We start from the raw sequence: 57,671 nt of genomic DNA, 5'->3' as shown, positions 1-57,671 counted from the left end.
GCCGCGCGTCGGGCACATCCAGTTCCTGAACTGCCTGCCCCTGTACTGGGGGCTCGCGAGAACCGGCACCCTCCTCGACTTCGAGCTCACCAAGGACACCCCGGAGAAGCTCAGCGAGCAGCTGGTGCGAGGAGACCTCGACATCGGCCCCGTCACCCTGGTGGAGTTCCTCAAGAACGCCGACGACCTGGTCGCCTTCCCCGACATCGCCGTCGGCTGCGACGGCCCGGTGATGTCCTGCGTGATCGTCTCCCAGGTCCCGCTGGACCGGCTGGACGGCGCCCGGGTCGCCCTCGGCTCGACCTCACGCACCTCCGTGCGCCTCGCCCAGCTGCTGCTGGCCGAGCGGTACGGCGTGACCCCGGACTACTACACCTGCCCGCCCGACCTGAGCCTGATGATGCAGGAGGCGGAGGCCGCGGTGCTCATCGGGGACGCCGCCCTGCGCGCCAACCTGCTCGACGGGCCCCGCTACGGCCTTCAGGTGCACGACCTGGGCGCCCTGTGGAAGGAGTGGACCGGGCTGCCGTTCGTGTTCGCGGTGTGGGCGGCGCGCCGGGACTACCTCGACCGCGAGCCGGTCATCACCCGCAAGGTCCACGAGGCCTTCCTCGCCTCCCGCAACCTCTCCCTGGAGGAGGTCGGCAAGGTCGCCGAGCAGGCGGCCCGCTGGGAGGCCTTCGACGAGCAGGTCCTGGAGCGGTACTTCACCACCCTCGACTTCAGCTTCGGCGGCCCGCAGCTCGCGGCGGTCCGCGAGTTCGCCCGGCGTGTCGGGGCGACCACCGGGTTCCCGGCGGACGTGAAGGTGGACCTGCTCCGCCCACTTCACCCATAAGGACGCGGCCGGCCGGCTGACGGGGGACAGCGGTCGTACTGGCGTACGAACCTCCCGCCCCCTCGGACGTCGGCCTCGGCGTCACCCTGCTGGAGCAGGCGTGAGGCGGGTAGGCGGGTCACGGGGACGCAGCCGCGGGGGCGGAGGACCCGGCGGCCGGCTCGCCGGAATCGGCGTTCGGCTTGAGAAGTCTGACGAGCAGGGCGACGAGGAGCGCGCCCACGGCCAGCGTCGTGACCAGCCCGACCGCCCAGACGAACGGGTAGTGCGCGTGGACCCAGCACCCGCCGCCCCGCGCGTAGCAGCCGGCGTCCCAGTCGCGCCGGTGCTTCGGGCGCGTGGTGCTGCCGATCACGATCCCGAACACCCAGCACGCGGCCAGTCCCGGCAGCGCGGCGGCTACCCATCCCAGCGAACGCGCCTTGCTCTCCCGCCAGTTCGTGCGAACCAACGCGGCGATCACCGAACCCAGGGCGACCGGCACCAGGGCTCCGACGGTCGCGGCGAACGCGTAGCCGCCACCCGGCCAGGCGGGAGCGAGGCCGCCCCAGATGTCCCTGCCGTAGGCCCTCGTCATCATGACCATCGGCAGGAGCAACGCGGTGAAGCCCAGAACGACCAGGCACGCGAAGAGGCAGGAGGCACCCCGCTCCTTCTTGCGCGGCGCGGCGGGCCGGCCCTTTCCGTGCTCGTAGCGCAGCGCCGCCGCGGCCGCCTTCCTCCGCTTCGGCTTCGCCGATCCCCCGCCCATGGCCGCCTGCCTCCACCCTTCCGCCTGCCGTCCGGGTCCGCGCCGGCCGTCGTCCTGCCACCGGTCCGCGCCGGTCATCGTCCTGCCACTCGGTCCACGCCGGTCCACGCCGGCCGGCGCCCTGCCACTCCGTCCACGCCGGCCGTCGCCCTGCCGTCGGCTCTACGCCGGTGTCGTGACCGTCATGTGCTCCCCGGTACCCAGGTGCAGCATCCCCCTGCCCGGTGTGACCGCGCCGCCGACCATGCTCCGCGTCGTACGGATGCCGATCAGCTCGCCCGCGGAGGAGTCCTGCGGCGACAGCAGGATGCCCCGGCGGGCCTTCTTCGCGTCGACCTGCCAGCCGGAGAAGCCGTCGCAGATCTCCTCCTCGTCACCGGCGATGACGAGCGCCAGGCCCTCCTCGGCCCCGCGCTGGACGATCCGCTTGAACACGTCCTCGGCGTCGCAGTCGTCCAGCACCTCGGCGTCGTCGACCAGGACGGCCACCGGCCGGTCGGGGGAGGCGGACCGGACGGCCTCCTCCAGCTCGTCCTCGTCGACGTCCCGGCCCGTGAAGACCTTCAACACACCTTCCTGGCCCTCCAGTTCGCGCAGCGGGGACTGGCGCGGCGCGGCCACGACCAGGCGGACGCCCTGGGCGAGGTAGGAGCGGGCGAAGTTCAACAGCACCGTGCTGCGGCCGGACTTCGCCGGGCCGCCGATCACGAACGCGGGTACTCCCTCGGCCAGGTCGGGTCCGAAAGCGGTCAGTTCGTCGCCGCCGACGCCCACCAGGGCCCACAGCGGGGACGCTGCGGCGGCCGTGTCGCGCATCGCCCAGGCGTCCGCGAAGGAGATCCGGCTCGGCAGGACGTCCACCCGGAACGGCCGCCGCGCACGCGGCACGTCCGCGTCCCGGGCCGCCGCCGCGTCGCCGATCGCCATGAGCGCGGCGGCCTGGCCCTGACCGGTGGTGTCCTCGCAGAGCAGCGCGAACTGCGTCTCCGCGGCGGTCTCGTTGCGGAACGCCCGCCCCGGCGGGATCTCCTCGGGCACCTTGCGGGCGTTGATGTCCAGCATCGAGAAGTCGCTGCGGTCCGCGAGGCGCAGGCCGTACTTGTCCTCGGTCAGGGAGGAGATCCGGCCCGCGAGGACCTGCCGGTCACCGGTGATCACGACGTGCAGGCCCACGCTCGCGCCCTCGCGCATCATCGCGAAGAGCTGGTCGGTCAGGTCGCCGTGGTCGTACTCGCCCAGCGTGGGCAGCCAGCCCTCCCAGCGGTCGAGCAGCAGCACGATGTGCGGCAGCCGCTCGTCCTCGGCGACCGCGGCCCGCTGCTCGCCGATGTCCGCGAAGCCCTTCTCGGCCAACAGGTCCTGGCGGCGGCCGAGTTCGCCCGAGAGCCGGGTGAACAGCCGGACGACCCGCTCCACCTGGTTGCGCCCGACGACCGCACCGCAGTGCGGCAGCCGGGTCAGCGCGTTCAGCGCGCCGTTGCCGCAGTCGACGCCGTACAGGTGCACGTCGGCGCACGAGTGGGTGCGCGCCAGCGAACCGGCGACGGTGCGCAGCAGCTGCGAGCGGCCGGTGCGCGGGGCGCCGGCGACGAGGAGGTGCCCGAAGGTCGCGAAGTCGACGGCGACCGGCCGGCGGGCCTGCTCGGCGGGCAGGTCCTCGAGGCCGTACGGAGCGGCGGGCAGCGCGCCCTGGGCCCGCACGGCCGGGATCTCGTCCAGCAGCAGGGTCTCCTCCAGCGCGGGCAGCCAGGGGGAGTGCTGGGCGGGGATGCCGAGCGCCCGGTCGGCCTCGCGGACGGCGTCCACCAGCACCTTCAGGTCGGTGATCTCGTCGTCCTCGCGCGCCTCCGACTTGGGCTTGTGCAGCGCCCCGCGTCCCAGGTCCTGCCAGGCGAGCTGTCCCGCCCAGGGCGCCAGCGTCTGCGGGTCGGCCGCGCCCGGCCGCCGCCCGCCGACCCGGCCGGACTGGAACGGGATCAGGGAGGCGTGCCCCAGACGGACGTACGCCCGGCCCGGAGTGCTCTTGGAGATGTGCCCGGCCTCGGGGGCGTCGATGACGTCGGTCGACTCGCCCGCGTCGGTCACGCGCAGCGCGATGCGCAGGTTGGTGTTGGCGCGGATCTCCGGCGAGACGACACCGCTCGGGCGCTGGGTGGCCAGCAGCAGGTGGATGCCGAGGGAACGGCCGCGCTGCGCGATGTTGACCAGTCCGGTGACGAAGTCGGGCAGGTCGCGGACCATGGACGCGAACTCGTCGATGACGATGAGCAGTCGGGGCACCGGCGCGTGCGACGGATCCCGGCGCACCAGGTCCTGGTAGTCCTCGATGTCCTTGGCGTCGGCGGCCGCGAGGATGTGCTCGCGCCGCTTCAGCTCGGCGCCCAGCGACTCCAGGGCGCGCTCGACGAGATGCGCGTCGAGGTCGGTGACCATGCCGACGGTGTGCGGCAGCTTCACACAGTCCTTGAACGCGGACCCGCCCTTGTAGTCGACGAGCACGAAGGTCATGTTCTCGGGCGTGTTGGCCACCGCGAGGGCCGCCACGATGGTCTGGAGCAGCTCCGACTTTCCGGAACCGGTCGTACCCGCGATCAGGCCGTGCGGGCCGTCCCTGCGGATGTCGATGCCGAAGGGACCGTCGTAGGACTCGCCGATGACGGCCATGGTGGACTGCCCGCCCATGCGCCAGCGCGCGGCGATCGCGTCCCGCGTCGGCGGCTCGAGCTGGAGCACGTCCAGCAGACGGCTGGCGGCGGGCAGCGCGGAGTCCTCGGTCTCGCCGCTGATGTCGCGCAGCGGGGACAGCGCCCGGGCCAGCCTGGCGCACCACGCGGGGGAGACGAAGTCGGGCCGTACGTCGGTCCTGCGCCGGGCGCCGCTCTGCTCCACCCGCAGCCGCAGTTCGAGTGCGCGCTCCCGGGACTCGTACGCGGTCTGCTCGGCGGTGTGGTGCCAGGCCTGGAAGGACGGGAACCCGCCGGCGGCGGCCGGCTGCGCGGCGGCCGGCGCGGGCGTCGCGCCGCCGTCCGCGCGCCGCGGCTCGGCCACGACGACGGCCTGGCACTCGCCGGGCAGGAACCGCTCCTCCTCGTCCAGGCAGATCGCGTGGATGGCGACCGCGGGGCCCTCGCGCAGCAGCTTCACGACCCCCGGCATCGAGCGCAGCCGGCGCGAGCCGTCCCAGACGACGACGATGTCCGGGTCCGAGAACGCGGGGCCGTCTCCGTTGCGCCCGCTCTCCCGCAACGCCTTCTGGCGTGCCGTCAGGATCTGGGTCAGCTCACCGACGCGGGCGCCGACCGTCTCGGAGTCCGTCCCGATGAGGACGTTGACGTCCTGGCCGCCGGAGGGCCGCGCGTGCGGCAGCCAGCGCACCCAGTCCCACCGCTGGTGGGCGTCGTTCTCGGTGAGGACGTAGAACTGCACGTCCATGGGGCTGTGCAGCACGGCCGTCTGCGCGACCGCCCACCGCCCGAGGGCCTGCGCGGAGTCGTCCGGCCCCGCTATGCCGACGACCCCGAGGTCCTTCAGCGGCAGCGCGACGGGGGAGTCCTCCAGGGACCAGGTGACCTGCCGCTTGTGGTCGTCCTGCTCCGGGTCGCTCAGGACGACCTCGGAGGGGACACGGCCGGTGCCGACGCGGAGCAGGAGGTGGTCGGCGTCGGTGCGCCGGCGCTCCCACAGCCGGGTGCGCGGGCCGGTGCCGAAGGCCAGCACGGCGGCCGGATCGGGCATCGCCTGCCGCCGGTCGGCGCGTTCGGCGCCGAGGGCGTCCTCCGCGTCCTGCTCGATCCGCGCCTTGTGCTCCCTGTACTCCTTGAGCTGCTTGGCGTGCGACTTGCGGCCGTGCTTCTTGTCCATGAAGTAGTTGCCGAACAGCATGATCGGGCTCATCACGGCCATGATCAGGTAGTACCAGCGGCCGAAGACCACCACCGAGACCACCGCGCCGACCAGCGGGAACAGCGCCATCAGCCACGGCAGCGGCCGTGCCTCGTACTCGCCGGGCGGGGAGGGCAGCGCGAACTCGGTCCGGCGCTCGGCCGGTCGCAGCCGCGGCGGCCGGTTGTAGTCGAGGCCGGCGCCGTCCTCCGACCACTTCAGGGCCGCGTTCGGCGCGGTGTAAGCGGCGATCTCCAGCAGGCTGTTGCCGAGGGCGAGCTGCGCGCCGAGCGGCCAGGAGCCCCCGTCGAACTCCTCGCCGTCGAGCCGGGGGAGCCGGGGTTCCGTGTCACCGCCCTTTGCACCTTTGCTGTTTGCGCCGTCCTTGCGCCCCTTGTTGCTCTTGCCGTCCTTGCGGTCCTTGCCGCTCTTGTCGTCCATCACGCCGGATCCGCCGGTCCGGGCACCGCCCGACGGCTCCCCGTGCAGGGTCACCTCGCAGGTGCCGTCGATGGATATCGACAACGTGGCCGCGCGCTCGGCGAGTTCGGGATCGTCGATGCGCAGGTGCGCGGCCGGTCCGCTGCCGATGTCGTACCGGCCCACGCCGAGCCGGTGCACCGACCCGGCCCCCGGACCGCCGGCCACGCGGAACTCCACGACACCGGTCGGCTCGCCGAGGACGCAGCCCGCCGGGTCGTGCAGGCTGACGACGGCACCCTCCCGCAGCGGCGAACCGACCACGGTCGCCGCGGGATCGAGGGGATAGCCGTCGACGTAGGCCTGGGGTGTGCCGCCGGGGCTCCGCTGGCCGCCGATGGGGATGATCCGCGCGCCCTCGGCCGCGGCGACCTGCCGCGCCAGCTCCCGGGTGATGTCACCGACCGTCGACTCCGGATCGGCGTCGAGCACCACGTCGGCGCCGCCCCCGCCGAGCGGGTCGACGACGGTCAGACTCAGGCGCACGTTCGTCCTCCTCGTGGGGCTGAGGCCGTCCCCGGAACGCTGAACACAGTCGAAGTGACCTTAGCCGCCGCGCTCTTGGAGCGGACAACGGGATGCGCGGGGCTGTGCCGGCTTTCACGGTCCTGTTGCCTGACGTCCCTGTCATCCCACCAGCCCCACCCGTAAGATCTTTGCTCATGCGGACGGCCGGTGGGCGACCGGACGACCGGACGACCGGGTCGGCCGTGCGACGCAAGCCACGGGGGCAGGCCCTGCGGCGTACGAAAACGGGAGGGAGCCGTCATGGCCGGCAAGGGCAAAGACACGGACCTTACTTATGCCGAGATGGAGAAGACCGCCAGCGATCTTCTCAAGGACATGCACGACCTGGAGACCCAGATCCACTCGGTCGAGAAGCGGGTCAAGAAGCTGGTCGAGGACGGCTTCACCACGCAGAAGGCGTCCGGCGCCTACGAGGACTCCATGCGCGAGTTCGCCAAGGGCGCGGTCAAGACCATCCACGGCCTCCACGGCCTCTCCGAGTTCCTGAAGAAGGCCAAGCAGGCCTACGAGGACCTGGACGACCAGCTGGCGCGGGGCGTCAAGGGCAGCTGAGGTCGCTCTGCAGGACCTCATCCCGGTGCAACGGAGCACGCATCGTATTGCTCCGTTGCACCGCTGTTTCGCCGACGAAGAGTTGGCTGTCCAGCAGAACTGCAACAGCGCACACGGGGGTGTCGTGGGCGGCGAAGCCGATCACACCCGGCTCGACCTTGACGTGATCAGGGGCATGGGGACGGGGCTCAGCACTATCAAGAAGGCCTTCGACGGTCTGGAGAAACTCGGCGACAAGTACGAGGACGACTTCGGTGACGGCGATCTCGCCGAGAAGTTCGGGGACTTCGCGAGCAACTGGGAAATCAGCCGCGAGAAGCTGACCGGAGAGGTCGACGCGCTCGCGCAGATCGCGAAAGCGGCCGCGAAGGCGTACGAGGACATCGACCACCAGTTGGCCGAGGCGATTCGTGGTGCCCAGGACCCGAAAAAGGGGAGGAAGTAGCCCATGGCGGGACGGCCGCGCGACTGGCATCCGATCGCGGACAGCGACCCCGTACCCGGCGACCCGGATCGCATGGCGGCCCTGGGCAAGCAGCTGCGCAAGACGGCGGACGAGCTTGAACGGCAGATCCGCAACCTCAAAGCGGTTGCCGAGGTCGACGCCTGGGACAGCAAGGCCGGCAAGGAGTTCCGCGAGAAGGCCAAGGGGAACGTCAAGAAGCTCGAGGCGGCTTGCAAGCGGTACGACACGGCTGCCACAGCCATCGGATCCGAGGTCGTCGAGGAGGGGGGCGGCTACCGGGACAAACTGCATGCCCGCCCGCGGAACTATGCCTCGGACCTGAACCGCGCGCAGGAGATCGCCGACGCCGCACTGAAGGACGCGAAGGACGCCGAGGAGCGGAAGGGAGCCGCGCAGAAGAGCCTCGACGGCCTGTCGAGCCGGGACAAGAAGGACCACTCCGGCAAGAACCGCGAGGACTTCGAGGCGGAACGCGACGCGGCCGGGGACGATGTCAGCGCGGCCCGTGAGAAGATCAACGAAGCGAAGAAGATCCGCGACGTCGCTGCCAAGCGGGCTCGGGATTCCATCGAAGCCGTCATCAATCACGACTCCCTGAAGGACGGCTTCTGGGACACGCTGGTCAAAGAGATCGCGGACATCACCTCGTTCATCGCGACGTGGTGTGGGATTCTTTCTCTCGTCGTCGGTTGGATTCCGGTCATCGGGCAGGCTCTGGCCGGCGTCCTGGGCGCTATCGCCATGATCGCCACGCTGATCAACTTCATTGCGACCTTCGTTCAAGTCCTCCAGGGAAACGCGGAGTGGCTGGACCTGGGTCTGGCCGCCCTCGGCTTTGTCATGATGGGCGTCGGCAAGGGGTTCTCGAAGATCGCGGGCAAGTTCGCCAAGGGGGCCCTCGGTCGCCTGGGCAGGGCCGGAGTCGCCCGAACGGCTCGGCAGGTGAGCCGGGCGAACAAGAATCTGCGCAGCCTTTCCGGAAAGCAGTTCAAGCTCGGCAAGGGAGACGTCTGGAAGTCGATGAAGGAGCCGTTCACCGAGCCCTTCTCGAAGAGCTCGTGGAGCGACAATCTCAAGACTCTCAAGCCGGGAAGCGGCAACTACAACCAGGCCTGGAGCGAGCTGCGCGGGCGTGGTGGCGGGAGTCTGCTCAAGGGTCTCCCCAAGTCGTTCTCCATGGCCGACCCCGGAGTTGCCTCCGACCTGAAATCCGTCAAATTGGGAACGGCGGCTCTGGGGGGACAGTTCGATGTGAACGCCCTGAACAAGATCTCCAGCACCGCCAGCCGGATGTCCGTCGTGGGGGCCGGGATTACGCTGGGCGGCCTGGGCCTGGACGGAAACCTCAACCCGCTCCTCGGCTGAGCCGACGGCCACGTCCCGCACGAAAGGAAACAGCATGAGCCCCTCGGACGACGCCGTCCCTCTGACCGAGACCTTCGAGTGCACTTTTGAGTTCCAGCCCGGTTGGGTCGACCTGACGCTGCAGGAGGGCACGCAGGCCGAAGCCAAAGCGCTGGCCACAGCGGTCGTCAACCATCTCAACCCCATGGCCCTGGAGATCGAGAAAAGCGCCGTATTCGACGACATGGTGGAACGGGCGGTCGACCTGAACGAGGACGTGCCCGTCCTCGCAGCCGCCTATTACTCGGAGGCGGGCGAGGCCCTCGCCAACCTGGTGGTCGATTCGTACGGTGATGAGGGTGTGCCGAGGCCCGGCCCCGACGAGGTCACTCCCTTGCTGCTGCAGTGGGCGAATGCGGAGGTCACGGGCGATCCACAGATCACCCGGCACGACCTGGCGGCGGGCCCGGCGGTGCGTGTCCAGGCCATGCTTCAGGTGAAGCGGCTGTTCGGCTTCGGCCGCAAGCTCACCGAGTTCGCCAAGTGGGCCGTATTTCCGACCGGCTTGCAGAGCCTCGTCGTGGTCACCGTGACCTGGGAGAAGATCGCCCTCACGGAGCAGATCACGGAGCTGGCCGACGAAGCCGTGCGAACTTTGCAGATCAACCGACTCCCCACCGGAGGATCGGAATGAAGACGGCGGATCAGTTCACCTCGCCGCCCCAGGACTACAACATCGTGGTTCCGGACGGCTGGTTCCAGCTCTCGCTGGACCCGGACGACCGCGACCGGGGCATTGTCGCCCTCGCCGACGTGACGTTCCGCGGTGTGGACAACGCCCCTCATCTCAAGCAGCAGTTCATGCGTGACCTCCAGCGCAGGGCGAAAGACGCCTATCGAGTGGGTGGCACCGAGCTGTACCTCTCCACGATGACGGTCGGCCCGGTGCCGCTGGCTTCCTCACTGCTCATCAGCGTTCCGGCCCCCGACGAATGGCCGCAGACATCGGATGCGGACGAGCTGGCCGAGCACCTGGCCGGGCAGGATCTCGGTGAGAACGGAGAACTGGGCGTCGTGGAACTGGAGGCGGCGGGCAAGGCGGTACGGCACCGCTGCCGTGAGGCCGCCGACCCCGATACGCAGATGGGCAACACCCTGCCGACCACCAACCTCACGTACTACGTTCCGATCCCCGCAACCACCCGATGGCTGCTGCTGAACTTTTCCACCCCGGTCGATCCCCTGGCGGACCGCATGGTGGAACTGTTCGACACCGTCGCCGGAACCCTGCACTGGGGATGACGGCGCCGGGGCCCGTCGCTGAACCCGGGACGAGCTCTGTCGCTTGGACGCAGCTCCTGGCGGGTCTTCAAGGGACCGTACAGCCAGGGTGTTGCGGAGATGCAGACGTGCGCTATGACGCCGCGCGTCGTCAAGGGTGCGGGAGCAGTCGTGGAGCGCGGGCCCGGACTGGACACGGGGTCTGTCAGTGCCGCCTGGCCGGGGTGTACTTGGCCAGGGTGACGCGCGTCGCGACGGTGACGCAGGCTCGCGTGAGTGAATCGTGCAGGCCTGGTGGTCACCTCGTGATGAACGCCTCAGTCGGCGCTGTTCCGCGCTGGAGGGCGTTCGCTGTCGGTGCGGTGGTGGATTCGCTTCCGCGCAGTGTCCTGGGGTATGTCGAGGGTGCGTACAACTGGGCGTAGAGATAGGCCAGTTGCAGACGTGTAACACCGTGCGCAAAGTGGTCCCTGAGGGCGGGCGCGCCTTGAGGGGGATATGCGCTGCTGATACGGTGCGATCGCTTGACACTCACCCGAGCCCTGGCTAATCGCCCAGGTCGGGCGGTACGCCCAAAGCACCCCGCATGTGCGGGACGGGGCGGAGTGTCCTGAATGCTGAGAGTCTGACACATCTTCTTGGGTGTACGGGGAGCGGTTGCGTGAAGATCCAAGAGCGTACGGGGGCGGGCGCGGGGCGTTCCGCGGCTCCGGCTCAGCCGTCGGTCGGTGACCGGCTTCCCACACCGCCTCGCGAGCGCAAGCCGGCCCTGGCCGCCCTCGCGGTGCTGCTGATCCTGGTGGGCGCGCTCGGCGCGACGATGCTCGTCCTGCGCGCCGGGGACCGGGTCGAGGTCATCAAGCTGACGGGCGACATCCAGGCGGGCGAGTCCATCAGCGACAGCAAGATCACCTCGGTGATGGTGTCCGAGGACTCGGGCGCCGACTTCGTGCCCTGGTCGCAGCGGCAGAGCCTGGAGGAGCTGCAGGCCAAGTCCACCCTCTACGCGGGCACCGTGGTCGTCGGCCAGATGTTCGCGGCGAAGACCTCCATGGGCGCCGGCAAGGCGACCGTCGGGGTCTCGCTCAAGGAGGGCCAGTACCCCATCAACCTCAAGCCCGGGGACAACGTCGCCGTCTACCGCGTGGGCAACGACAGCGCCGCCGGCAGCCGGGGCTCGTCGAACTCCTCCTCGTCCTCCTCGTCGTCCGCCGCCGGCAACTCCCTGCTGGTGGAGCGCGCCGTGGTCAGCGACGTGAAGCGGGCCGGCGGCGACGTCATCAGCAGCACCAGCCTGCCGGTGGTCCTCACCGTCGACGCCTCCGAGGCCGCCGCCCTCACCCAGGCCGCGTCCGCGGGCGAGGTCGCCGTCGTCACCATTCCCGGCAACTGAGGGCGGCAGCGCACCCATGGCCCTCATCGCCCTCGCCGCCGACAAGGGTTCCCCCGGCGTCACCACCGCCGCCGTCGCCCTGGCCGCGGTCTGGCCGCGGCGCGTCCTGCTCGCCGAGACCGACCCGGCCGGCGGCGACCTCGTCTACCGCAGCGCCGCGGCGCACGGCGGGCCGCTCAACCCGAACGTCGGCATGCTGTCCATCGCCGCGACCGCGCGCCGGGGACTCGTGCCCGACCAACTCTGGGACCACGTACAGCCGTTGAGCGGCGGCCTCGAGGTCCTGGTCGGGCTCGGTGTCGCCGAGCAGGCCGCCGGACTGGCCGGGCTGTGGCCCACCCTCGGCCACGCCTTCGCCTCCCTCGCCGACTCCCCGAACGCGCCCGCCGACGTCATCGCCGATTGCGGCCGCATCAGCGGGGACACGCCCGCCGTCGAACTGTTCCCGCACGCCGCCCTCGTCCTGCTTCTCGCGCGTACCGAGCCGGAGTCGCTTGCCCGCGTCCGGGACCGCGCCGCCGCGCTCTCCGCCAAGCTGCACGGCGGCCCGCGCGGTGCCGCGAGCCTCGCCACGCCCGCCATCGGCGTCGTCCTGGTCGCCGACCCGAACAGCGCCGGCAAGGTCTCCGGCCAGGTCAACGACATGCTGGTGCACGCCCAGACCGGCGCCCGCGTGGTCGGCACCATCGCCGACGACCCGGCCGGAGCCGACCAGTTGGCCGGCCGCAGGCGCGGGCGGCTCGACAAGTCGCTGCTGATCCGCTCGGCCCGCAAGGTCACCGCAGACGTCTACCAGCAGTACGGCGCCGCGTGGGCCGCCTCGACCCAGGCGCAGCAGGCGCAGCAGGCGCACCAGGCCCAGCAGGCGGCACAGCAGGCCCACCCGCCGCAGCAGACGCACCCGACCCAGGGACAGCCGACCGGTCACGCGGAGGCCGGCCGATGACCGCTGTCGACCACCAACTGGTCAAGCGGTTCCGGCAGGACGCCGGTGACCGCATCGCCGAACAGCGCCGCCTCGACCAGGTCAACGGCGTCACGCCGATGTCCGGCGAGGACGAACGGCAGTACGCGCGTGCGGTCATAGCCCAGATCCTGGAGGAGTACGCCCGCACCGAGATCAACGCCGGTCGCACCCCTCTCGACGCCGAGACCGAGGAGCAGTACGCGGCCGCCGTGCACGCGGCGCTCTTCGGCGTGGGCCGGCTGCAGCCGTTGCTCGACAACCCCGAGGTCGAGAACATCGACATCAACGGCTGCGACCAGGTGTTCGTCGGCTACGCCGACGGGCGCGAGGTCAGAGGGGATCCCGTCGCGGAGACCGACGAGGAACTCATCGAGCTCATCCAGGTGCTCGGCGCGTACTCGGGACTCTCCTCCCGCCCCTTCGACTCGGCCAACCCGCAGCTCGACCTGCGGCTGCCGGACGGTTCGCGTCTGTCGGCCGTCATGGACGTGGCCCGGCGCCCCGCCCTCTCCATCCGCCGCGCCCGCATGGGCAAGGTCTTCATCTCCGACCTCGTCGGCAACGGCACCCTGACCCCCGAGGTCGCCCACTTCCTCGCCTGCGCGGTCCGCGCCCGCAAGAACATCATGATCGCGGGCGCCACGAACGCCGGTAAGACGACCCTGCTGCGCGCCCTCGCCAACGAGATCCCGCCGCACGAGCGCCTCATCACCGTCGAACGGGCGCTGGAACTCGGACTCGACACCTTCCCCGAACTGCACCCCAACGTCGTCGCGTTCGAGGAGCGCCTGCCCAACTCCGAGGGTCAGGGCACTATTTCCATGGCAGAGCTTGTCCGGCGCTCGCTCCGTATGAACCCCTCCCGGGTCATCGTCGGCGAGGTGCTCGGCGACGAGATCGTGACCATGCTCAACGCGATGTCGCAGGGCAACGACGGCTCGCTGTCCACGATCCACGCCAACAGTTCCAGCGAGGTCTTCAACCGCATCTCCACCTACGCCCTGCAGGCGTCCGAGCGGCTTCCCATCGAGGCCAGCCAGATGCTGATCGCGGGAGCGGTGAACTTCGTCGTCTTCATCCAGCGGCGCAACAACTACCAGACCGGCGGCCGCCTCCAGCGCATGGTCACCTCCGTCCGCGAGGTCAACGGCGTCGACGGACGCGTGCTGTCCAGCGAGGTGTTCGCCGAGGCGTCCGACGGCCGCATCGTGCCGCACGCGCCCCTAGCCTGCCTGGAGGACCTGATGGCGTACGGCTACCAGCCCCACGGATCCTGGGGGTGACCGGCATGACAGCCATGGCGGGCATGACAGGCGTGACGGGCGCGACGAGTGTGACGGGCACGGCGTCCGGGGCCGGCCCCCTCGCCCTCGGTTCGGGCGGATCGCTCGGCTCCATGGGCGGTCTGTTCTCCACCACCGTCCTGTACTCCATCGGCTGCGGCGTCGCCGTCGGCGGCGGACTCGCGCTGCTGATGATCGCCGTACGCGGCCTGCCCGCGAAGCCCGAGCACGAGAAGCGGAAGGCGAGCCGGCGCGCGAACGAGCTGATCCGGTTCGCCGGTCAGCGCGGCTCCCTGGCCGCCATCGTCGGACTCGTCGTCCTGCTGCTCACCCGCTGGGCGGTCGCCGGAATCGCCGCCGGTGTCCTGGTCTTCTTCTGGGACCGGCTCTTCGGCGGCGCGGCCGAGGAGCGGGCCGCCATGCGTCGGGTGGAGGCGCTGGCCTCCTGGACGGAGTCGCTGCGCGACACGATCGCGGGCGCGGTCGGCCTGGAGCAGGCCATCCCGGCGTCCGCGCGAGCCGCCGCCCCCGTGCTGCGGCCGCACCTCGACTCCCTCGTCGACCGGCTGCGGGCCCGTACGCCCCTGCCCGAGGCGCTCCAGCAGCTCGCCGACGAGATCGACGACGCGTCCGCCGACATCATCGTCGCCGCTCTCATCCTCAACGCCCGCCTGCGCGGCCCGGGTCTGCGCCAAGTGCTCGGCGCACTGGCCAAGTCGGCGCGCGAGGAGGTCGACATGCGTCAGCGCGTGATGGCCCAACGGGCCTCCACCCGGCGCTCGGTGCAGATCGTCGTGGCGGTGTCGATCGCCTTCGTGCTCGGCCTGTCCGTCTTCAACCGCGAGTTCGTGGCGCCGTACGGGACCGCGGTCGGCCAGCTCGTCCTCGCGGTCGTGTGCGGGCTGTTCGCGCTCGGCTTCTGGTGGCTGCGCAAGCTGTCCACCATCGAGACGCCCGAGCGCTTCCTGGTGCGCGACGAGGCGGCCGTGCAGTTCGTCCGCCCGCGGACGCCGGCTCAGCCCGGCCAGTCCGGTCAGTCCGGTCAGCCGGTGCAGTCGCTGCCGTCCCAGTCGACTCAGCCGTCCCAGCAGGGAGAGGGGCTACGACGGTGAACCTGACGATGCCGATCGTGGTCGGCGCCATCCTCGGCCTCGGCGTCTACGCCCTCGTACGCGCTCTCATGCCGTCGAAGCGCAGCGCGGTCGCCCAGGTCGCGCGGATCGACGCGATGCGGGCCCGGGGAGCGGCGTACGAGACGTCGCGCGGGGCCCGGGAGACCGGCCGTCTCGGCTCGCTGCGGGCCGAAGTCGGGGCCCGTGTGGCCGAGTTCTACCTTCAGCAGGGCTGGGAGCAGCGCTCGTTGCGCGCGGACCTGGCCGTACTCGAGCGCAGCTGGGAGAAGTTCCTGGCGACGAAGGCGCTGCTGGCGGTCGCGGGGCTGTTCTTCGGGCCGTTCCTGTTCGCCGTCGTCTGGACGCTCGGCTTCGGCAGCAGCCCCGTCATCCCGGTCTGGCTGGCGCTGCTGTGCGCGGGGCTGTTCTTCTTCCTGCCGGACCTGGAGGTACGGCGGGACGCGGCCGAGAAGCGGCGGGACCTCCGGCGCGTCATCGGCGCCTACCTGGACCTGGTGTCGATGAGCCTGGCCGGCGGCCGCGGTCTGCCGGAGGCGCTGATGGCGGCGGCCGAGGTGTCCGACGGCTGGGCGAACCAGCGCATCCGCAACGCGCTCGCCGACGCCCGGATCACCGGCATCAGCCAGTGGCAGGCGCTGGGCCAGCTCGGCGAGGAGCTGGGCGTGGAGGAGCTGAAGGACCTGTCCGCCTCCCTGGCCCTGGTCGCCGACGACGGCGCGAAGGTGCGCGAGTCGCTCGCCTCCCGCGCGGAGACCATGCGCCATCGCGAACTGGCCGAGATCGAGGGCAGCGCGGGCGAGAAGTCGCAGTCGATGCTCGTGGCCCAGCTGCTGCTGTGCGCCGGCTTCCTGGTCTTCCTGATCTTCCCGGCGGCGATGCGGGTGTTCCAGGTGTGAGCCGTACGCGACGTGAGCCGACGGCCGTCGGACGCCAACTACCCCTGATCTCCTGATCTTCAGCTGAGTCGAGAGGAAACTGTCATGAACGGACGAGACTTCCACACCGGGATCCCGGCCGTGGACTTCCTGGTCACCTTCCTGCGGGGCCGTGTGGAGCGGGCCCGCTCGGGCGAACTGGACCGCGGCGCCTCCGCGGTGGAGTGGGTCATCATCTCCGCCGTCGTCGTGGCGATCGTCGGCGTGGTGGCCGCCATCATCAACTCCGCGCTGAGCGAGGGCGCCAACAAGGTCGGCGACTGCATCAAGGGCGCGGACGCGGGCAAGACCTGCTGACCGCCGTACGAGGCGGCCGGTCGACGGCGTCATCGGTCAACGGGCGACGGAACAACGGGGTTACGGGGACACGGGTACACGGGGATGCTGGCGGACGTGAGCAGAGGGATGCGCCGCAGGGTGCGGGCCGCGCGTGAGGCGGCGGACACCGACGGCGACTCGGGCATGACCGCGATCGAGTTCGTGCTGCTCACCCCCGTCCTTTTCTTCATGATCTTCGCCACCGTGCAGTTCGCGCTGTACTTCTTCGCCGACCACGTCGCCCAGGCGGCGGCCCAGGCGGGCGCCCGCAAGGCCCGCGCCACGGCCGACGAGCAGCCCGGCGGCTGGCGCGGCGAGGCCCGGGACGTCGTGGACGCCTACATCCGCCAACTGGGCCCGCAACTGGTCCTCTCACCCGACGTGCAGACGGTCCAGCCCGACCAGGGCACGGTGGGCGTGGAGATCTCGGCCCGGGTGCCGACGGTGTTCCCCGGCCTCGACCTGACGGTGCACGCACAGTCGGCGGGCCCGGTGGAGAGGTTCGTGAAGGAGGGGCAGAACTAGATGAACTGCCCGCGCCGGAGTGCTCTTCGCCTCACGTGCGACGACGACCGGGGCCTGTCCACCGTGGAGGTGGTGATCCTCGCCCCGGTGATGATCTTGTTCATCCTCGTCCTGGTGGCCTTCGGGCAACTGGTCGACGGCCGTGGCGCGCTCGACGGCGCGGCCCGGGACGCGGCTCGCGCGGGCTCGATCCAGAAGGACCACGCGACGGCGATGGCGGAGGCGAGGAGGGCGGCCGAGGCGGACCTGTCGGACGTCTGCTCCGGCCCGGTCTCCGTCGTCCAGACGAGCCGGGGCTTCGAGCCCGACACCATCTTCACGGTCGAGGTGAGCTGCCAGGTGCGCGGCCTGGCCATGCTCGGCCTGGACGTCCCGACGACACTGTCGGCCAGCTTCAGCTCCCCGCTGGACCCGTTCCGGAGGACGGCATGAGGGAGGTCGGACGCATGCGGGACGGCGTACGCGTGGGAGGCGTCGTACGCACCTGGTGGGCCACCCGCCGCACGGCCCTGGACGACCGGGGCTCGGGCGCCGGCGCGGTGATCCTCTTCGCCCTGGTCTTCCTCTCCCTGTCGGCCTTCGTCATCGACGGCGGCCTGTCCATCTCCAAGCGCGAACGCGCCGCCGACATCGCCGAGCAGGCGGCCCGCTACGCCGCCCAGGACATCGACCGCGAGGCCCTCTACGACAACGAGGGCGGCCCCGCGCCGATCAACTACCAGGACTGCGACACCCGCGTGAAGTCCTTCGCCCGCGAGATGGGAATGACGGCCGTCGACATCGCCGCGAGCCACTGCGTGGCGGCCGACGCCCAGCAGGTCCAGGTCGAGATCCAGCTGACGTACTCCCCGGTCTTCACCGGCATGTTCTACGGCGGCGACGTCGTCGTCCACGGCCAGGCGGTGGCGGAGAACGAGGTCGGCTGACGCCGGGGCGGGGGCATCCCGCCACGCCGTGTAGGCACGGTCTCGGGGCCCCGAGGTTCTGCACAGGTTCGAACGGATCAGCGGTTGATCGACTGGATCTCCTGGACGTTCATGTCCTGGGTCGTCTCGAAGGTGCCGTCGGGGAGGCCGCCGCCGCTGCCGTCGCTGCCCCGCCAGGTGATCCGCCAGGTGAGGGAGGCCTTGAGCTGGTACGGCCGGCCGTTCGTGGCACGGAGGTAGGTGACTCCGCAAGGGGGTGTCTGCGCGGCGTCGCCCGGCTTGTACGGCGTGCCGATCGAGCCGTCCCTGTTGATCGCGCAGTCGCCGGAGGCGGGGTAGGTGGTGGCGTCGTCCGTGCCCGGCTCGAGGTGGAGGGCGACGGGCTTGGCCGTCGTCTCGGCCCAGAGGTTCGTGTGCGGCAGTTCGGCGCGGACCTTGATGTCGCGGAAGGTGCCCTTGTCCAGCCAGACCCAGGTCGGGAGATTCACCGTGGACCTGGTCTCCGGCTTCAGCTCGATCTCGGTGTCGGGGACCTTGACCTGGTTGTACGCGTACTCGGCGAGCATCCTGGGTGTGGGGGCGTGGGGGATCCTGGGCACCTCGCCGGCGCCCTGCCAGAACATGATCCTGCCGCAGTCCCACGACTCGGGGTCGCTCTCGTCCGGCGCGACGCTGCGCCAGAAGTAGCCGTCCTTTCCGACGTTGTAGTGCTTGTAGCCCTCGGCGGTGCTGGAAGCGTCGTCGAAGTTCTTCTCCGGCTTGCCGTCCCGGTAGTGGTCCGTCCACAGTCCCTTGCCGAACCAGGACTCGTGGATGCCCACGTCGCCGTTGCCGTCCGTCCGGTTCACGAAATCCTTCAGCTCTTCACCGGTGAAGACGGGTTCGTACCAGCAGGCGGGGGGCTTCCAGTTGACGTCCACGGAGGAGAGGCCGCCGCGCTTGCCCCCGGTGGGGCCGCTGACCTGGCGGACCTTGATCTGGGAATGGGAGGCCGAGGCGTACAGCTCGTTGCCCTGGGATCCCCCCTGTTCTCCACTGCCGGGGGACGGTGCGGTGCTCCCAGGGACAGGCTTGTCGGCATGGGCCGTGCCCGCGGTCCAGAACAGACACCCTGCCGCCAGGACCAGGACCCACTTCTCCCGTCCGGACGCGCTCAGCCGCGGCATTCGGTCGCCTTCCCCGCGACGGTCACCTGCTGGGCCCGCCATACCGGTGATCCGTGTTCTGATGCCATGAGCAGGGTGAATTTCTGGTAGCTGGCGAGACTTTCCTCGGTGCGGTGGACCTTCTGCGACTTGACTTCCTTGCCGTAGACCTTGGACTGGTCCTCGCAGAACGTGACGCGGACCGTCTTGACCTTGCTCGACTCGCCGCCAGGGTTGGTCGTGGCCCGGTAGTACCGATCCTTGCCCGTGAGTGTCCAGCCACCGGCTACGTACTGCTTGATCTGCGTGTGGGCGTACTGTGCCGCTTGCCCCGCCGAATAGAACTGGAAGGCGGGATCTTCCGGGTTCTGCTTCGTGATGCCGTGGTTTAGCGCGCGGATGTAGTTGGCCGCGTCGTCCAGGGCCGCTGCCCGGTCCGCGTCCGACGGCTTCGCGAAGTCGAAGACCAGAGCCAGGTCACCGGGGGCGCTCACGTCGGGGCGGTCCACGCCGGCTGACGCTGACGCCGATGGGGAGGCCGACGGGCTCCCCGCCCCCGTGTCCGCGCCTTTGATGTCGTCCGGCTTTCCGGTGCCGCTTCCGCCGCAGGCGGTGAGCAGGAGGGTGGCTGTCGCGGTGAGTGCGACGGCGGCGGCGGTCAGGGCGCGGCGGGCCACGGTTGGTCTCCCCCGAGTCGGTGGCTGTAAGGGTGTTGCAGCAGGGAACGAAGCTATCAGTTTCCCCTGAGCGGCACTTGAGCGGTCATCTAAGACTGTGTGGGGTGTAAGGACTGTGACGTGGCGGTTGTGAACGACGCAATTCGGCTCACAGTCGCGAAGTGCGGCTCCAGGGTTACAACTCGGGAACCTCTGCGGAGCAGGGCAAGGGAAGCCGGTTCGCTGCCAGGGCGAACCGGCGTCTATCACCGACAACCCAGGCAGTCACAAACGGAGCGGTTAGTATGTGAGTTGTGGATGTAACCCCCGTGAGGCGGGCGTTCAAGTACCGCTTCCATCCGACCGATGCGCAGGCGGCAGAGCTGTCGCGCACGTTCGGGTGCGTGCGGAAGGTCTACAACCTGGCGCTCGCCGCCCGTACACAGGCGTGGACGCTGCGGGCCGAGCGGATCAACTACAACGCCACGTCAGCGATGCTGACGGCGTGGAAGAAGACCGAGGCACTGGCCTACCTCAACGACGTCTCCTCCGTCCCCCTCCAGCAGGCCCTGCGCCACCTGCAGGCGGCGTTCACCGCGTTCTTCGCCAAGCGGGCCAAATATCCGCGGTTCAAGTCGAGGAAGAAGTCCCGCAGGTCCGCCGAGTACACCACGTCCGCGTTCCGGTTCCGCGACGGGCGGCTGACGCTGGCGAAGATGGCCGAGCCGCTGGACATCGTCTGGTCGCGTCTCCTCCCGCAGGGGGCGCAGCCGTCGACGGTGACCGTCTCCCAGGACGCGGCCGGACGCTGGTACGTCTCCCTCCTCGTCGAGGACCCCGGCGTCGCACCCCTGCCCGCCACGGACACGGCCGTCGGTGTCGACGCCGGGCTGGACCACCTGCTCACCCTGTCCACCGGGGAGAAGATCGCCAACCCGGGGCACGAGCGCCGCGACCGGGCCCGCATGGCCAAGGCCCAGCGAGAGCTGTCCCGCAAGCAGAAAGGGACGAAGAACCGGGAGAAGGCCCGGCGCCGAGTCGCCCGCATCCATGCCCGGATCGCCGACCGGCGCCGTGACCACCTGCACAAGCTCACCACTCGGCTCGTTCGTGACAACCAAACGATCGTGATCGAGGACCTCACTGTCCGCAACCTGCTCAAGAACGGCAGACTCGCCCGCGCCATCAGCGACGCGGCATGGTCGGACTTTCGCAGCATGCTGGAGTACAAGGCTCAGTGGTACGGCCGCGAGGTGATCGCGGTCGACCGCTGGTTCCCCTCCTCCAAGCTGTGCTCGTACTGCGGGGCCCTACAGGAGAAGATGCCGCTGCACGTGCGCACCTGGACGTGCGAGGGCTGCGGCACCACCCATGACCGCGACGTGAACGCGTCGCACAACCTTCTGGCCGCCGGGCTGGCGGTGTCGGCCTGTGGAGCCGGTGTAAGACCTCAACGGAGCACTCCGGGCGGGCGACCGGCGACGAAGCAGGAAACCCTACGGCGCGAGCCGTAGGAATCCCCCTCCATCACGAGGGGGAGGAAGTCAAAAGATCTCTGTAGGCTCAGCACACCCCCGTGTCCCACGCCCTCTCCACACGACCCAGGACTCCCGCCATGGCGCGACGCAGTACTTCCAGTCCGACCGGAAGCCCGACGGGCCCGAGGAACCGGACACCGCGGCCGGTGCGGGTGCGGCGGCGGACGTTCGGGGACGTCGTGAAGGCGTTCCTCGCCTTCGTGGCCCTGCTCGTGCTGGTCGTCGGAGTGCCGGGCGCGCTCGCCGTGCTCGTCGGGTGGCCGCTGCCGCACGGGGCGCCCAGCCTGGACTGGCTGCAGCAGGAGATCACCGTCACGACCTTCCTGCACATCCTCACCGTCGTGGTCTGGCTCGCCTGGGCGCAGTTCACCGCGTGCGTGCTCGTGGAGGTGAAGGCCGCCCTGTCCGGCGTCGGCGTGCCGGGGCGGGTGCCGGGCGCCGGGCCGAGTCAGCTGCTCGCGCGGCAGCTCGTCGCCGCGCTGCTGCTCGTCGGCGCCACGGCCGCGAGCCTCACCCCGGGGCTGTCGCAGCTCGGGCACGGCATGGAGGGGAACCAGAAGGGGACCGTCGCGGCGGCCCGGCAGCTGCCGGGCGGGCTGTTCGCGCAGCAGCAGGAGCAGGCCGCGAACACGGCCGCCGCCGTGGCCGAGCAGGCCTCCCACGCCGCCGCCCACGTGGACACCGGCAGCGCGGCCAAGCAGGGGGACACCAAGTACTACCGGATCCAGCCGCCCGAGGGCCGGCACCACGACTCCCTCTGGGAGATCGCCCAGCGCCACCTGGGCGACGGACGCCGGTACAAGGAGATCTACGAGCTCAACAAGGACCGCGTTCAGCCGGACGGTTCCCGGCTCTCCGAGGCCAGCCTCATCCGGCCCGGCTGGATCATGGAGATGCCCGCGGACGCGCACGGCGGCGAACTCGTCGAGATGCCCGACCCGTCGGGCAAGGTCTCCGAGCAGGAGCAGCGGCAGATCCACGACTACGCCAGGACCGGCGACCACGCCCAGAGCGGCGGCGCGCAGGCCCAGGACGGCGCCCAGGCGCAGGGCGGCGGCCACGCCCAGGACGGCGGCCACGGCGGCGCGGCCCGGGCCTCCGTGCCCGCCCAGCGCCCCGCCTCCGACGCCGGGCACGCCCAGCACGCCACCGGCTCCGAGTCCGGCCACTCCTTCGGCCTGCCCGAAGCCCTCCTCGGCGCCCCGCTCCTCGCCGCCGGCCTCCTCGGCGCCCTCGGCCGCCGGCGCCGGCAGGCCCTGTGGCAGTCGGCGTTCGGCGCCGTCGGCGGGCGGCGCGGCATGGAACCGCCGACGCCGACCGGGGACGCGCTGGACGTGCAGGACGCCCTGCTGGTGGGCGCCGACCCCGAGGGCGTACGCCTGCTCGACCGCTCGCTGCGCGCCCTCGCCGCCGCCCTCGCCGCCGAGTCCCGGCCGCTCCCCGTCGTCTACGCCGCCTGGCTCACCGGCGGCGACCTGCACCTGCAACTGGCCCAGCCGTCCGGGAAGCCGCCCGCGCCGTGGCAGACCGGCCAGGACGAGACGTTCTGGATGCTGGCGCGCGCCGACGCCGAGCGGTACGAGGACGTCGACACCGCCGCCCCGTACCCCGGCCTCGTCAGCCTCGGCACCATGGACGACTCCCGGCTGCTGCTCAACCTGGAGGCGGTGCCCGGCATCGTCTCGCTGAGCGGCCGCGAGGCGGACCGCGCCGCCGTCTTCGCCTCCGTCGCCGCCGAACTCGCCACCAACGGCTGGTCCGACCGCATGACCATCACGCTCGTCGGGTTCGGGCAGGACCTCACCCCGCTCGCCCCCAACCGGCTCCGCCACCTCGACGGCGTCGAGGCGCTCCTGGAGACCATGGAGGCCGAGACGCGGCAGCGGCGCGGGGCGCTCGGCGCCGCCGGGCACGACTCGGTGCTCACCGGGCGCACCGGCCCCGCCCAGCACACCCGTTGGGCCCCGCACCTGGTGCTGCTCGCCGCCCAGCCCTCCGCCGAGGACGCCCGCAGGCTCGCCGAACTCGCCGCCGACGCCAGCCGGTTGGGCATCGGCTATCTCGTCGGCACCGAGTCCGGTGAACTGCCCGGCGCCGCCTGGGAGATGGAGATCACCAGCGCGGGCCGGCTGCTCGCCCCGCTCCTCGGTCTCGAACTCGACGCCCAGCGGCTTCCGTTGGCACAGCAGCAGGCGGTCGTCGAACTGTTCGTCGAGGCCGACCCGGAGAACGGCCCCGACGGGCCGACGACCACCCCGCCGTTCCTCGTCGACATCAGCGAGCAGGGGCGGCCCGCGGTGTACGCGCGGCTGGTGGGCCCGTACGAGATCATCGGCCTCGACGGCCCGGACGGCGAGCGCAGCGCGCTGCTGCACGAGGCGCTGGCTCTGCTGCTCCTGCACCGGGAGGGTGTGCACCCGCGGGTGCTGTCCTCCGCGCTGTGGCCGCGCGGTGTCACCGACGACGTGCGGGAGGCGCTCCTGGAACGGCTGCGCGCCTGGCTCGGCCACGACCCCGACGGCAGCCCCCGGCTGCGGACCGACGGCGCCGGGCGGCTCACGCTCGCCAAGTCCATCGTCTCGGACCTGGACGTGCTGCGGTCGCTGTACCACGAGGCCACGCAGGGCAAGGGCGTCGACAGCCGGGTCGTCCGCGGGCGGCTCCTGACGGACGCGCTGGTCCTGGTCCGCGGTCCGCTGCTCGCCGACCGGCCCGAGGGCCGCTACCGCTGGCTCACCCACGAGATCGTCGACGCCCAACTCCCGCTGCTCGTGGCGGACATCGGGCTCGCCCTGTCCGCCTTCCACCTGGAGAAGGAGCGCGCGGAGAAGGCCATCGAGGCGCTGAACGCCGCACTGCGCACCGCCCCCGCCGACGAGCGCCTGTGGCACGAGCTGCTGCGCGCCACCCACGCCACCGGCGACACCGACCGCCTCCGGGCCGTCGCCGCCGACCTCGCCGGACGCAGCGGCGCCCGCGGCCTGCCGCCACGCACCGAGGCGCTGCTGGACGAACTCCTGCCGACCTGGCGCGACGACGCCGCCGCAGTGGGATGAACGACCTGCTGCCGCTGGCCGGCGCCGCCGCGCTGTGGGGTGCGGCGGCGGGTGCACTGCTGCCCCGGGCCGCCTACCGCTTCTCCGTGCCGGCGGGGGAGCCCTGGCGCGCGCACTGCCCCGCCGGGCACCCGCTGCGCGGCTGGCTGGGCCCGGCCCGGTGCGCCCGCTGCGCCGGCGACCCCGCCTCCGCGCCCGTGGAGGGGCCTGCGGGTACGGCGGGAGCGGCGGACACCGCTGCCCCCGCCTCCCGTGACGCCGGTACGGCGATACGCGCGGACGTGGACTCGTCCGCGCCCCGCGACGCCGATGCGCCCGAGCCGCGCGACGCCGATGCGCCTGTGGGTGGGGACGTCGAGAGGGCCGAGCCCGACACCGGTCCGGCCACCCCCGAGGACGCCGACAGAGCCGTACCGGCGGACCCGGCGCAGGCTCCGGGCCCGCCCAAGGGCGCGGGCATGGCCATGGATCCGGGCCCGATCCCGGACGTGCGCCCCGCCCCCGCCCCCGCCCCCGGCGCCCCCCGCACGTTGCCGACGGCCGTCGTCACCGCGTTGGTGTGTGCCGTGCTCGCCGCCGCCACCGGCGCCCGGCCCGAGATCGCCGTATGGCTGCTGCTCGCGCCCGTCGGGGTGCTGCTCGCGCTCGTCGACCTCCGGGTGCGACGGCTGCCCGACGTGCTGACGCTGCCGCTCGCGGGCGCCGCGCTCGCGCTGCTGGGCCTGGCGGCCCTGGTGCCCGAGCACGCGGGCCACTGGCCGACCGCCCTGTACGGCGCTCTCGCCCTCGGCGGCGGCTACTTCGTGCTGTTCCTCATCAACCCCTCGGGCATGGGCTTCGGCGACGTGAAGCTGGCGCTCGGCGCGGGCGCCGTGCTCGGCTGGTACGGCTGGCCCACGGTGCTGCTGGGCACCTTCGCCGGGTTCCTGCTCGGGGCGCTGTACGGCGGTGCGCTCGTCGTCACCCGGCGGGCGGGACGCAAGTCGGCCATCGCGTTCGGGCCGTTCCTGATCGCGGGCGCGTTCCTCGGGCTGCTGCTCGGCGCGTACGCGGCCTGACCGGCAGCGCGTACGCGGCGGACGTACGGCGCACCCGGCCTTCCCGGTGGCGCCTGCGCAGCCCGGGCGGGTGGCGCGGGCGCATCCTGGGGCCCGGGGCGGGAAACGGCTGTCGTAGGCTGGTTCGGTCCGTCCGACCCCTTACGAAAGGGACGCTCCGGTGACCGAGAAGGCCGACCTCACGTCTGTTGATGTCACAGCCGTCCTCGACCGTGCCGCCGCGGGCGGGCGGATCACTGCCGAGGAGGCGCTCGACCTCTACCGCCACGCTCCGCTGCACGCGCTCGGCGCAGCCGCCGACGCCGTACGCCGCCGTCTGTACGCGGGCACCGAGCACATCGCGACGTACATCATCGAGCGCAACATCAACTACACCAACGTGTGCGTCACGGCGTGCAGGTTCTGCGCCTTCTACGCGGCCCCGAAGGACACCGCGAAGGGCTGGACGCGCGACCTCGACGACATCCTGCGCCGCTGCGCGGAGACCGTGGAGCTCGGCGGCACGCAGATCATGTTCCAGGGCGGCCACCACCCCGACTACGGCGTGGAGTACTACGAGCGGCACTTCCGCGCCATCAAGGAGGCCTTCCCCCAGCTGGTGATCCACTCGCTGGGCGCGTCCGAGGTCGAGCACATGGCGCGGATCTCCGGCGTGAGCGTCGAGGAGGCGATCACCCGGATCCACGAGGCAGGTCTCGACTCCTTCGCCGGCGCCGGCGCCGAGCTGCTCCCGGAGCGGCCGCGCAAGGCCATCGCCCCGCTGAAGGAGTCCGGCGAGCGCTGGCTGGAGATCATGGAGGCGGCGCACCGGCTCGGTGTCGAGTCCACCTCCACCATGCTGATGGGCACCGGCGAGACCAACGCCGAGCGCATCGAGCACCTGCGGATGATCCGTGACGTGCAGGACCGCACGGGCGGCTTCCGCGCCTTCATCCCGTACACCTACCAGCCCGAGAACAACCACCTGAAGGGCCGCACCCAGGCGACCCTCTTCGAGTACCTGCGGATGATCGCGATCGCCCGCCTGTTCCTCGACAACGTGCGGCACATCCAGGGCTCCTGGCTCACCACCGGCAAGGACGTCGGCCAGCTGACCCTGCACTACGGCGCCGACGACCTCGGCTCGATCATGCTCGAGGAGAACGTGGTCTCCTCCGCCGGCGCCAAGCACCGCTCCAACCGGCTGGAGATCATCGAGCTGATCCGCAGGGCGGGCCGCGTCCCGGCGCAGCGCTCGACGACGTACGAGCACCTCGTCGTCCACGACGACCCGGCGAACGACCCGGTCGACGACCGCGTGATGTCCCACATCTCGTCCACGGCGATCGCGGGCGGGACGGCACATCCCGAGCTGAAGCTGCTCACGTCCAACTAGGCGCGCCGTGCTGACGATCCACGCGGACTCCAGGGGCCGTGCGCTCGCGGTCGAGGGCGAGTGGATCGTCGCCGCGGGCTCCCTGGAGGAACTCGGCGCCACCCACGCGCACGCGCGGGTGCGCCGCTGGCCCGGCATCCTCACGCCCGGCCTCCTGAACCCCCACGGGACGGAGCTGCTGGAGGAGGCCTACCACCCGGATCCGCGCGAGGCCGACGAACTCGGCACCGAGCCGCTGACCGGGGACGCGCTGGCCGCGCTCGCCCCGGACGACGCCCGCTGGAGCGCGAGCGCCCGGCGCGGGGTCCAGCGGATGCTGGCGCACGGCACGGTCGCGGCCGCCTGCGCGCCCCTGGCCAACCGCGCGGTCCGGGACGCCGTACGGCGCACCGGGCTGGGGGTCGTGGGCCGCCTCGGGCGCCCCGCCGGGACCCCGTCCCTCGACCCGTACGCCTCCGGCCTCCCGGTGGAGTTCCAGCCCGAGCGCGAACGTGGATCCACCGCCCGGTTCGCCGTGTTCGACGTGCGGGACGAGGCGGAGCTGGCCGCACGCGGAGCCGGTACGTGCGTGGCGACCGTCGTGGCCGGACGCCTGGTGTACCGCCGCCGCTGAGCCCGGTGGGCCTCACCCGGCGAGCGCCTCCGCGAACGCCCCCGGAGCCTGCCGCACCCCGCTGCAGTCGGTCGCCGCGTCGTCCCGCGACGCGTCCCCCCGCTCGCACTGCCGGTCCCGGAAGGCCGACCACATCGAGACCCAGGCGATCTCCTTCTCCCGCGCGAAGGAACGCACCTGGGCCGCGTCGGAGAGCGTGAAGGTCTCGCCCGCGACGTCGTTGAGGCCGATCATCGAGGTGAGGGCCATGCCCCTCCAGGCCTCCGCGTCGGACAGGCCGAAGACCTTCTTCAGCTGGGTGTGGGCGGCCTTCGCCGCGGTGACGGCGTAGTCGCCCATGTCGCCGTCGTACGACTCGCCGTAGTTCATCGTCATGATGTCGACGGTGGAGACCTGGACGTCGTGGGTGTTCGCGGACTCCAGCAGGGCCAGGCCGCCGGCGTCGAGGCCGGACGGCATCACGGGGAGCGTGAAGGAGACCCGGAGGCCGGGACGCTCCCGCTGGAGCCGGGCGATCGCCCGCGAGCGCAGGGCGACGGAGGCGGAGTCGGTCAGTTCGTCGCCCTCGATGTCGAAGTCGGCCTGGGAGGAGCCGGCCGCGTCCAGCGCCTCGCCGTACGCCGCGGCCAGTTCGGGCACGCTGCCGCAGGTGGCCGCCAACTCCTTCCCGGAGGCCCCGCCGAAGGAGACGCGCACCGTGGCGCCCGACGCCCTCAGCCGAGCGATCCGGGACCTCACCGCGGCGTCGCCGAGCGCGTGGGCGCCGTCCCACTTCGGAGCGCAGGCGCCGCCGGAGACGACGAAGGCGAGGTTGTACGTCGTCGGGGAGCCCGCGGAGTCGTTGCCGGACGCCGTGGTGGCGCTGACGTAGGGGGCGTAGGAGGTGGGGGAGGTCGCCGCCGCCGGGGACGGGGAGGCGCTGCCCTGCCGGGGTGCCGCCGGTGCCGCGTCCGCCGTGGCGCCGGAACCCGAGGAGCACCCCGTGACGGCCAGGGCGCTCAGGCAGGTGAGCCCGGCCGCCGGCTTCAGGAGACTCCTCATCGCACGTGCACCAGCCCTCGTGATGTCCGTCCCGGGAGCGGGACGGAGCGGGATTCCGGACTGGGAATCTCTCACAGGCGGCCGGGGGCGCGAGCGGCTTTCGGGAGGGTCGGCCGAGGGGACCGTGTCCCTCCATGACGCTGGAGGCCGGTCGAGGGTGCCCCGGCCGGCGGGCGCCCGGTGTGCCCGGCCCTCGGTGCCGTGGGTCCTGCTGTCACAATGGGCCCGTGACCCGCGCATCCCTGGAGAAGCAGCCGCACGAAGTCGCCTCGATGTTCGACGACGTGGCGGAACGGTACGACCTGACCAACGACGTGCTGTCCCTGGGACAGGACCGGCGCTGGCGCAAGGAGGTCGCCAGAGCGGTCGACGCCCGCCCGGCGCAGAAGGTCCTCGACCTCGCCGCCGGCACGGCCACCTCCTCGCTGCCCTTCACCCGCGCCGGCGCCTACGTCGTCCCCTGCGACTTCTCCCTCGGGATGCTCCAGGTCGGAAAGCGGCGCAACGCGTGGCTGCCGTTCACGGCGGGCGACGCGACGAGGCTGCCGTTCAAGGACGACACCTTCGACGCCGTCACCATCTCCTTCGGGCTGCGCAACGTGCAGGAGACGGACACGGCCCTGCGGGAGATGTACCGGGTGACCAAGCCGGGCGGCCGCGTGGTGATCTGCGAGTTCTCGCACCCGACCTGGGCGCCGTTCCGCACCGTCTACACCGAGTACCTGATGCGCGCCCTGCCCCCGGTGGCGCGGGCGGTGTCGTCGAACCCCGACGCGTACGTCTACCTCGCCGAGTCCATCCGCACCTGGCCGAACCAGCCGGCGCTCGCCGAACGGCTGCGCGCGGCGGGCTGGTCGAAGGTCGCCTGGCGCAACCTCAGCGGCGGCATCGTGGCCCTGCACCGCGGCTTCAAGGAGAGCTGAGCGCTCCCGGGCCCACGGGCACCGACCGCCGGCCGGGTGGTGTCAGAGCCCGACGACCGCGAACGGATCGTCGGGTTCGCCGGCCTCGCGCCGGATCCCTCCACTCGGCGGACGCGGCACGCGCGGCTCGCGCACGCCCGCGCCCCCGCCGCCCTCGCCCTCGGCGAGGTCGAACCAGACGGTCACGACAGCACCGCGCGGCACCTCGACGCCCGGCTGCGGGTACTGCCGCACGACGTAGTCGACCACGGTGCGGTGGAAGTCGGGCCGGTCCGGCGCGGTGAGCAGGACGCCCCGCGCGTGAGCCGTCTCGCGCGCGTCCACGGCCATGAGTCCGACCAGGCGCGGTACGCGCACTTCGGGTGTATTGGGCGTTATGTACACAAACGTCACCCCCAGCGGTACTGGAAGGGTAACTCCCGCGGTGCACCGGCCGGAAGCGCTCGGTACCTTTCCGTGACAATCGACTACGGAGAGTCACTCCGTCACAGGTCGAGGCGGTAACAGTGCCCCTTCCGCCGCGACACGGGCGTCAGGAACGTCTCGCCCAGGCTCATGCCCAGCCGCTGCGTCACCGCGATCGAGCGTGCGTTGCGGGCGTCGACCATCGCGACCACGTCCGGCACGCCCGCCGTCCTCAGCCGCTCCAGCGTCATGTGCGCGGCCGTCGTGACGTACCCCTTGCCCCAGTGCTCCCGTCCCAGCCGCCAGCCGATCTCTATCTCGCCCTTCGGCCCCCACTCGTGCGGCCACGGCTGGGCTCCCGTGAATCCGATCACCCGGCCCGACTCGTCGAGCATGGTCCACAGGCAGAAGCCGCGCTCGGCGTCGTGCCGCCGCTGCCGGGCGGTGAGTTCCTCGTAGACCGACAGCGCCGCGGACTTGCCGCCGTGGAACTCCATGACGTCCGGGTCGTCGAAGATCCGGTGCCAGGCGACGGCGTCCTCGTCGGTGGGGACGCGGAGCCGTACGACGGGGAGAGGTCGGTTCACGGGGGCAGCCCTTCAGCCGGGTGATCAATTGTCCTGCATAGACTGCCCATGTCCAGTGCCGGTCGGCACGCAGATTTCGAACCTTGGGGAGATCCCGCCGTGACCGAGCCCCTCTCCGACAACACCGCCGATGTGATCGTCGTGGGCGCGGGGCCAGCCGGCTCCACCACCGCGTACCACCTGGCCCGGTCCGGACTCGACGTACTCCTGCTGGAGAAGACCGAGTTCCCCCGGGAGAAGGTCTGCGGCGACGGACTCACCCCGCGCGCCGTCAAGCAGCTCGTCGCCATGGGCATCGACATCTCCGAGGAGGCCGGCTGGCTGCGCAACAAGGGTCTGCGCATCATCGGCGGCGGCAGCCGTCTCCAGTTGGACTGGCCGGATCTCGCCTCCTTCCCGGACTACGGACTCGTCCGCAAGCGCGACGACTTCGACGAGCAGCTCGCCCGCCAGGCCCAGAAGGCGGGGGCGCGCCTGTACGAGCGCTGCAACGTCTCGGGCCCGATCGTCGACGACCGCACCGGCCGCATCACCGGTGTCACCGCCAAGCTGGGCGAGGAGAAGCGCGAGGTCACCTTCCACGCCCCGCTCGTCGTCGCCGCCGACGGCAACTCCACCCGCCTGTCCCTGGCGATGGGCCTGCACCGCCGCGAGGACCGCCCCATGGGCGTCGCGGTCCGCACGTACTTCACCTCGCCGCGGCACGACGACGACTACCTGGAGTCCTGGCTGGAACTGTGGGACCGCCGTGGTCCCCAGGACCGCCTCCTGCCCGGCTACGGCTGGATCTTCGGTATGGGCGACGGCACCTCGAACGTCGGCCTGGGCGTCCTCAACACCTCCGACTCCTTCAAGGAGCTGGACTGGCGCGAGGTCCTGAAGGCCTGGTGCGCGTCGATGCCGGAGGACTGGGGCTACACCCCGGAGAACATGACCGGCCCGATCCGCGGCGCCGCGCTCCCCATGGCCTTCAACCGCCAGCCGCACTACACCAAGGGCCTGCTGCTCGTCGGCGACGCCGGCGGCCTGGTGAACCCCTTCAACGGCGAGGGCATCGCCTACGCCATGGAGTCCGGGCAGATCGCCGCCGACGTCATCGTCCAGGCACACGCCCGCACGACGCCGGGCCAGCGCGAACTCGCCCTCCAGCGCTACCCGCGCGTCCTGAAGGACACCTACGGCGGCTACTACACGCTGGGCCGCGCCTTCGTGAAGCTCATCGGCAACCCGAAGGTCATGCAGATCGCCACCCAGCGCGGCCTGACCCACCCGGTGCTGATGAAGTTCACCCTCAAGCTGCTCGCCAACCTCACCGACCCTACGGGCGGCGACGCCATGGACCGCATCATCAACGGGCTGAGCAAGGTGGCGCCGAAGGCCTGAGCGACGGCCCCGGCGAAGGCTCGGCGGCGGATGGCCCCGGCGAGGGCCTCAGCGGGGGCCTGAGCGACGACTGGAGGATGCTCCGGGGTGGTCCGGGGCGGAACCTTCCCGGAACTCTCCCGGCCCCTCCCGTGGCCCGGAAGGGGCGCACGCCGGCGAGCGTGCGCCCCTTCGTCGTGCCTCTCCGCTGTGCGCGCCCGCGCTCTGCGTGGCCGCCCTGTGGGTGCCCGCGCCGTGGGTGTCCGCGCTGCGGGCGTCCGCGTCGCGGCGGGCCCCCTGCGCCCCGCCGCGGCTCATGCCGGAAGGGCCGCAGCCCTCGAGCGGCTGCGGCCCTTCACTTCCTACGGCTGTGGGCTGCTCTCAGAGCACCCGGACCGCGCCGGTCGGCGGGTCGTACGACAGCGGCTTCTCGACGACGCCGGAGGACGGGTTCTGCGCGCCGACGAACATGCCGTCGCCGACGTACAGCGCCACGTGGTAGGCGCTGCCCGCGCTGCCCCAGTAGAGGATGTCGCCCGGCTGCAGGTTGGACAGCGAGACGTTGGTGCCCGCGGTGGACTGGTCCTGCGAGACACGCGGCAGGCTGATGCCGGCCTGCTTGAAGGCGGCCTGCATCAGGCCGGAGCAGTCCCAGGAGTTGGGGCCGGTACCGCCGGAGACGTAGGCGTCGCCGATCTGCGCCTTGGCGAAGGCGATGACCGCGGCGGCCGAACCGGTCGCCGTGGAGGAGCTGGGGGTGCTGGAGGTGCTCACCGAGGCGGCGAGCGTCGTCCGCGGGGCGCTGCGCGTCGCGCGCTCGGCGGCGGCCTTGCGGGCGGCCGCCTCGGCCGCCTTCTTCTTGGCCTCCGCCACCTGCTTCGCCTCGGCGAGGTCCGCCTTGGCCTGCTTTGCGGCCTTCGCGGCGGCCGCGTCACGCTCGGCACGAAGCTGGTAGTTCGCGGCAGCCTGCTGGGTGGCGTCCGCGGACTGGGCGACCTGGGCGGCCAGGTCGGCGGTGAGGGTGGGCAGTTCGACGGTCTGCGTCACGGGCTCGGCGGCGTTCGCCGACGAGGCCGACGCGCCGGTCACTGCCAGCGTGCCGAGGACACCGCCGGCAACTCCCGCCCGCATCGCGATTTTCGACGCGCTACGGCGGGGCTTCCGGTGGCTGCGTATGTGAGCGGTGTGGGACATGGGAATAACCGGTACCAGGGGCTCCTTCATATCTTCAAGAAACGTGTGGTGCGCCACATTTGCTCAACGGGCCCCCCAAATCCCCCTCGCCTACGTCCTTATTGACGCCGTAACGGACAATACGGACGCGAGTGATCATGGCTTTGATCATGGTGTTTCGCTGTTACGCCCGAATTGCCCCGCGCCTACCATCGGTTGGGACCGTTGGCCAAGCCCGGTTCTCATGGTCCTCTCATGAGTGTGGCCGAGGTCACGGAACGGTCACCGCGACGAGGGCGTCCCGCGCGGGGTTCCGTCTCGCCGTCGGGGCACCCGGACCGGCCCCCGGCGAGCCGAGGGTCCATGCCGCGCCGGAACGGGATGACATTCCGTCCGCTTTCATGACCTCTGGCGCCGATTCGTCTTGCGTGGCGCCCTGTGTCGAGCGGTTGTCGCGGGAAGCGGCAGCTCCGTCGGGCGTCCACTCAACGTGATGAAGCGAACGCGGAAAGTGCGCGCGCCGATCGTCGCGGCGATGCCTGGTGGCGGTGGTGACGCGCCACCACGCCGGCGCCGTGTGGGTCACGTCGTCGCCGCCATGCCGTCGCCGTCTCGGCGCCGCCCCGAGGTGGGCGCTTGTTCGTGAAGGCACGAACGCGTCCACACCACGGATCGCTTGTCCCTCTGATGTGTGAAAGGCGGCCTCATACCAAGGGCTTGACGTCCCGCGCCACTTTGCGTCGGACGCCGGGCATCTGATAGTGCAGGGCCCCTCTCACCAGCGGAAACGAACAGAAATGTCACTGCTGGTGATCAAGGATGAGCTTCGCGTGTGAAGATCACTGCTCATCCGACTTCATGATCGTTCGTCAGGTGGTGGAGATCACAAAGCTTGTGTAATACCCCGTGTCGCAGATCACAGACCGCCGGGCATAGGATGCGAGGCAGTTGGGCTTGTGACCTGCTTCACATGTTCCCGATCTTTGCCGGAACGGGCGGGATTCGGGGGACGGGTGAGGCCGATGTGAGTCCAGCGCAACCGCCAGCAGTCAGTGCCGACTGAGAGGAGCGAGGAGCGGTGAACGCGTATGCGCCCATCCTCGTACTGGGAGCCCTCGGGGCAGGCTTTGCGATCTTCTCCGTGGTCATGGCCACGCTGATCGGTCCGAAGCGGTACAACCGGGCCAAGCTCGAGGCCTACGAGTGCGGTATCGAGCCGACCCCCACGCCGGCCGGCGGCGGGCGCTTCCCCATCAAGTACTACCTGACGGCGATGCTCTTCATCGTCTTCGACATCGAGATCGTCTTCCTCTACCCGTGGGCCGTCACCTTCGACGCCCTCGGTGTTTTCGGGCTCGTGGAGATGCTGCTCTTCGTGCTCACCGTCTTCGTCGCGTACGCGTACGTATGGCGGCGCGGCGGCCTGGAATGGGACTGAGGGGCCTTTAAAGACATGGGACTCGAAGAAAAGCTGCCGAGCGGTTTCCTGCTGACCACCGTCGAGCAGGCCGCGGGCTGGGTGCGCAAGGCGTCGGTCTTCCCGGCCACCTTCGGCCTCGCCTGCTGCGCGATCGAGATGATGACCACCGGCGCCGGCCGCTACGACCTGGCGCGCTTCGGCATGGAGGTCTTCCGCGGTTCGCCCCGCCAGGCGGACCTGATGATCGTGGCCGGCCGGGTCAGCCAGAAGATGGCGCCGGTGCTGCGGCAGGTCTACGACCAGATGCCCAACCCGAAGTGGGTCATCTCCATGGGTGTCTGCGCCTCCTCGGGCGGCATGTTCAACAACTACGCGATCGTGCAGGGCGTCGACCACATCGTGCCCGTCGACATCTACCTGCCGGGCTGTCCGCCCCGGCCCGAGATGCTGATGGACGCGATCCTCAAGCTCCACCAGAAGATCCAGACCTCCAAGCTCGGCGTGAACGCCGAGGAGGCCGCCCGGGAGGCGGAGGAGGCGGCGCTCAAGGCCCTGCCCACGATCGAGATGAAGGGGCTGCTGCGGTGAGCGACGCACACGGCAACGGCGTGAACGGGTCGAACGGGGTCAACCCCGAGAAGGACCTGGCCGCCGACAACCTCCCCGGCCAGCGCGGCCAGGGCGGCGAGGAGATCCGCGTCCAGCGCGGCATGTTCGGCGCCAACAACGGCGGCGACACCTCCGGCTACGGCGGCCTCGTCCGCTCGGTCCGGCTGCCGGGACCGGCGACCCGGCCCTACGGCGGCTGGTTCGACGAGGTCGCCGACGAACTCGAGGGCGCGCTGGAGGAACAGGGACTCCTGCCCGGCAACGCGATCGAGAAGACGGTCGTCGACCGGGACGAGCTCACCTTCCACATCGAGCGCGAGCACCTCGTCCGCGTGGCCCGCACCCTGCGCGACGACCCGGCCCTGCGCTTCGAGCTGTGCACCGGCGTCAGCGGGGTCCACTACCCGCACGACAAGGGCCGCGAGCTGCACGCCGTCTACCACCTGCGCTCGATCACCCACAACCGGCTGATCCGGCTGGAGGTCAGCGCCCCCGGCGACGACCCGCGCATCCCGTCGCTGGTCCCGGTCTATCCGACGAACGACTGGCACGAGCGCGAGACCTACGACTTCTTCGGGATCGTCTTCGACGGTCACCCGGCCCTGACCCGGATCATGATGCCGGACGACTGGCAGGGCCATCCGCAGCGCAAGGACTACCCGCTCGGCGGCATCCCCGTCGAGTACAAGGGCGCCCAGATCCCGGCTCCGGACCAGCGGAGGTCGTACTCGTGAGCACTCCCAACCCGTCGCCCGGCCACCACCCCTCATCGAGTCCCTCCGGGGCCACCTCCTCGATGGCATCAGCACGTGAGACCACCGAGGGCACCGTCTACACGGTCACCGGTGGCGACTGGGACGAGGTCGTGCAGTCCGCGGCCCGCGCCGACGACGAGCGCATCGTCGTCAACATGGGTCCCCAGCACCCGTCCACCCACGGGGTGCTGCGCCTGATCCTGGAGATCGAGGGCGAGACGGTCACCGAGGCCCGCTGCGGCATCGGCTACCTGCACACCGGCATCGAGAAGAACCTCGAGTACCGCACGTGGACGCAGGGCACCACCTTCGTCACGCGCATGGACTACCTGACGTCCTTCTTCAACGAGACCGCCTACTGCCTCGGCGTCGAGAAGCTCCTCGGCATCGAGGGCCAGATCACCGAGCGGGCCAAGATCATCCGGGTGCTCCTGATGGAGCTGAACCGGCTCTCCTCCCACCTGGTGTGCATCGCCACCGGCGGCATGGAGCTCGGCGCCACCACGATCATGATCTACGGCTTCCGTGATCGTGAAATGATTCTCGACATCTACGAGCTCATCACGGGCCTGCGGATGAACCACGCGTACATCCGGCCCGGCGGACTCGCCCAGGACCTGCCGCCCGGCGCGGTGGACCAGATCCGCGAGTTCGTGAAGAAGATGAAGAAGAACCTCCCGGAGTACGACAAGCTCGCCACCGGGAACCCCATCTTCAAGGCCCGTATGCAGGACATCGGCTACCTCGACCTGGCCGGCTGCATGGCCCTCGGCGCCACCGGCCCGATCCTGCGCTCCACCGGCCTGCCGCACGACCTGCGCAAGGCCCAGCCGTACTGCGACTACGAGACGTACGACTTCGAGATCCCGACCGCCGACACCTGTGACGCCTACGGCCGCTTCCTGGTCCGCCTGGAGGAGATGCGCCAGTCGCTCGGCATCGTCGAACAGTGCCTGGACCGGCTCCAGCCCGGCCCGGTCATGGTCGCCGACAAGAAGATCGCCTGGCCCGCCCAGCTCGCCCTGGGACCGGACGGACTGGGCAACTCCCTCGACCACATCAAGAAGATCATGGGCACCTCCATGGAGGCCCTGATCCACCACTTCAAGCTGGTCACCGAGGGATTCCGCGTACCGGCGGGACAGGCGTACGCGGCGGTCGAGTCACCCAAGGGCGAGCTCGGCGTGCACGTCGTGTCCGACGGCGGCACCCGCCCCTACCGGGTCCACTTCCGCGACCCGTCCTTCACCAACCTGCAGGCCATGGCCGCGATGTGCGAAGGCGGCCAGGTCGCCGACGTCATCGTCGCCGTGGCGTCCATCGACCCCGTGATGGGAGGCGTCGACCGGTGACCACCTCTTCTTCCGAGCGGGGCGTCAGCCTGGGCATGCCCGAACTGCCCGCGCCCGGCTACCCGGACGACGTTCGAGCACGACTCGAGGCCGACGCGCGCGAGATCATCGCCCGCTACCCCGACTCCCGGTCCGCGCTCCTTCCGCTGCTGCACCTGGTGCAGTCGGAGGAGGGGCACGTCACGCGCACCGGGATGCAGTTCTGCGCGGACGTCCTGGACCTCACCACGGCCGAGGTCACCGCCGTCGCGACCTTCTACACCATGTACCGGCGCGGGCCGAGCGGCGACTACCAGGTGGGCGTCTGCACCAACACCCTCTGCGCGGTGATGGGCGGCGACGCGATCTTCGAGTCGCTCCAGGAGCACCTCGGCGTCGGCAACGGCGGGACGACCGAGGACGGCAAGGTCACCCTGGAGCACATCGAGTGCAACGCGGCCTGCGACTTCGCGCCGGTCGTGATGGTCAACTGGGAGTTCTTCGACAACCAGACCCCGGCGACCGCCCGGCGTCTGGTCGACGACCTCCGCGCGGGACGGCCGGTGACGCCGACGCGCGGGGCGCCCCTGTGCACCTTCAAGGAGACCGCCCGGATCCTGGCGGGCTTCCCCGACGAGCGGGAGGGGGCGACCGAGGGCGGCGGCAGCGCCGGACCCGCCTCGCTGGTGGGCCTCCGCCTGGCCAAGGGAGAGACCGCACCCGCGCGCGTGGTCCACCCGCGCGACGGCGGACCGCACGACGAGCCCCAGGACCGGGCCGTGCACGAGCCGTCGCCGAAGGAGCACCTCAGCTCCCACGACGCGCCGCAGGCCACCTCGGCCTCCGACCCGTCCCACCCCGCAGGGCCTACCGCAGAGGAGGGGGAGTGATGACCGTGGCCACCGAAGGTGGGGGCAGCTCCCGCCCGGGCAAGTTCGAGGGCGGGGGAGAGGTCAGCCCCGAGAAGCTGCTCGCACCCGTGCTGTCGGCCTTCTGGGACGAGGACAGGTCCTGGTCGCTGGACGTGTACCGAAGGCACGAGGGGTACGAGGGACTCCGCAAGGCACTCGCCATGTCACCGGACGACGTCATCGCGTACGTCAAGGAATCCGGTCTGCGCGGACGCGGCGGGGCCGGCTTCCCGACCGGAATGAAGTGGCAGTTCATTCCGCAGGGCGATGGAAAACCGCACTATCTGGTTGTCAACGCCGACGAGTCGGAGCCCGGGACCTGCAAGGACATCCCGCTCCTCTTCGCGAACCCGCACAGCCTCATCGAGGGCATCGTCATCGCGTGTTACGCCATCAGGTCGTCGCACGCCTTCATCTATCTGCGGGGTGAAGTCGTCCCCGTACTGCGGCGGTTGCACGCGGCCGTGCGCGAGGCCTACGCGGCGGGCTACCTCGGCGAGAACATCCTGGGCAGCGGACTCGACCTCGAACTCACCGTGCACGCGGGCGCGGGCGCGTACATCTGCGGTGAGGAGACCGCGCTGCTGGACTCGCTCGAAGGCCGCCGTGGTCAACCGCGGCTTCGTCCCCCCTTCCCTGCCGTCGCGGGCCTCTATGCCTGCCCGACTGTGGTGAACAACGTCGAGTCGATCGCGTCGGTTCCCGCGATCCTGAAAAACGGCAAGGACTGGTTCAGGTCGATGGGCAGCGAGAAGTCCCCGGGCTTCACGCTCTACTCGCTCAGCGGCCACGTGGTGAGCCCCGGCCAGTACGAGGCCCCGCTCGGCATCACGCTGCGCCAGCTGCTCGACATGAGCGGGGGCATGCGCCCCGGGCACCGCCTGAAGTTCTGGACGCCCGGCGGCTCCTCGACGCCGATGTTCACCGACGAGCACCTCGACGTCCCCCTCGACTACGAAGGAGTGGGCGCCGCCGGTTCCATGCTCGGCACCAAGGCCCTGCAGTGCTTCGACGAGACCACCTGCGTCGTGCGTGCCGTGACCCGCTGGACCGAGTTCTACGCCCACGAGTCCTGCGGCAAGTGCACACCCTGCCGCGAAGGCACCTACTGGCTCGTCCAGTTGCTGCGCGACATCGAGGCGGGCAAGGGCGCCATGTCCGACCTCGACAAGCTCGCCGACATCGCGGACAACATCAACGGCAAGGCCTTCTGCGCCCTCGGCGACGGTGCCGCCTCGCCGATCTTCTCCTCGCTCAAGTACTTCCGCGAGGAGTACGAGCAGCACATCACGGGCCGGGGCTGCCCCTTCGACCCGGCAAAGTCGACGGCCTGGGCCGACCGCCCGGAGGTGAACGCATGACCGTGACCACCAGCGCCTCCACCGGAGGGGGAGAGGCGGCGGTCCCGCCGGAGGACCTCGTCACGCTGACGATCGACGGCATCGAGATCAGCGTGCCCAAGGGCACCCTGGTCATCCGCGCCGCCGAGCAGCTCGGCATCGAGATCCCCCGCTTCTGCGACCATCCCCTCCTCGACCCGGCCGGCGCCTGCCGCCAGTGCATCGTCGAGGTCGAGGGCCAGCGCAAGCCCATGGCGTCCTGCACGATCACGTGCACGGACGGGATGGTGGTGAAGACCCAGCTCACCTCGCCGGTCGCCGAGAAGGCCCAGCACGGCGTGATGGAGTTCCTCCTCATCAACCACCCGCTGGACTGCCCGGTCTGCGACAAGGGCGGCGAGTGCCCGCTGCAGAACCAGGCGATGTCGCACGGCAACGCAGAATCCCGGTTCGACGGCCGCAAGCGGACGTACGAGAAGCCCGTGCCGATCTCCACGCAGGTGCTGCTCGACCGGGAGCGGTGCGTGCTGTGCGCCCGGTGCACCCGCTTCTCCAACCAGATCGCGGGCGACCCGATGATCGAGCTGCTGGAGCGGGGCGCGCTGCAGCAGGTCGGCACCGGCGAGGGCGACCCGTTCGAGTCGTACTTCTCCGGCAACACCATCCAGATCTGCCCGGTCGGCGCGCTCACCTCGGCGGCGTACCGCTTCCGCTCCCGCCCCTTCGACCTCGTCTCCTCGCCCTCGGTCTGCGAGCACTGCTCGGGCGGCTGCGCCACCCGCACCGACCACCGGCGCGGCAAGGTCATGCGGCGGCTCGCCGAGAACGACCCCGAGGTCAACGAGGAGTGGATCTGCGACAAGGGACGCTTCGCGTTCCGGTACGCGCAGATGAAGGACCGGCTCCAGACGCCGTTGGTGCGCAACGCCGAGGGCGTCCTGGAACCCGCGTCCTGGCCGGAGGCCCTGCAGATCGCCGCGCAGGGGCTGCTCGCCTCGCGCGGCCGCACCGGTGTCCTCACCGGCGGCCGGCTCACCGTCGAGGACGCCTACGCCTACAGCAAGTTCGCGCGCGTGGCGCTCGACACCAACGACATCGACTTCCGCGCGCGTGTGCACAGCGGTGAGGAGGCCGACTTCCTGGCCGCCCGGGTCGCCGGACGCGGGAGGGACGTCGACGGTACGGGCGTCACGTACACCTCGCTGGAGAAGGCGCCCGCCGTCCTGCTGGTCGGCTTCGAGTCGGAGGAGGAGGCGCCCGGCGTCTTCCTGCGGCTGCGCAAGGCATGGCGGGGCCACGGCCAGCAGGTGTTCGCGCTCGCCACGCACGCGACCCGGGGCCTGGAGAAGGCGGGCGGCACCCTGCTGCCGGCCGCGCCCGGCACCGAGACCGAGTGGCTGGACGCGCTCGCGAGCGGCGTCGGCCTGGAGGACGGCGGCGCGCAGGCCGCTCAGGCGCTGCGCGGCGAGGGCGCGGTCATCGTCGTCGGTGAGCGGCTGACCGGTGTGGCGGGCGGTCTGACCGCCGCGGTACGGGCCGCGTCCGCGACCGGCGCCCACCTGGTGTGGATCCCGCGCCGGGCGGGCGAGCGCGGCGCCGTCGAGGCGGGCGCGCTGCCCTCGCTGCTGCCGGGCGGACGGCCCGCGACCGACCCGCGCGCGCGGGAGGAGGTCGCCGCCGTGTGGGGCGTCGCCGATCTGCCGCACCGCTACGGCCGCGACACCGGCCAGATCGTCGAGGCCGCCGCGCAGGGCGACCTGCAGGCGCTGCTCGTGGCCGGCGTGGAAATCGCCGACCTGCCCGATCCGGCACGCGCGCGTGAGGCACTGGCCGAGGCCGGCTTCCTGGTGTCGCTGGAGCTGCGGCCCAGCGAGGTCACCGAACACGCCGACGTCGTCCTGCCGGTCGCGGCCGTCGCCGAGAAGGCCGGCACGTTCCTCGACTGGGAGGGCCGGGTGCGCCCCTTCGAGGCCGCGCTCAAGCCCGACCAGATGACCCGCCGGGTGTCGCCCTCCGACGCGCGCGTGCTGCAGATGCTGGCCGACGCCATGGACGTCCACCTGGGTCTGCCGGACCTGCGGACCGTGCACAGGGAACTGGACCGGCTCGGCGCCTGGGACGGCCCGCGCGCCACGGACCCGCTGGAGACGTCGGGCGTGCTCCCGCGGCCCGCCGCGGGGGAGGCCGTGCTCGCCGGGCACCGGCTGCTCCTCGACCGGGGAGTCCTCCAGGAGGGCGACGAGGCGCTCGCCGGGACGCGGCACGCCGCCCACGCGCGCCTGTCGGCCGCCACGGCCGCCGAGGCGGGCGTCGAGGACGGCGACCTCATCGCCGTGACCGGCCCCGCCGGGACGGTCGAACTCCCGCTGCACATCACCGAGATGCCCGACCGGGTGGTCTGGCTCCCGCTGAACTCCGTCGGCGGGGGCGTCGCCTCCGACACCGGCGCACTGCCCGGCTCCCTCGTCCGCATCGGACCGGCGACCGTCGCCGGCGAGGCCCCCAAGGAGGTGGAGGCATGAGCCCGTACCTCGCCGCTGAAAACCTCTCGATGTTCGGCACCGATCCGTGGTGGCTGGTCGTCATCAAGGCGGTGTTCTGCTTCGCCTTCCTGATGATCACGGTGCTGTTCTCCATCGTCTGGGAGCGCAAGGTCGTCGCCTGGATGCAGCTGCGCATCGGCCCCAACCGGCACGGCCCCTGGGGCATGCTCCAGTCCCTCGCCGACGGCGTGAAGCTGATGCTCAAGGAGGACCTCGTCGTCAAGCGCGCGGACAAGGCGGTGTACGTCCTCGCGCCGATCGTCGCGGCCATCCCGGCCTTCATGGCGATCGCGGTGATCCCCTTCGGGCCCGCGGACAACGAGATCTCGATCTTCGGGCACCGCACCGCGATGCAGCTGACCGACCTGCCGATCGCGATGCTCTACATCCTCGCGGTCGCCTCCGTCGGCATCTACGGCATCGTGCTGGCGGGCTGGAGTTCCGGATCCACCTACCCGCTGCTGGGCGGCCTGCGCTCCTGCGCGCAGATGATCTCGTACGAGATCGCCATGGGCGCCGCGTTCGCCTCGGTGTTCCTGTACTCGGGGTCGATGTCGACCTCGACGATCGTCCAACAGCAGCACGACCGCTGGTACATCCTGCTGCTGCCGGTCTCCTTCATCCTCTACATCGTCACCATGGTCGGCGAGACCAACCGCGCCCCCTTCGACATGCCGGAGTCCGAGGGCGACCTGGTCGGCGGCTTCAACACCGAGTACTCGTCGATCAAGTTCGCGATGTTCATGCTCGCCGAGTACGTCAACATGGTGACCGTCTCGGCCGTGTCGACCACGCTCTTCCTGGGCGGCTGGCGGGCACCCTGGCCGATCAGCGGCTTCTGGGCGGGCGCCAACCACGGCTGGTGGCCGCTGCTCTGGTTCGTGATCAAGGTCCAGCTGCTGCTGTTCTTCTTCATCTGGCTGCGCGGCACGCTCCCGCGGGTCCGCTACGACCAGCTGATGAAGCTCGGCTGGAAGGTCCTCATCCCGGTCTCCGTGACCTGGCTGATGCTCGTCGCGACCGTGCGGACCCTGCGCAACGAGCACTACGACTTCGCCGACGTCGCGCTCTACGTCGGCGGCGGCGTCCTGGCCCTGCTGCTCCTGTCCTTCGTCGCCGACATGTTCCGCGAGAAGGCGAAGAAGGCCGAGCCGCCCGCCGAGGAACCGGCCGCCTTCGACCCGATGGCCGGAGGGTTCCCCGTACCGCCGCTGCCGGGGCAGGACCTGCCCTCGGTGCCGCGCCGGCGTCCGCGCCGGGAGCGGGAGCTGATTGTCAGTGGTGGGTCTGATACTGAGAGTGACGGATCTCTGGATGGAAAGGAGGCGTCCGATGGCTGAGGAGCCCAAGGAGACCAAGCCCGGTTTCCTGAACCCCGTGGCCGGCTTCGGCGTGACCTTCAAGGCCATGTTCAAGAAGCGGCTGACCGAGCAGTACCCGGAGCAGAAGAAGACCACGGCTCCGCGCTTCCACGGACGGCACCAGCTCAACCGCCATCCGGACGGCCTGGAGAAGTGCGTCGGCTGCGAACTGTGCGCCTGGGCCTGCCCCGCCGACGCCATCTACGTCGAGGGCGCCGACAACACCGACGAGGAGCGCTACTCGCCGGGCGAACGGTACGGCCGCGTCTACCAGATCAACTACGCCCGCTGCATCCTGTGCGGCCTGTGCATCGAGGCGTGCCCCACGCGCGCGCTGACGATGACGAACGAGTTCGAGTTGGCCGACTCCAGCCGGGCCAACCTCATCTACACCAAGGAACAGCTGCTCGCCGGTCTCGACGAGGGCATGGTCGACACGCCGCACGCGATCTTCCCGGGGATGGACGAGCAGGACTACTACCGCGGCCTGGTCACGGAGTCCGCGCCCGGCACGGTGCGCCAGGTCGCCGTCTCCAAGGGGGAGCAGCCTCACATGGCGGGCCCCTCGGGCGCCGCGCGGGAACAGGGGGCCGACGCATGAGCCCACAGCTCGCCGCCTACACCACCTCCACCGGCGAGGCCTTCCAGTTCTGGGTCCTCGGCACCGTGGCGGTGATCGGCGCCCTGTGCACCGTCTTCATGAAGAAGGCCGTCCACAGCGCGCTCTGCCTGGCCGGCACCATGATCGTCCTGGCGGTGTTCTACCTCGCCAACGGCGCCTACTTCCTCGGCATCGTGCAGATCGTCGTCTACACCGGCGCGATCATGATGCTCTTCCTGTTCGTGGTGATGCTCGTCGGCGTCACGGCCGCGGACTCCCTCAAGGAGACCATCAAGGGCCAGCGCTGGCTGGCCCTTCTCTGCGGGCTCGGCTTCGGGGTCCTGCTGCTCGGCGGGATCGCCAACGCCTCCCTCAAGGAGTTCGACGGCATCGGCAGGGCGAACGCCGGCGGCAACGTGGAGGGTCTGGCGGCCCTCATCTTCACCAAGTACGTCTTCGCCTTCGAGATCACCGGCGCCCTGCTGATCACGGCCGCGGTCGGCGCCATGGTGCTCACCCACCGCGAGCGCACCGAGCGGGCCCGGACCCAGCGCGAGCTGTCCGAGCAGCGCGTCCGCGACGGCAAGCACGTACCGCCGCTGCCGGCGCCCGGTGTGTACGCCCGGCACAACGCGGTGGACATCGCGGGCCTGCTGCCCGACGGCACCCCGTCCGAGCTCACGGTCAGCAAGACGCTGCGCGAGCGCGGCCAGATCCGCGACGTGTCGGCCGCGGCGCTCAACGACCTGCGGGCCCTGGAGCAGCGCGCCGAGGAGCGCCTGGAGCGGGCCGAGATCGAGCCGGCGACGTTCAAGCGGCCCGAGGAGGCGTCGAAGTGAACCCGGTCAACTACCTCTATCTCGCCGCCCTGCTGTTCACGATCGGCGCCACCGGTGTGCTGATCCGGCGCAACGCCATCGTGGTCTTCATGTGCATCGAGCTGATGCTGAACGCGTGCAACCTCGCGTTCGTCGTCTTCTCCCGGATGCACGGCAACCTCGACGGCCAGATCATCGCCTTCTTCACGATGGTCGTCGCCGCAGCGGAGGTCGTGGTCGGGCTCGCGATCATCGTGTCGCTGTTCCGTTCCCGCCACTCGGCCTCGGTCGACGACGCCAGCCTGATGAAGCTGTAAGGGGTCGGAAGAATCGTGGACAACCTGATTGCGCTGCTCATCGCGGCGCCCCTGCTCGGAGCGGCCGTCCTCCTGGTCGGCGGCCGGCGTCTCGACGCCGTGGGCCACTGGCTCGGCACGCTCCTGTCGGCCGCCTCCTTCGTGATCGGCCTGGTCCTCTTCGCCGACCTGCTCGGCAAGGACCCCGAACAGCGCACCCTGATCCAGCACCTCTTCACCTGGATCCCCGTCGAGAGCTTCCAGGCGGACGTCACCTTCCGCCTCGACCAGCTGTCGATGACGTTCGTGCTGCTGATCACCGGCGTCGGCTCGCTGATCCACCTGTACTCGGTCGGGTACATGGAGCACGACGAGCGCCGGCGCCGCTTCTTCGGCTATCTGAACCTGTTCCTCGCGGCGATGCTGCTGCTCGTCCTCGCCGACAACTACCTGCTGCTGTACGTCGGCTGGGAGGGCGTCGGTCTCGCCTCCTACCTGCTGATCGGCTTCTGGCAGCACAAGCCCAGCGCGGCCACCGCGGCGAAGAAGGCCTTCCTGGTCAACCGCGTCGGCGACATGGGCCTGTCGATCGCGATCATGCTGATGTTCACGACGTTCGGGTCTTTCGCCTTCGGGCCGGTGTTCGGCCACGTCGGCGACACCTCCGAGGGCAGGCTCACCGCCATCGGCCTGATGCTGCTGCTCGCCGCCTGCGGCAAGTCCGCCCAGGTGCCGCTGCAGTCCTGGCTCGGGGACGCGATGGAGGGCCCGACCCCGGTCTCCGCCCTCATCCACGCGGCCACCATGGTGACCGCGGGCGTCTACCTGATCGTCCGCTCCGCCGCGATCTTCAACCTCGCCCCCGACGCACAGCTCGTCGTCACCGTCGTCGGCGCCGTCACGCTCCTGTTCGGTGCGATCGTCGGTTGCGCGAAGGACGACATCAAGAAGGCGCTGGCCGGCTCGACCATGTCGCAGATCGGCTACATGGTGCTCGCCGCGGGACTCGGCCCCATCGGCTACGTCTTCGCGATCATGCACCTGGTGACGCACGGCTTCTTCAAGGCCGGGCTGTTCCTCGGCGCCGGTTCGGTCATGCACGGCATGAACGACGAGGTGGACATGCGCCGTTACGGCGGCCTGCGCAAGTACATGCCGATCACGTTCATCACCTTCGGCCTCGGCTACCTCGCCATCATCGGCTTCCCGTTCCTGTCCGGCTTCTACTCCAAGGACGCGATCATCGAGGCGGCCTTCGCCAAGGGCGGCACCCAGGGCTGGATCCTCGGCGGCACGGCCCTCCTCGGCGCGGCCATCACCGCGTACTACATGACGCGCGTGATGCTGATGACCTTCTTCGGGGAGGAGCGCTGGAGGAACCGGCCGACCCCCTCCCCGGCCGAGCCCGGGGTGGAACCGGCGGCCGAGGAGCACGGCGAGCACGCCGTACCCCACCCGCACGAGTCGCCCAAGGTCATGACGATCCCCATGATCGTGCTGGCCGTCGGATCGGTCTTCGCCGGCTTCTTCTTCCACCTCGGCGACCGCTTCCTGCACTGGCTGGAGCCGGTCACCGGGCACAGTGAGGGGAACTCGCCGGTCAGTGCGCTGACGGTCACCGGCGCCACCGTGGTCTGCCTGGTCGTCGGCGTCGCCATCGCCTACGCCCAGTACGGCCGCAAGGCGGTCCCGGCCGTCGCCCCGCGCGGGTCGCTGCTCACCCGGGCCGCCCGGCGCGACCTGCTCCAGGACGACTTCAACCACGTCGTCCTCGTCCGCGGCGGCGAGCACCTGACGCGGTCCCTGGTGTACGTCGACCACACCCTGGTCGACGGCGTCGTCAACGGCACGGCGGCCTCGGTGGGCGGCCTGTCCGGACGGATGCGCCGGCTGCAGAACGGCTTCGCGCGCTCCTACGCGGTCTCGATGTTCGGCGGTGCGGCACTCCTCGTCGCCGCGACCCTGCTGATGAGGGCGGTCTGATACCGATGTCCTTTCCTCTGCTGACAGCGACGGCGGTGCTCCCGGCCATCGGGGCGGTCGCCACGGCCGCCGTCCCGGCCGCGCGGCGCACCGCCGCCAAGTGGCTGGCGCTGGTCGTCTCCCTCGCCACGCTCGCGCTGGCCGCCCTGGTCCTGGTCCGCTTCGACCCGGGCGGCGCCCGCTACCAGCTCACCGAGTCCCACGCGTGGATCGCGGCCTTCGGGGTGAGGTACGAGCTGGGCGTGGACGGCATCGCGGTGGCGCTCATCGCGCTGACCGCCCTGCTGATGCCGTTCGTGATCCTCGCGGGCTGGCACGACGCGGACCCGGAAGAGACGGGCAACAGGCGTTGGCGGCCGACTCAGGGCTACTTCGCTTTGATCCTCGCCGTCGAGGCGATGGTGATCCTCTCCTTCGAGGCCACCGACGTCTTCCTCTTCTACATCTTCTTCGAAGCCATGCTCATCCCGATGTACTTCCTCATCGGCGGCTTCGGAGACCGTGCCCACGGCTCGTATCGATCTGCCGCCAACGCGGCGCGGGGCGAGGAGGCGGCGTCGACGCAGCGGTCGTACGCGGCGGTCAAGTTCCTCCTCTACAACCTGGTCGGCGGTCTGATCATGCTGGCCGCGGTGATCGGCCTGTACGTGGTCGCCGGGAACTTCTCGCTCACCGAGATCGTGCAGGCCCGCGCCAACGGCTCGCTGCACATGGCGACCAGCACCGAGCGCTGGCTGTTCCTCGGCTTCTTCTTCGCCTTCGCGGTGAAGGCGCCGCTGTGGCCGCTGCACACCTGGCTGCCCAACGCCATGCAGGAGTCCACGGCGCCGGTCGCCGTGCTCATCACGGCCGTCGTCGACAAGGTCGGCACGTTCGCGATGCTGCGGTTCTGCCTCCAGCTCTTCCCGGAGGCCAGCAAGTGGGCTACGCCCGTCATCCTCGTCCTGGCGCTCGTCAGCATCGTCTACGGGGCGCTGCTCGCGGTGGGCCAGCGCGACATCAAGCGCCTGGTGGCGTACGCGTCGATCTCGCACTTCGGCTTCATCATCATGGGCATCTTCGCGATGACCAGCCAGGGCCAGTCCGGGGCGACGCTCTACATGGTCAACCACGGCATCTCGACGGCAGTGCTGATGCTGGTCGCCGGATTCCTGATCTCCCGGCGCGGCTCCCGGCTCATCGCCGACTACGGCGGCGTGCAGAAGGTCGCCCCGGTGCTCGCCGGGACCTTCCTGATCGGCGGTCTGGCGACCCTGTCGCTGCCGGGTCTGGCGCCGTTCGTCAGTGAGTTCCTGGTGCTGGTCGGCACGTTCACCCGCTACCCGGTGATCGGGATCATCGCCACCTTCGGCATCGTGCTCGCCGCGCTGTACACCCTCGTCCTCTACCAGCGGACGATGACCGGCCCGGTGAAGCCGGAGGTCTCCGCGATGCCGGACCTGCGCGTGCGGGAGCTGGTGGTGGTCGCCCCGCTGATCGTGCTGTTGATCTTCCTGGGCGTCTACCCGAAGCCCGTCACGAACATCGTCAACCCGGCGGTCAAGCAGACCATGTCGGACGTACACCAGACCGACCCCAAGCCCGAGGTGGAGGCGGCCAAGTGAGCGCAGCAGCCGTCCACAGCCTGTGGACAACCGCGGCCGACCCGATCTCGAAGATCGACGCGCCGAAGATCGAATACGGGCAGCTCTCGCCCACCCTGATCGTCGTGGGCGCGGCGATCATCGGGGTGCTGGTCGAGGCGTTCGTCCCGCGCAAATCGCGTTACTACGCCCAGCTGTTCGTCTCCGCAGTCGCGCTCGCCGCCGCCTTCGCCGCGGTGATCGCGCTGGCGGCCGGCGGATACGGCACCACCAAGGCGCACATCGCGGCGATGGGTGCCATCGCGGTCGACGGCCCGTCGCTCTTCCTGCAGGGCACCATCCTGCTGGCGGGCCTGGTGAGCCTGTTCACCTTCGCCGAGCGGCGGCTGGACCCGGTCGCGCACGGCAACCGGGTCGACTCCTTCGCCGCGCAGGCCGCTTCCGTGCCGGGCAGCGACAGCGAGAAGGCCGCGGTGAAGGCCGGATTCACCACCACCGAGGCGTTCCCGCTCCTGCTCTTCGCCGTCGCCGGAATGCTGGTCTTCCCCTCGGCCAACGACCTGCTGACGCTGTTCGTGGCCCTGGAGGTCTTCTCGCTGCCGCTGTACCTGCTGTGCGCGCTGGCCCGCCGCAAGCGGCTGCTCTCGCAGGAGGCCGCGGTCAAGTACTTCCTGCTCGGCGCCTTCGCCTCGGCGTTCACGCTGTTCGGCATCGCGCTGCTGTACGGGTACGCGGGCTCGGTGTCGTACGCGACGATCGCGCAGGTCGTCGACGGGAACGTGGCGAGCGTCGACCCGGCGCTGGCGAACACCATGGGCAACGACGCGCTGCTGCTCGTCGGCGCGGCCATGATCGTGATGGGCCTGCTGTTCAAGGTGGGCGCGGTGCCGTTCCACATGTGGACGCCCGACGTCTACCAGGGCGCTCCGACCCCGGTGACCGGGTTCATGGCGGCGGCGACCAAGGTGGCGGCCTTCGGCGCGCTGCTGCGGCTGCTGTACGTGGTGCTGCCGGGCATGCGCTGGGACTGGCGGCCGGTCATGTGGGGCGTCGCGATCGTCACCATGCTGGTGGGCGCGATCGTCGCGATCACGCAGACCGACATCAAGCGGCTGCTGGCGTACTCGTCGATCGCGCACGCGGGCTTCATCCTCGCCGGTGTCATCGCGACCTCGAAGGACGGTGTCTCCTCCGTCCTGTTCTACCTGGCCGCGTACTCCTTCGTGACGATCGGCGCCTTCGCCGTGGTGACCCTGGTGCGCGACGCGGGCGGCGAGGCGACGCACCTGTCCAAGTGGGCCGGTCTCGGCCGCCGCTCGCCGCTGGTGGCGGCCGTGTTCGCGGTGTTCCTGCTGGCCTTCGCCGGCATCCCGCTGACCTCCGGCTTCGCCGGGAAGTTCGCCGTGTTCAAGGCGGCGGCCGAGGGCGGCGCGGCCCCGCTGGTCGTGATCGGTGTGATCTCGTCGGCGATCGCGGCGTTCTTCTACATCCGGGTGATCGTGCTGATGTTCTTCAGCGAGCCGCGGCCCGAAGGTCCGACGGTCGCCGTCCCGTCGCCCCTGACGATGACCGCGATCGGCCTCGGCGTGGTGGTCACCCTCGTCCTCGGTGTGGCCCCGCAGTACTTCCTGGACCTGGCGAGCCAGGCAGGAGTCTTCGTCCGCTGACCCACCCCTCACCCAGCACTCTGCCCGGCACCCCCATCAGGGGGTGCCGGGCAGTCTGTGGACAACTCCGATGCTGTCGGTGTCGGCCCCTATGGTGGAGGCAGTGGTCGAGGGACGACGTGCGGGGGACGAGACGATGGGTGGGACGGGCGGTGTCACCGAAATGCCAGTGACGCGGAGTGAAGCGCTGGCCGCGCTCCATCGTGTTTTCGGATACGAGGCCTTCCGGGGCGAGCAGGAAGCGGTCATCGAACACGTGGTGGCGGGCGGCGACGCCGTCGTGCTCATGCCCACCGGCGGCGGCAAGTCGCTCTGCTACCAGATCCCGGCCCTGGTCAGACCCGGCACGGGCATCGTGGTCTCGCCGCTGATCGCGCTGATGCAGGACCAGGTGGACGCGCTGCGGGCGCTGGGCGTGCGCGCCGGGTTCATCAACTCCACCCAGGACTTCGACGAGCGGCGCGTGGTGGAGGCGGAGTTCCTGGCCGGCGAGCTCGACCTGCTCTATCTCGCCCCGGAGCGCCTGCGCGTGGCCGCCACGCTGGACCTTCTGTCCCGGGGCAAGATCGCGCTCTTCGCGATCGACGAGGCCCACTGCGTCTCCCAGTGGGGCCACGACTTCCGCCCCGACTACCTCGCCCTGTCGCTGCTCGGCGAGCGCTGGCCGGACGTCCCGCGGATCGCGCTCACGGCGACCGCCACCCGAGCGACGCACCAGGAGATCACCGAGCGGCTGAACATGCCGCGGGCCCGCCACTTCGTGGCGAGCTTCGACCGGCCCAACATCCAGTACCGCATCGTCGGCAAGACGGACCCCAGGAAGCAGCTGCTGAGCTTCCTGCGCGAGGAGCACCCGGGCGACGCGGGCATCGTGTACTGCCTGTCGCGCAACTCGGTGGACAAGACGGCCGAGTTCCTCACCGCCAACGGCATCGAGGCGGTCCCCTACCACGCGGGCCTCGACGCGGGCACCCGCGCGGCGCACCAGTCCCGCTTCCTGCGCGAGGACGGCCTGGTCGTGGTCGCCACGATCGCCTTCGGCATGGGCATCGACAAGCCGGACGTCCGCTTCGTCGCCCACCTGGACCTGCCGAAGTCGGTCGAGGGCTACTACCAGGAGACCGGCCGCGCCGGCCGTGACGGACTGCCGTCCACCGCCTGGATGGCGTACGGGCTGAACGACGTCATCCAGCAGCGCAAACTGATCCAGTCAGGCGAGGGCGACGAGGCGTTCCGCCGCCGGGCCGCGGCCCACCTCGACTCGATGCTCGCGCTGTGCGAGACGGTGCGGTGCCGTCGCGGCCAGCTGCTCGCCTACTTCGGCCAGGACCCGGACCCGGCGGGCTGCGGCAACTGCGACAGCTGCCTGACACCGCCGGAGACCTGGGACGGCACGGTCGCGGCCCAGAAGGTGCTGTCGACGGTGGTACGGCTGCAAAGGGAGCGGGGGCAGAAGTTCGGCGCGGGCCAGATCATCGACATCCTGCTCGGCAAGCGCACCGGCCGGGTGATCCAGTTCGACCACGACCAGCTGTCCGTGTTCGGCATCGGTGAGGAACTGGCCGAGGGCGAGTGGCGGGGTGTGGTGCGTCAGCTGCTGGCGCAGGGGCTGCTGGCGGTCGAGGGGGAGTACGGCACGCTGGTGCTGACCGACGCGAGCGCCTCGGTGCTCCGGCGGGAGCGGGACGTGCCGCTGCGCAAGGAGCCGAAGAAGCCGACCGCGTCGCGGGGATCGGCCCTCCGCTCGGACCGCAAGCCGAAGGCGGCTGCGGCCGAGCTGCCCGAGGCGCTCCTGCCCGCCTTCGAGGCCCTGCGCGCCTGGCGCGCCGAACAGGCCCGCGAACAGGGCGTCCCGGCGTACGTCATCTTCCACGACGCCACGCTCCGGGAGATCGTCTCGGTCTGGCCCACGTCGGTGGCACAACTGGGCACGGTCGGCGGCGTCGGCGAGAAGAAGCTCGCGACGTACGGGGAAGGGGTGCTGGAAGTCCTGGAGTCGCTCAACGGCCCGTCCGGGGGCGGCCCGTCCGGGGGCGGCCCGTCCGGGGACGGCCCGTCCGGGGACGGCCCGTCCGATTCCGGCGTGTCCGATCCCGGCGCGTCCGGTGACGGCCCGGACCGGGCGTCCGCCCGCAGGTCCCCCGCGACGGCGGACGAGGACTGGCCGGAGTCCGAGCCGGAGCCGGGCGAGCCGGGCGGGCCGGACGACTGGATATGACCACCGCCGGGACGGCCTGAGGCGTCCACGGCGTCTTCTCCGTCCCACCGGCAGGCGGAAGCCCGAGGGCGCCGGCCGAGCCCCCTCGTCCCAGCGCTGTCAGCCAAGCCCTGTCAGCCAAGAGCTGTCGGTCCAGGGCTGTCGGTCCAGGACCGTCACCCCAGTGCCGTCAGCCCCGGAGCGAAAGTGATCAGCAGGGGCAGCAGGGGCACCAGCGCCGCCGCCGTCGTCGTCAGGGCGCGGTGCCGGCGGCCCAGGCGGGGCGGGGGTTCCAGGAGGCGGTCCACGCGCTCGCCGAGCAGGCGGTGGCTGGAGGCGCAGGAGAGGACCCCGCGGTGCTGGTTGAGCTCGATCAGGGCCAGGGCCGTGGTCAGATGGCCGTGGCGGCGGGACGCCGTGTCGTCCGCGGCCAGTTCGACCAGCCGGTGGGTCTGGTCGCAGAAGTGGGCGAACAGCGGCACACGCGGGAAGCCGGTCGCCAGGGCCGTCGACAGATGCAGCAGCCAGTCGTGGTGGGCGCGGGCGTGACCGCGTTCGTGGGCGAGCACCGCGTCGAGCTGATGGCCGGTGAGACGGTGCAGGGCGCCGGTGGTGACCACGAGCTGCGGGGGATGGCCGGGCATCCACCAGGCGTCGGGGTACTCGTCCTCCAGCACCAGCAGGGGGCCGCGGGCGGGCGGCAGGCCTGCGGGCAGGTCGGGGGCGCGTTCACGCAGATGCGCGCGGGCCCGGCCGCGGCGCCGGCGCGCCTCGGCGGCCTCCCGTGCGAGCATCGCCGCGGTCCAGGCGGCGCCGCAGGCCAGCAGCAGGGTGAGGGCGGCCGACCAGAGCGGGGTGGCCGACAGGTCGTAGGCGGCGGTCACCGCGGGCGGTGCGGGGGCGAAGACCCGGTCGCGGACGGTGTGGAAGACGGCCGCGGCCCCCAGCACGAGGGCGGTCAGGCAGCACAGCAGAACGGTCGCGACCAGGCACTGCCACACCCACAGCGCGACGACCGGTTCCCGCTCGGGCCAGGCGGCCCGGGTCAGCGCGCGGGGCGCCGGCACGGCGGCCGTCAGGGCGACGACGCTCAGCAGGAGCAGGCAGACGGTCATGCCACGGACTCCGCATCCTGATCGGAGGTGGGCGGGTGTGGGGTCGTGCGGTGGGGGCGGCCGGCGCGGTGCGCGCACGGCCTGCCGTCAGTATGACGGCGTCGGGCGGCGGGGGTGAGGGTTCGGCGGCAACCGATTCCCAGACCCCACCGCCCCCACGTCTCCGCCTTCCGTACGCCTGGGCCCTTGCGTAGCTCGCGTACGTCTCCGCTTTCGCGTACGTCCCGGCCTCGCCCACGAGTCCGCCCTCCGTGCGCGGGTCCGGACGGGTCACCCGGACACGATGCGCCCGGTCACCTCCCCCAGGCCCACCCGGACCCCGCCCGGCCCCGGTGCCCAGGCGGTCAGGGTCACCACGTCGCCGTCCTCCAGGAACGTGCGCTTGCCGTCGGGCAGTTCGAGGGGGTCGCGGCCGTTCCAGGTCAGCTCCAGCAGGGAGCCGCGCTGGTCGGGCTCGGAGCCGCTGACGGTGCCGGAGCCGTACAGGTCGCCGGTGCGGAGCGAGGCGCCGTTGACCGTCATGTGCGCGAGTTGCTGCGCCGCCGTCCAGTACATGGTGGAGAAGGGGGGCTCGGACACCACGTGCCCGTTGATCGCGACGGAGATCCGCAGGTCGTAGCCGCCGGGCTCCTCCTCGGCGTCGTCGAGGTACGGCAGGAGCGGATGCGTGCGCCGCGGCGGTGCGACCCGGGCGTCCTCCAGCGCGTCCAGCGGGGTGATCCACGCCGACACCGACGTGGCGAAGGACTTGCCGAGGAACGGGCCGAGGGGGACGTACTCCCAGGCCTGGACGTCACGCGCGGACCAGTCGTTCAGCAGGCACAGCCCGAAGACGTGCTCGCGGAAGTCGCCGAGCTGCACCGGCGTGCCGAGCCGCGAGGGCACGCCCACCACGAAGCCGACCTCCGCCTCGATGTCGAGCCGGACGGACGGACCGAAGACCGGCGCGGGGTCGGACGGGGCCTTGCGCTGGCCCGACGGCCGGACGACGTCGGTGCCCGACACCACCACCGTGCCCGCGCGGCCGTGGTAGCCGATCGGCAGGTGCTTCCAGTTGGGCGTGAGGGAGTCCTCGGCGTCGGGGCGGAAGATCCGGCCGACGTTCCGGGCGTGGTTCTCGGAGGCGTAGAAGTCGACGTAGTCCGCGACGTCGAAGGGGAGGTGCAGGGTCACCGAGTCCAGCGGGTACAGGAACGGCGCGACGGCCTCCTGGTGGGACGGCACCGTCACCCACGCCGTCAGCGCCCGCCGGACGTCGGACCAGGCGGTGCGGCCCGCCGCCAGCAGCGGGCCGAGCGTGGGCTGGGCGAGCAGGGAGGCGTACGGCGAGCCGAGCGCCCGCGCCGCCGCGCCCGCGTCGAGGACGTGGTCGCCGAGCCGGACGCCGACGGTCCTCTCCTGCGGGCTCTGCGGAGCCTGCGAACTCTGCGACCCGGCGCGGGAGAAGACACCGTAGGGGAGGTTGTGCGGACCGAAGGGGTCGCCCTCGGGGACCTCGAAGGGGGGCATGGAGTGCTTGCCTTCCTCTCGTGCTCTCTCGTGTCGTGCTCTCTCGTGCGCAGGGCACGGGACGTCTTCCATGTGGTCGCGCCACACGTTACGGCCGAGTCGGCCGTCTTGGGCAGTGCCTAAAGAGTCTGCAATGTCCGATTCGAGGTTGTCGGAGGAGTCACTTCCGGCTCAGCGCCCTTTGGGGGCGCGGACGGGGTGGCTCCGTTCCGTAGGGGGACACAGTGGGGGGACCCGTGGCCAGGAATGCCGCCGACGTGCTGGGGAAGGATGCCGTGATCTCGCTCACGCTCACCGTCTGGCGCTGTCGCGTCCCCCTCGCGCCCAGCGCGGCCGCGCGGACAGGCACGGGGTGAAGAACCCCCGCGTACAGGGGACTTCAGGAGGTGCGGGTAGGGCTGAGGCGGCCGCCGTGGTCGTCCGGTTCCCGTCGAGTCGGGGTCGCGGTGGATCCGTATTCTCTGATCATGGCCGCCTCCCCCGTATACGCCCTCATCGCCACTGACCTGGACGGAACGTTGCTGCGCGGCGACGACACCCCGTCCGAGCGGTCCCTCGCCGCGCTCGCGCGGGTGGCGGCCGCCGGTGCCCGGCACCTCGTGGTGACCGGGCGGCCGGCGCCGAGGGTGCGGTCGCTGCTCGACGCCCTGGGAGCCACGGGCCTCGCGGTGTGCGGCCAGGGCGCGCAGCTCTACGACGCCGGGGCGGACCGCCTGCTGTGGTCGGTCACCCTGGACCGGGAGCAGGCCGAGACCGCGCTCGGCAAGATCGAGGCCGAGGTGGGGCAGGTGTACGCGGCGGTCGATCAGGACGGGGTGGACGGGCTGACGCTGATCGAGCCCGGGTATCTCATGCCGCACCCGACGCTGCCCGCCGTGCGGGTGGACCGGCGCGACGACCTGTGGAGCGCCCCCATCAGCAAGGTGCTGCTGCGCCATCCCGTGCTGTCCGACGACGAGTTGGCGGCCGTCGCGCGCGGGGTGGTCGGCTCCCTGGCGACGGTCACCATGTCGGGCCCGGGAACCGTCGAGCTCCAGCCCTGCGGCATCACCAAGGCGACCGGGCTGGCCATGGCCGCCGAACACCTGGGGCTGGGCCGCGAACACGCCCTCGCCTTCGGCGACATGCCGAACGACATCCCCATGTTCCAGTGGGCCGCCCACGGTGTCGCCATGGCCAACGCCCACCCCGAACTCAAGGCGGTCGCCGACGAGATCACCTTGTCGAACGAGGACGACGGCATCGCCGTCGTCCTCGACCGGTTGTTCCCGGAGCGGTAGCCGCTTCCGGAGGGCCGCCCGCCCGCCGGCACCCTGGGTGCCGCAGGGTGCCGCTGGGTGCGTGCCCCGTCGGCCGGTGGGCGCCGCCGGGCGCCCACCGGCGTCCGTCAGTAGGCGCCGAAGACGTTGTCGATGGAGCCGTAGCGGGTGGCCGCGTACTTACAGGCGGCCGTGATGTTGGCGACCGGGTCGTAGATGTTCCACGCCGTGCCCGGCACGTGGTAGGCGGCGAACGTCGGGTCGATGACTTGGAGCAGGCCCTTGGACGGGATGCCGGCGGCCGCGTTGGCGTCCCAGAGGTTGATGGCCAGCGGGTTGCCGGAGGACTCGCGCATGACGTTGCGGTAGATGCCGTTGTACGTGCCCGGGATGCCCTTCTGGGCCATGATCGCGAGCGACGCGCGGATCCAGCCGTCGAGGTTGTTCGGGTGTGCGAGCGTGCTCGCGGCGGCGGGGGCGGAGGTGGTGGCCGCGGACGCGTTGGTCGCGCCGATGAGCGGGAGGGCGAGAACGGCGGCACCGGTGCCGACGGCGGCGAGGGCGCGGGCGATGCGGGCGGCGCGGGGACGGCGGAGCAGACCCTGGGCAGGCATGGTGAATTCCTCTCCGTCGCCTGCGAGGTGAGCTGTCGGGTTCGGGCGGGGAGGCGCCCGGCCGTGCCCCCGAGGGCACGGCTTCACCCCTAGCCGTTCCGGCGCGGCGTACGGCACACGGTGTGCGACGTACGCGTCCGGCCCGGCGACTTACCTGGGTCCCCCGCTCCTGCCATGCGTGGTTCGTTCGATGGGTTCGCGGGCGGTGGCAGGATTCGGCGTCCGCCCGGTGGCCGGGAACGTATGCGAGAGCACATGTCCTGAACAAGTAGGCGATTCACAGCTCGTCCCTATTGACCTTGATGTGCGGCTAATGGGGTGCTTGATCCTTTGCGTACGCACAGGGTCAACTCGCCTGTGAGGAAAGGCGAAGTGCGGGTATGCGGCCAGAGTGAGGGCGGGGGAGGGGTGTGACCCAACTCACGGTTTAAGTTGGCGAAGAGCAATTAAGGCCAAGGGGACTTGGGGCATCAAGATGGACTAATCGGACTCCGTCCGGGCGTGTCCGTCCGGGTGTCACCGGAAGCCGTCGGCGGGTGGGTCGCGTGTCACCCGGGTGCCGCGAGGGTGCCGCGCTGTGAGTCGTTCGGCGGGAGGGTGGCGTACGGGTGTGCATGAACGTGGTGTGCGGGGATCGAAAGGGGCGAATCTATATTTATGCGTCCATATGAATGGATTACTTGCATACCGGGCGTGCTCCGATACCGCCTGGCCTGTATCGGTGGGCGCTAGCGGTGATCGAAACGTGACCGGATACGCTGACTTGAGTGAGGGCAGCGACCTATCGACAAACCGTGTAATCGCCAGCAGACACCAGCAGACAGGAGACCCCTCGTGACCGTCGTCGGGCCGTTCGGGCTGAGCGTGCGGGACCAGGCTCTGGAAGCCGATGTCCAGGCCGGATTGGCGGCTGTCGAGGAAGGGCTGCTCGAGGCCACCAAGAGCGAGGTCCCCTTCATCACGGAGGCCGCCCAGCACCTCGTACGGGCGGGCGGGAAGCGGTTCCGGCCGCTGCTCGTGATGCTCGCGGCGCAGTTCGGTGACCCGGAGGCGCCGGGGATCGTGCCGTCCGCCGTGGTCGTGGAGCTCACCCACCTGGCGACGCTGTACCACGACGACGTGATGGACGAGGCCGCGGTGCGCCGTGGAGTGGCCAGCGCGAACACCCGCTGGGGCAACTCGGTCGCCGTCCTGACCGGCGACTTCCTGTTCGCCCGGGCCTCGC

At 70.9% G+C, this 57,671-nt stretch carries 50 protein-coding genes and 1 riboswitch (2 of these 51 cut by a window edge); of the genes, 39 read left to right on the top strand and 11 right to left on the bottom strand.

Annotation, left to right across the window (positions count from 1 at the left end; genetic code table 11):
- Positions 1–838, top strand: the 3' portion of a protein-coding gene (locus tag ACIPM1_RS22655) for a menaquinone biosynthesis protein (protein ID WP_356187449.1). It extends 20 nt beyond the left edge of the window; only the last 838 of its 858 coding nucleotides appear in the window; its start codon lies beyond the left edge, outside the window; the stop codon is at positions 836–838.
- Positions 839–956: 118 nt separating this feature from the next.
- Here ACIPM1_RS22655 and ACIPM1_RS22650 read toward each other — a convergent pair whose 3' ends face one another.
- Both ACIPM1_RS22650 and ACIPM1_RS22645 read right to left on the bottom strand, forming a co-directional pair.
- Positions 957–1,589: a hypothetical protein gene (locus ACIPM1_RS22650; RefSeq protein WP_402437355.1), complete on the bottom strand. Its 633-nt coding sequence runs from the start codon at positions 1,587–1,589 to the stop codon at positions 957–959.
- 162 nt (positions 1,590–1,751) lie between these two features.
- Positions 1,752–6,437: an FtsK/SpoIIIE domain-containing protein gene (locus ACIPM1_RS22645; RefSeq protein ID WP_402437353.1), complete on the bottom strand. Its 4,686-nt coding sequence runs from the start codon at positions 6,435–6,437 to the stop codon at positions 1,752–1,754.
- Between the two features lie 282 nt (positions 6,438–6,719).
- Between ACIPM1_RS22645 and ACIPM1_RS22640 the strand changes: the two genes are divergently transcribed.
- The 14 genes from ACIPM1_RS22640 (at position 6,720) to ACIPM1_RS22575 (ending at position 17,602) form a co-directional block, all read left to right on the top strand.
- Positions 6,720–7,031, top strand: a complete 312-nt coding sequence (locus tag ACIPM1_RS22640; RefSeq protein ID WP_392190609.1) for a WXG100 family type VII secretion target — start codon at positions 6,720–6,722, stop codon at positions 7,029–7,031.
- Positions 7,032–7,056: 25 nt separating this feature from the next.
- On the top strand, positions 7,057–7,476 hold the full coding sequence (locus ACIPM1_RS22635) for a hypothetical protein (RefSeq protein ID WP_402437350.1): 420 nt from the start codon (positions 7,057–7,059) through the stop codon (positions 7,474–7,476).
- Positions 7,477–7,479: 3 nt separating this feature from the next.
- Positions 7,480–8,862 (top strand): hypothetical protein, encoded by a 1,383-nt coding sequence (locus tag ACIPM1_RS22630; protein WP_402437348.1) that lies wholly within the window; start codon positions 7,480–7,482, stop codon positions 8,860–8,862.
- 34 nt (positions 8,863–8,896) lie between these two features.
- On the top strand, positions 8,897–9,535 hold the full coding sequence (locus ACIPM1_RS22625; RefSeq protein WP_402437346.1) for a hypothetical protein: 639 nt from the start codon (positions 8,897–8,899) through the stop codon (positions 9,533–9,535).
- The gene (locus ACIPM1_RS22620) at positions 9,532–10,143 is read left to right on the top strand and encodes a hypothetical protein (protein WP_402437344.1); all 612 of its coding nucleotides are present in this window, start codon (positions 9,532–9,534) and stop codon (positions 10,141–10,143) included. The genes ACIPM1_RS22625 and ACIPM1_RS22620 overlap by 4 nt, the downstream gene beginning before the upstream one ends.
- Before the next feature lie 640 nt (positions 10,144–10,783).
- On the top strand, positions 10,784–11,515 hold the full coding sequence (locus ACIPM1_RS22615; protein ID WP_356187482.1) for a hypothetical protein: 732 nt from the start codon (positions 10,784–10,786) through the stop codon (positions 11,513–11,515).
- A gap of 16 nt (positions 11,516–11,531) precedes the next feature.
- Positions 11,532–12,461, top strand: coding sequence for a hypothetical protein (locus ACIPM1_RS22610; protein ID WP_402437342.1), 930 nt, complete (start codon positions 11,532–11,534; stop codon positions 12,459–12,461).
- A complete protein-coding gene (locus ACIPM1_RS22605) occupies positions 12,458–13,765 on the top strand; it encodes a CpaF family protein (protein WP_402437340.1) in 1,308 nt (435 codons plus the stop codon). The genes ACIPM1_RS22610 and ACIPM1_RS22605 overlap by 4 nt, the downstream gene beginning before the upstream one ends.
- Before the next feature lie 113 nt (positions 13,766–13,878).
- Positions 13,879–14,877, top strand: a complete 999-nt coding sequence (locus ACIPM1_RS22600) for a type II secretion system F family protein (protein WP_402437512.1) — start codon at positions 13,879–13,881, stop codon at positions 14,875–14,877.
- Positions 14,874–15,794: a type II secretion system F family protein gene (locus tag ACIPM1_RS22595; protein WP_402437338.1), complete on the top strand. Its 921-nt coding sequence runs from the start codon at positions 14,874–14,876 to the stop codon at positions 15,792–15,794. The genes ACIPM1_RS22600 and ACIPM1_RS22595 overlap by 4 nt, the downstream gene beginning before the upstream one ends.
- Before the next feature lie 84 nt (positions 15,795–15,878).
- Positions 15,879–16,130 carry a hypothetical protein gene (locus ACIPM1_RS22590; RefSeq protein ID WP_356187490.1) on the top strand — a complete coding sequence of 84 codons (252 nt, stop codon included), beginning with the start codon at positions 15,879–15,881 and terminating at the stop codon, positions 16,128–16,130.
- Between the two features lie 108 nt (positions 16,131–16,238).
- Entirely contained in the window at positions 16,239–16,676 is a 438-nt protein-coding gene (locus tag ACIPM1_RS22585) for a TadE family protein (RefSeq protein WP_402437510.1), read from the top strand.
- Complete coding sequence (locus ACIPM1_RS22580; protein WP_402437335.1) at positions 16,677–17,108, top strand: TadE/TadG family type IV pilus assembly protein; 432 nt, start codon at positions 16,677–16,679, stop codon at positions 17,106–17,108.
- Between the two features lie 14 nt (positions 17,109–17,122).
- A complete protein-coding gene (locus tag ACIPM1_RS22575) occupies positions 17,123–17,602 on the top strand; it encodes a pilus assembly protein TadG-related protein (protein ID WP_402437507.1) in 480 nt (159 codons plus the stop codon).
- 77 nt (positions 17,603–17,679) lie between these two features.
- Here ACIPM1_RS22575 and ACIPM1_RS22570 read toward each other — a convergent pair whose 3' ends face one another.
- Together ACIPM1_RS22570 and ACIPM1_RS22565 are read right to left on the bottom strand one after the other, a co-directional pair.
- Positions 17,680–18,768 carry a hypothetical protein gene (locus ACIPM1_RS22570; RefSeq protein WP_402437333.1) on the bottom strand — a complete coding sequence of 363 codons (1,089 nt, stop codon included), beginning with the start codon at positions 18,766–18,768 and terminating at the stop codon, positions 17,680–17,682.
- Entirely contained in the window at positions 18,756–19,424 is a 669-nt protein-coding gene (locus ACIPM1_RS22565; RefSeq protein ID WP_402437331.1) for a hypothetical protein, read from the bottom strand. The genes ACIPM1_RS22570 and ACIPM1_RS22565 overlap by 13 nt, the downstream gene beginning before the upstream one ends.
- A 293-nt stretch (positions 19,425–19,717) precedes the next feature.
- Here ACIPM1_RS22565 and ACIPM1_RS22560 point away from each other — a divergent pair, with 293 nt between their 5' ends.
- The 5 genes from ACIPM1_RS22560 (at position 19,718) to ACIPM1_RS22540 (ending at position 27,043) form a co-directional block, all read left to right on the top strand.
- On the top strand, positions 19,718–20,917 hold the full coding sequence (locus ACIPM1_RS22560; RefSeq protein ID WP_402437329.1) for an RNA-guided endonuclease InsQ/TnpB family protein: 1,200 nt from the start codon (positions 19,718–19,720) through the stop codon (positions 20,915–20,917).
- 101 nt (positions 20,918–21,018) lie between these two features.
- On the top strand, positions 21,019–23,997 hold the full coding sequence (locus ACIPM1_RS22555) for a BTAD domain-containing putative transcriptional regulator (RefSeq protein ID WP_402437327.1): 2,979 nt from the start codon (positions 21,019–21,021) through the stop codon (positions 23,995–23,997).
- Entirely contained in the window at positions 23,994–25,055 is a 1,062-nt protein-coding gene (locus ACIPM1_RS22550; protein ID WP_402437325.1) for a prepilin peptidase, read from the top strand. The genes ACIPM1_RS22555 and ACIPM1_RS22550 overlap by 4 nt, the downstream gene beginning before the upstream one ends.
- 160 nt (positions 25,056–25,215) lie before the next feature.
- Positions 25,216–26,430, top strand: coding sequence for a cyclic dehypoxanthinyl futalosine synthase (mqnC, locus tag ACIPM1_RS22545; RefSeq protein WP_402437323.1), 1,215 nt, complete (start codon positions 25,216–25,218; stop codon positions 26,428–26,430).
- 7 nt (positions 26,431–26,437) lie between these two features.
- The gene (locus ACIPM1_RS22540; RefSeq protein ID WP_402437321.1) at positions 26,438–27,043 is read left to right on the top strand and encodes a hypothetical protein; all 606 of its coding nucleotides are present in this window, start codon (positions 26,438–26,440) and stop codon (positions 27,041–27,043) included.
- A 12-nt stretch (positions 27,044–27,055) separates the two neighbouring features.
- Here ACIPM1_RS22540 and ACIPM1_RS22535 read toward each other — a convergent pair whose 3' ends face one another.
- Positions 27,056–28,084, bottom strand: coding sequence for a chitinase (locus ACIPM1_RS22535; protein WP_402437319.1), 1,029 nt, complete (start codon positions 28,082–28,084; stop codon positions 27,056–27,058).
- A gap of 227 nt (positions 28,085–28,311) precedes the next feature.
- Here ACIPM1_RS22535 and ACIPM1_RS22530 point away from each other — a divergent pair, with 227 nt between their 5' ends.
- A complete protein-coding gene (locus tag ACIPM1_RS22530; RefSeq protein WP_402437317.1) occupies positions 28,312–29,007 on the top strand; it encodes a demethylmenaquinone methyltransferase in 696 nt (231 codons plus the stop codon).
- A gap of 42 nt (positions 29,008–29,049) precedes the next feature.
- Here the strand turns inward: ACIPM1_RS22530 and ACIPM1_RS22525 are convergent, their stop codons facing one another.
- A complete protein-coding gene (locus tag ACIPM1_RS22525; protein ID WP_392190631.1) occupies positions 29,050–29,364 on the bottom strand; it encodes a PASTA domain-containing protein in 315 nt (104 codons plus the stop codon).
- 128 nt (positions 29,365–29,492) lie between these two features.
- Positions 29,493–29,999: a GNAT family N-acetyltransferase gene (locus tag ACIPM1_RS22520; RefSeq protein WP_356194251.1), complete on the bottom strand. Its 507-nt coding sequence runs from the start codon at positions 29,997–29,999 to the stop codon at positions 29,493–29,495.
- 48 nt (positions 30,000–30,047) lie between these two features.
- On the opposite strand from ACIPM1_RS22520, the gene ACIPM1_RS22515 reads away from it, so the two are divergent.
- Positions 30,048–31,382: a geranylgeranyl reductase family protein gene (locus tag ACIPM1_RS22515; RefSeq protein ID WP_402437314.1), complete on the top strand. Its 1,335-nt coding sequence runs from the start codon at positions 30,048–30,050 to the stop codon at positions 31,380–31,382.
- Positions 31,383–31,742: 360 nt separating this feature from the next.
- Here ACIPM1_RS22515 and ACIPM1_RS22510 read toward each other — a convergent pair whose 3' ends face one another.
- Positions 31,743–32,555: a C40 family peptidase gene (locus tag ACIPM1_RS22510; RefSeq protein ID WP_402437312.1), complete on the bottom strand. Its 813-nt coding sequence runs from the start codon at positions 32,553–32,555 to the stop codon at positions 31,743–31,745.
- Positions 32,556–33,612: 1,057 nt separating this feature from the next.
- On the opposite strand from ACIPM1_RS22510, the gene ACIPM1_RS22505 reads away from it, so the two are divergent.
- The 15 genes from ACIPM1_RS22505 (at position 33,613) to recQ (ending at position 51,970) form a co-directional block, all read left to right on the top strand.
- Positions 33,613–33,972, top strand: coding sequence for an NADH-quinone oxidoreductase subunit A (locus tag ACIPM1_RS22505; protein ID WP_007383963.1), 360 nt, complete (start codon positions 33,613–33,615; stop codon positions 33,970–33,972).
- A gap of 15 nt (positions 33,973–33,987) precedes the next feature.
- Positions 33,988–34,542, top strand: coding sequence for an NADH-quinone oxidoreductase subunit B family protein (locus ACIPM1_RS22500; RefSeq protein ID WP_003998928.1), 555 nt, complete (start codon positions 33,988–33,990; stop codon positions 34,540–34,542).
- Positions 34,539–35,297 (top strand): NADH-quinone oxidoreductase subunit C, encoded by a 759-nt coding sequence (locus tag ACIPM1_RS22495; protein ID WP_402437309.1) that lies wholly within the window; start codon positions 34,539–34,541, stop codon positions 35,295–35,297. Before ACIPM1_RS22500 ends, ACIPM1_RS22495 begins: the two co-directional genes overlap by 4 nt.
- 62 nt (positions 35,298–35,359) lie before the next feature.
- Positions 35,360–36,670 (top strand): NADH-quinone oxidoreductase subunit D, encoded by a 1,311-nt coding sequence (locus ACIPM1_RS22490; protein ID WP_402437307.1) that lies wholly within the window; start codon positions 35,360–35,362, stop codon positions 36,668–36,670.
- Complete coding sequence (gene nuoE, locus ACIPM1_RS22485) at positions 36,667–37,539, top strand: NADH-quinone oxidoreductase subunit NuoE (RefSeq protein WP_402437305.1); 873 nt, start codon at positions 36,667–36,669, stop codon at positions 37,537–37,539. Before ACIPM1_RS22490 ends, nuoE begins: the two co-directional genes overlap by 4 nt.
- Positions 37,536–38,921, top strand: coding sequence for an NADH-quinone oxidoreductase subunit NuoF (gene nuoF / locus ACIPM1_RS22480; RefSeq protein WP_402437303.1), 1,386 nt, complete (start codon positions 37,536–37,538; stop codon positions 38,919–38,921). Before nuoE ends, nuoF begins: the two co-directional genes overlap by 4 nt.
- Positions 38,918–41,422: an NADH-quinone oxidoreductase subunit G gene (locus ACIPM1_RS22475; RefSeq protein ID WP_402437301.1), complete on the top strand. Its 2,505-nt coding sequence runs from the start codon at positions 38,918–38,920 to the stop codon at positions 41,420–41,422. The genes nuoF and ACIPM1_RS22475 overlap by 4 nt, the downstream gene beginning before the upstream one ends.
- A complete protein-coding gene (gene nuoH, locus ACIPM1_RS22470) occupies positions 41,419–42,783 on the top strand; it encodes an NADH-quinone oxidoreductase subunit NuoH (RefSeq protein WP_402437299.1) in 1,365 nt (454 codons plus the stop codon). Before ACIPM1_RS22475 ends, nuoH begins: the two co-directional genes overlap by 4 nt.
- A complete protein-coding gene (gene nuoI / locus ACIPM1_RS22465; RefSeq protein ID WP_356194229.1) occupies positions 42,776–43,405 on the top strand; it encodes an NADH-quinone oxidoreductase subunit NuoI in 630 nt (209 codons plus the stop codon). The genes nuoH and nuoI overlap by 8 nt, the downstream gene beginning before the upstream one ends.
- Positions 43,402–44,244 (top strand): NADH-quinone oxidoreductase subunit J, encoded by an 843-nt coding sequence (locus ACIPM1_RS22460; protein WP_402437297.1) that lies wholly within the window; start codon positions 43,402–43,404, stop codon positions 44,242–44,244. The genes nuoI and ACIPM1_RS22460 overlap by 4 nt, the downstream gene beginning before the upstream one ends.
- Positions 44,241–44,540, top strand: coding sequence for an NADH-quinone oxidoreductase subunit NuoK (gene nuoK / locus ACIPM1_RS22455; protein WP_009190046.1), 300 nt, complete (start codon positions 44,241–44,243; stop codon positions 44,538–44,540). The genes ACIPM1_RS22460 and nuoK overlap by 4 nt, the downstream gene beginning before the upstream one ends.
- A gap of 15 nt (positions 44,541–44,555) precedes the next feature.
- The gene (gene nuoL, locus ACIPM1_RS22450) at positions 44,556–46,502 is read left to right on the top strand and encodes an NADH-quinone oxidoreductase subunit L (RefSeq protein WP_402437294.1); all 1,947 of its coding nucleotides are present in this window, start codon (positions 44,556–44,558) and stop codon (positions 46,500–46,502) included.
- Between the two features lie 5 nt (positions 46,503–46,507).
- On the top strand, positions 46,508–48,106 hold the full coding sequence (locus ACIPM1_RS22445; RefSeq protein WP_402437292.1) for an NADH-quinone oxidoreductase subunit M: 1,599 nt from the start codon (positions 46,508–46,510) through the stop codon (positions 48,104–48,106).
- Positions 48,103–49,752, top strand: coding sequence for an NADH-quinone oxidoreductase subunit NuoN (gene nuoN, locus ACIPM1_RS22440; protein ID WP_402437290.1), 1,650 nt, complete (start codon positions 48,103–48,105; stop codon positions 49,750–49,752). Before ACIPM1_RS22445 ends, nuoN begins: the two co-directional genes overlap by 4 nt.
- Positions 49,753–49,888: 136 nt before the next feature.
- On the top strand, positions 49,889–51,970 hold the full coding sequence (gene recQ / locus ACIPM1_RS22435; protein ID WP_402437505.1) for a DNA helicase RecQ: 2,082 nt from the start codon (positions 49,889–49,891) through the stop codon (positions 51,968–51,970).
- Between the two features lie 155 nt (positions 51,971–52,125).
- Here the strand turns inward: recQ and ACIPM1_RS22430 are convergent, their stop codons facing one another.
- Positions 52,126–53,064: a M56 family metallopeptidase gene (locus ACIPM1_RS22430; protein ID WP_356194216.1), complete on the bottom strand. Its 939-nt coding sequence runs from the start codon at positions 53,062–53,064 to the stop codon at positions 52,126–52,128.
- 270 nt (positions 53,065–53,334) lie between these two features.
- Positions 53,335–54,573: a fumarylacetoacetase gene (gene fahA, locus ACIPM1_RS22425; RefSeq protein ID WP_402437288.1), complete on the bottom strand. Its 1,239-nt coding sequence runs from the start codon at positions 54,571–54,573 to the stop codon at positions 53,335–53,337.
- Between the two features lie 467 nt (positions 54,574–55,040).
- Between fahA and ACIPM1_RS22420 the strand changes: the two genes are divergently transcribed.
- Positions 55,041–55,853 carry an HAD family hydrolase gene (locus ACIPM1_RS22420; RefSeq protein WP_402437286.1) on the top strand — a complete coding sequence of 271 codons (813 nt, stop codon included), beginning with the start codon at positions 55,041–55,043 and terminating at the stop codon, positions 55,851–55,853.
- 107 nt (positions 55,854–55,960) lie between these two features.
- Here the strand turns inward: ACIPM1_RS22420 and ACIPM1_RS22415 are convergent, their stop codons facing one another.
- Entirely contained in the window at positions 55,961–56,446 is a 486-nt protein-coding gene (locus tag ACIPM1_RS22415) for a transglycosylase SLT domain-containing protein (RefSeq protein ID WP_402437285.1), read from the bottom strand.
- A gap of 4 nt (positions 56,447–56,450) precedes the next feature.
- Positions 56,451–56,579, bottom strand: a riboswitch (cyclic di-AMP (ydaO/yuaA leader).
- 701 nt (positions 56,580–57,280) lie between these two features.
- Between ACIPM1_RS22415 and ACIPM1_RS22410 the strand changes: the two genes are divergently transcribed.
- Positions 57,281–57,671, top strand: the beginning of a protein-coding gene (locus ACIPM1_RS22410; RefSeq protein ID WP_402437283.1) for a polyprenyl synthetase family protein. It continues 620 nt past the right edge of the window; only the first 391 of its 1,011 coding nucleotides appear in the window; the start codon lies at positions 57,281–57,283; its stop codon lies beyond the right edge, outside the window.

Origin of the sequence: Streptomyces sp. NPDC086766 (genome assembly GCF_044746005.1) — a bacterium.
GTDB lineage: Bacteria > Actinomycetota > Actinomycetes > Streptomycetales > Streptomycetaceae > Streptomyces.
This window is presented reverse-complemented; position numbering and strand designations above follow the sequence as displayed.

Bases quoted from the DNA above. Each gene is read 5' to 3' on its own strand.
- ACIPM1_RS22430 (WP_356194216.1), bottom strand. From the start codon at position 53,064: ATGACCGTCTGCCTGCTCCTGCTGAGCGTCGTCGCCCTGACGGCCGCC.
- ACIPM1_RS22600 (WP_402437512.1), top strand. From the start codon at position 13,879: ATGGGCGGTCTGTTCTCCACCACCGTCCTGTACTCCATCGGCTGCGGC.
- nuoH (WP_402437299.1), top strand. From the start codon at position 41,419: ATGAGCCCGTACCTCGCCGCTGAAAACCTCTCGATGTTCGGCACCGAT.
- ACIPM1_RS22610 (WP_402437342.1), top strand. From the start codon at position 11,532: ATGGCCCTCATCGCCCTCGCCGCCGACAAGGGTTCCCCCGGCGTCACC.
- ACIPM1_RS22620 (WP_402437344.1), top strand. From the start codon at position 9,532: ATGAAGACGGCGGATCAGTTCACCTCGCCGCCCCAGGACTACAACATC.
- ACIPM1_RS22490 (WP_402437307.1), top strand. From the start codon at position 35,360: ATGGCATCAGCACGTGAGACCACCGAGGGCACCGTCTACACGGTCACC.
- ACIPM1_RS22460 (WP_402437297.1), top strand. From the start codon at position 43,402: ATGAGCCCACAGCTCGCCGCCTACACCACCTCCACCGGCGAGGCCTTC.
- ACIPM1_RS22590 (WP_356187490.1), top strand. From the start codon at position 15,879: ATGAACGGACGAGACTTCCACACCGGGATCCCGGCCGTGGACTTCCTG.
- ACIPM1_RS22515 (WP_402437314.1), top strand. From the start codon at position 30,048: ATGTCCAGTGCCGGTCGGCACGCAGATTTCGAACCTTGGGGAGATCCC.
- ACIPM1_RS22535 (WP_402437319.1), bottom strand. From the start codon at position 28,084: ATGAGGAGTCTCCTGAAGCCGGCGGCCGGGCTCACCTGCCTGAGCGCC.
- ACIPM1_RS22555 (WP_402437327.1), top strand. From the start codon at position 21,019: ATGGCGCGACGCAGTACTTCCAGTCCGACCGGAAGCCCGACGGGCCCG.
- ACIPM1_RS22550 (WP_402437325.1), top strand. From the start codon at position 23,994: ATGAACGACCTGCTGCCGCTGGCCGGCGCCGCCGCGCTGTGGGGTGCG.
- ACIPM1_RS22580 (WP_402437335.1), top strand. From the start codon at position 16,677: ATGAACTGCCCGCGCCGGAGTGCTCTTCGCCTCACGTGCGACGACGAC.
- recQ (WP_402437505.1), top strand. From the start codon at position 49,889: ATGGGTGGGACGGGCGGTGTCACCGAAATGCCAGTGACGCGGAGTGAA.
- ACIPM1_RS22625 (WP_402437346.1), top strand. From the start codon at position 8,897: ATGAGCCCCTCGGACGACGCCGTCCCTCTGACCGAGACCTTCGAGTGC.
- fahA (WP_402437288.1), bottom strand. From the start codon at position 54,573: ATGCCCCCCTTCGAGGTCCCCGAGGGCGACCCCTTCGGTCCGCACAAC.
- nuoI (WP_356194229.1), top strand. From the start codon at position 42,776: ATGGCTGAGGAGCCCAAGGAGACCAAGCCCGGTTTCCTGAACCCCGTG.
- ACIPM1_RS22650 (WP_402437355.1), bottom strand. From the start codon at position 1,589: ATGGGCGGGGGATCGGCGAAGCCGAAGCGGAGGAAGGCGGCCGCGGCG.
- ACIPM1_RS22500 (WP_003998928.1), top strand. From the start codon at position 33,988: ATGGGACTCGAAGAAAAGCTGCCGAGCGGTTTCCTGCTGACCACCGTC.
- ACIPM1_RS22570 (WP_402437333.1), bottom strand. From the start codon at position 18,768: ATGCCGCGGCTGAGCGCGTCCGGACGGGAGAAGTGGGTCCTGGTCCTG.
- ACIPM1_RS22510 (WP_402437312.1), bottom strand. From the start codon at position 32,555: ATGTCCCACACCGCTCACATACGCAGCCACCGGAAGCCCCGCCGTAGC.
- ACIPM1_RS22630 (WP_402437348.1), top strand. From the start codon at position 7,480: ATGGCGGGACGGCCGCGCGACTGGCATCCGATCGCGGACAGCGACCCC.
- ACIPM1_RS22420 (WP_402437286.1), top strand. From the start codon at position 55,041: ATGGCCGCCTCCCCCGTATACGCCCTCATCGCCACTGACCTGGACGGA.
- ACIPM1_RS22415 (WP_402437285.1), bottom strand. From the start codon at position 56,446: ATGCCTGCCCAGGGTCTGCTCCGCCGTCCCCGCGCCGCCCGCATCGCC.
- ACIPM1_RS22605 (WP_402437340.1), top strand. From the start codon at position 12,458: ATGACCGCTGTCGACCACCAACTGGTCAAGCGGTTCCGGCAGGACGCC.
- ACIPM1_RS22640 (WP_392190609.1), top strand. From the start codon at position 6,720: ATGGCCGGCAAGGGCAAAGACACGGACCTTACTTATGCCGAGATGGAG.
- ACIPM1_RS22585 (WP_402437510.1), top strand. From the start codon at position 16,239: ATGCGCCGCAGGGTGCGGGCCGCGCGTGAGGCGGCGGACACCGACGGC.
- ACIPM1_RS22575 (WP_402437507.1), top strand. From the start codon at position 17,123: ATGCGGGACGGCGTACGCGTGGGAGGCGTCGTACGCACCTGGTGGGCC.
- ACIPM1_RS22445 (WP_402437292.1), top strand. From the start codon at position 46,508: ATGTCCTTTCCTCTGCTGACAGCGACGGCGGTGCTCCCGGCCATCGGG.
- ACIPM1_RS22475 (WP_402437301.1), top strand. From the start codon at position 38,918: ATGACCGTGACCACCAGCGCCTCCACCGGAGGGGGAGAGGCGGCGGTC.